Here is a 41,793-nt window from a genome sequence, read left to right on the forward strand (position 1 = left end):
ATTAGTTATTAGTTAAAATATTTATTAAAAAATTATAAAACACAAATTATGGAGTACACAAATTTAGATGTATGGGTTGCATCAAGAGAGCTTACTAAAAGTATATACGATTCAACTAAAAATTATCCGAAGGAAGAAATATTCGGTTTAACCAATCAGATCAGAAGAGCAGCGGTATCTATTCCTTCCAATATAGCTGAAGGATGCGGGAGAAATACAGCGAAAGCAACAATACAATTTCTGTTTATCGCAAGAGGTTCATTGTATGAGTTGGAGACCCAGCTATATTTATCTTATGATCAAAGCTATATAAATGAAAAGCAATTTACAGAATTGTTAAATCAGACGATTCTCTGCAAAAAATTATTGAACGGATTTATTAATTATTACAGAAAAAAATAAAATGAAACACATAGAACCATCAACACTAAGCCACAACCCATCAGCCACCACCCATCAACCATCGCTCAAAGTCCTGGTATTCGATAATTACGACAGCTTTACCTATAACCTCGTTCAGATGATCGAAAGGATTCTGGATACCAAAGTGGATGTGGTAAAAAATGACCGGATTCCCCTGGCTGAAATCGATCGATACGATAAAATCGTGCTTTCTCCCGGTCCCGGAATTCCTGAGGAAGCGGGAATTTTGCTGGACGTGATCAGAGCCTATGCCCCTACCAAAAGTATCCTGGGGGTATGTCTCGGCCAGCAGGCGATTGCAGAAGCGTTCGGCGGAAGTTTGATCAACCTCACTGAAATCTATCACGGGGTTGCTACGCCGGCAGATGTTATAAAAGATGATACGAAAATTTTCAGGAACCTTTCCAGTGGGATTGAGGTCGGAAGATACCACAGCTGGGTCGTAAATCGTGAGGACCTACCGGAAGAACTGGAAATCACCGCCGTGGACAAAGACGGCATGATCATGGCTCTGCAGCATAAAACTTATGATGTACACGGGGTCCAGTTTCACCCTGAAAGTATTTTGACTCCGAAAGGGGAAGTCATTATCCGAAATTTTTTAAGTAATTAAATGACAAAACAAGAATTTGATAAAGTATTCAGTTTAAATATAAGTAACAAAACCGAAAGTGAAGATCCTGAACTGTTGGAAATTTATGGTTATATACTTGAATATGAAAATTTTGACAGCGACTGGTGGAATGAAGATCATGGTACTAATGATTTAATGTATATCATAAAAAACTGCAGTGCTAATATTTTTGAAAAAATAAAGACTGATATTTCTAACTGGACTGCACATCAAATTGAATTGTTTACCCAAACCTTAAATTCAAATGATTTAAAGGATTTTAAAGTAAATGAAAGAATAGAACTTTATCTTCATTTATTTGAAATACAAAGAACAGATGTTGATTTATATGGTGCTTTTTATTACGGCAGAAATATAAATTTAAGCTTAGGAAATAATGATCTTTTAATCCGATTAGCAAATCGATTGCATTATGAATCAGTAGAGTGTCTATTAAATTCGAAGTAAAAAATGATACATAAAACGATAAAAAGAAACCTCAGATGAAAGAAATCCTTCAATACCTTTTTAATCACCATACACTGTCCAAATCGCAGGCGAAGGCGATCATGATTGAAATTGCACAGAATAAATTCAACGCTACGGAAGTAACGGCCTTTGTAACCGTTTTCCTGATGCGGAATATTACCCTGCCGGAACTGGAAGGTTTCCGTGATGCCCTTTTACAGATGGCCGTTCCGGTGAATATTGAGGCTGGAGATGCCATTGATATCGTAGGGACCGGCGGTGACGGGAAAAACACCATCAACATTTCCACCCTGGCAAGCTTTGTGGTGGCCGGCGCCGGACAGAAGGTAACCAAACACGGCAATTACGGGGCTTCCACCATCACGGGATCGTCCAATGTGCTGGAAGCGCTGGGTTATGAATTTAAAAACAGCTCTGAAGAACTTCAGGAAGAGCTGGACAAGGCCAATATCTGCTTTTTGCACGCTCCGTATTTTCATCCGGCCCTGCAATCGGTCGGCGCCCTGAGGAAATCATTGGGACTGAGAACTTTTTTCAATCTCCTCGGTCCGCTGGTGAATCCTGTAAAACCGCAGTTTTCGGTAATCGGCGTTTATAACCTGGAGATCGCAAGGATTTACCAGTACCTCCTGCAGAAAGACAATCGTGAGTTTACCCTTGTTCACGGGATGGACGGCTATGATGAGATCAGCCTGACGGATGACAGCAAGATCGTCAGTAAAAAAGGCGAATCTGTTTACACAACAGAGGATCTGGGTTTTACCGCCGTGACACCCGAAAGCATTCAGGCAGCCGGTACGCCGGAAGAAACGGCAAAGATATTCAGGAATATCCTTGAAGGAAAAGGAACGGACGAACAGAATTCCGTGGTACTGGCCAACGCAGCAGTGGCCTTATTCTCTACCGGTAAATCCGGAAGCTATGAAGACTGCCTTTCCAGGGCGAAAGACAGTTTATACAGCGGAAAGGCCTTACAAAGCCTGAAATGTTTGTTGAATGAATAAATGACCGGTTATGAATATTTTAGATACAATCATCCATAGGAAGAAAGAAGAACTGGCCTTTTCAAAATCAAAGGTTTCCGTTCAGCAGCTCAAAGATTCGGAATTTTTCGGGAGAAAAAGTTTTTCATTAAAAGAAACTTTAAAAACCAAAAGCGGAATTATTGCTGAATTTAAGAGGCAATCCCCGTCCAAAGGAGTCATCAATAACAAAGTCCCGCCGCTGGATGTGGTTTCAGCTTATGAACAGTCTGGAGCCAGCGCAGTTTCGGTGCTGACGGACCGGGATTTTTTCGGCGGCAGTTTCAGTGATATTTTAAGCATCAGGAACCACATCCAAATTCCTGTTTTGAGAAAGGATTTTATGGTAGACGAATACCAGTTCTATGAAGCCAAATCCATCGGTGCCGATGTCATTTTATTGATTGCGGCCTGTCTTTCCCCTCAGCAGGTTCAGGAATTTACGGCACTTTCCCATGAACTCGGGCTGGAAGTATTGCTTGAGATCCATTCGGAAGAAGAATTGAAGCATATTAACCCGGATGTTGATCTCGCGGGCATCAACAACAGGAACCTGAAAGATTTCAAAGTGGATTTACGGCATTCCGTTGATCTTAAAAACAGGCTGCCCGAAGGCATTTTATCCGTTGCTGAAAGCGGTATCTATAGTGAGGAAGATTTTATATACCTGAAGAAAAAAGGCTTCGACGGATTTTTGATGGGTGAATATTTTATGAAAGACGAAAACCCTGGAAATAAATTCAAAGAATTTATTTCCAATGTAACTATATAACAATTTACCAATATAACAATGATAGAAAGCCAAAAGCCATCAGCCATCAGCCATCAGCCGAAGCTCAAAGTTTGCGGATTGACCCGCATCGGGCAGATTCAGGAACTGATTTTGATAAACACTGATTTTCTGGGCTTTATTTTTTATGAAAAATCACCACGGTATGTGCTGAATCATCTGACGTTGGAAGAAATTTCAATGATCGGCCATCAGGCAAAGGTCGGGGTTTTTGTTAACGCAACTCTGGAAAAACTTGCAGAAACGGCAGATCAGGCAAAACTGGATTTTATTCAGCTGCACGGCGATGAAGATAAAGATTTCATTGCTGAACTGAGAAAAATGATCAACCCTGAAACCGGAATTATTAAAGTCATTAGAATAGGAAAACAGACACCGGATGAACTACAGAGAATAATCAACGATAATGGGTTAATGGTCGACTACCTGCTCTTTGATACCGATTCCCAAGCATTCGGCGGAACAGGGAAAACATTTGACTGGAATCTGCTGAACAAAATAAAGATCCCCCTTCCCTATTTTTTAAGCGGCGGGATTTCGGAAGACAATATTAACAATACTGCAATGCTGCATCAAAAACCTTTTGCAATTGATATCAATTCGAAATTTGAAATCGAACCGGGGATTAAAGACGTCGGAAAGATAATAAATTTCGAAAAGAAGATCAGATAAAAAGTCCCGAAGGGACGGCTTACAACAGAATCGGATAAAATCCGGTTTATACCAGATTGGAAAACAGATGATGTATTGATGAACAACGGAAAAATATGAAATGGATAATGACGGTAATGGATGGGCGATAAAAACCGGACTGCATCCGATCCTGAATTAAACCGTCCCTTTGGGACTTTACTGTCAAACTTCTTAGTTTTAATAAAAATGAAGCAAGTATATTTAAAAATAGCATCAGAAAAAGAAAGTTCTGGAGGGACGGCTTACAATAGAATCGGATAAAATCCGGTTTACGTTACCAACATTAAACCAAAAAACACAAAAAATGTCACAATCATTAGTCAAAAATTATGTCCATATTGTTTTCAGTACGAAAAACCGGGAAGATTTTATTGATGAAAACGTTGAACAAGAGCTATTTTCTTATATCGCTGCATTATGTAAAGATTTCGGAAGCATTGCTTTACATATCGGAGGGACCGATAACCACATTCATATTCTCTGTTCGCTGTAGAAGAAAATCGCATTGATGAAACTGGTGCAGGAAATTAAAGCTCATTCCTCAAAATGGATAAAAACAAAAGGTAAAAAATATAAAACCTTTTTCTGGCAGGACGGCTATGGTGCGTTTTCTGTAAGTAAAGAAAATGTATATCCGGTTATTCATTACATTAAAAACCAAAGGCAACATCACAAACACGCTCATTACAAGGATGAACTGATTGCGATTCTGCAGAAACATAAATTGGATTATGACGAAAAATATATATGGGAGTGATACAGATAAAATGAAATCGACACAAAAATACAACTTCATATCCAAATCTGGAAAATCACGTAAAGTCCCGAAGGGACGGCTTAGAACAGAATCGGATGCAGTCCGATTTATACCAAATTAGAAAAAAAAGATGTATTGACGGACAATGGAAAAAATATGAAACGGATGATGACGGTAATGTGTGGGCGATAAAAAACCGGACTGCATCCGATCCTGAATTAAATCGTCCCTTTGGGACTCACAAACAATTAAATTAAAATATACAAAATGAATTATAAAAACCCGGATGAAAACGGATATTACGGAGAATTCGGAGGGGCATTTATCCCTGAGATGCTATACCCGAATGTTGAAGAACTGCAGAAAAGTTACATCGACATTATTGAATCGGAGGAGTTCCGGCAGGAATACCAGGAGCTTCTGAAAAATTATGTTGGCCGTGCGACCCCTTTGTATTTTTCGGGGAATTTAAGCCGGAAATACCACACTAAAATATACCTGAAACGGGAGGACCTCAACCATACCGGAGCCCATAAGATCAATAATGCTTTGGGACAGGTTTTACTGGCCAAACGGCTTGGAAAAAGCAGGATCATTGCGGAGACCGGTGCCGGCCAGCACGGGGTGGCTACTGCAACGGCCTGCGCACTGCTGGGACTGGAATGCATCGTTTATATGGGAGAAGTGGATATCCAGCGGCAGGCGCCGAATGTAGGACGGATGAAAATGCTGGGGGCAGAAGTTATTCCCGCCACTTCAGGTTCAAAAACCCTGAAGGATGCGGTAAATGAAGCCCTACGCGACTGGATCAACAATCCGGTGACTACCCATTATGTGATCGGAAGTGTGGTTGGCCCGCACCCTTTCCCGGATCTCGTGGCAAGGTTCCAGAGCATCATTTCACAGGAAATCAAAGAACAGCTTCTGGAGCAGGCCGGCCGGGAAAATCCGGACTATGTGATTGCCTGTGTCGGTGGCGGAAGCAATGCGGCAGGAACCTTTTACCATTTTGTGAATGAGGAAGACGTGAAAATCATTGCAGCTGAAGCCGGAGGTTTCGGTGTGGATTCCGGGAAGTCGGCCGCGACGACTTTCCTCGGAACGTTAGGCGTTTTACACGGCAGCAAAAGCCTGGTGATGCAGACTCCTGACGGACAGGTCATTGAACCCCACTCCATTTCCGCAGGGCTGGATTATCCCGGGATCGGACCCTTCCACGCCAACCTGTTCCGGGAGAAACGCGCTGAATTTTTCAGCATTACGGATGAGGAGGCATTGCAGTCGGCCTTTGAACTCACCAGACTGGAAGGCATCATCCCGGCCCTGGAAAGCGCCCATGCCCTGGCCGTTCTGGATAAAAAAGAATTTAAAGAAGATGATATTGTGGTCATTTGCTTAAGCGGCCGCGGCGATAAGGATATGGAAACGTATTTGAAAAAGCTGGATGAAGGAAGCGGGAAGACGGAAGATTAACCCACAATAAAAATAAATCAATTTAAATTTAAACTAATTTAATTTTATGAATGATAATAACATCCAGCACCCAGCCTACGGCTTCCAGCCTCAAAAAAAACTAAACATCTACTTCACCGCAGGAATCCCGCAACCGGAAGATACTGCCGATATTATAAGACTGATCCAGGATTCGGGAGCCGACATGATGGAAATCGGGATGCCGTACTCCGATCCGGTGGCAGACGGACCGGTCATCCAACAGGCCCACGAACGGGCCCTGCAGAACGGAATGACCATTGAAAAACTGTTTACTCAACTGAAATCCGTAAAAAATCAGATTACCGTTCCGGTGATTTTAATGGGGTACATCAATCCCGTCCTTAGTTTCGGCTTTGAGAATTTCTGCCGGGAATGCTCGGAAAGCGGAGTCTCAGGATTAATCATTCCTGACTTGCCGCCGATCGAATTTGAGAAGAAATACCGTGACGTTTTAAATAAGTATCAACTGAACTTCACTTTTCTGGTTACTCCGGAAACTTCGGATGAAAGAATTATGTACCTGGATTCCTTAAGCTCAGGATTTCTGTATGCCGTCAGTTCTTCATCCACCACAGGAAATGAACATGCGGTTCTGAAAAACGAAAGTTACCTCTCAAGACTGGCTGCCCTTCCGCTGAAAAATCCGGTGATGATCGGTTTCGGCATCAAATCCAGGGAAGATTTTGAAAATGTGACCGAAAAAGCAGATGGCGGAATTATCGGGACTGCGTTTGTAAACGTCCTTTTGCAGCATGAAGACTGGAAGAACAAAGCTGCTGATTTCATCCGTTCCATTAACGGTTAAAAATCACTAAATTTGTACAGTCAAAAAAGGATATGAATACCATTCAGAATAAAACCGTCGCATTTGAAGATTTAGGAACCCGGGATTACCAGTCGGCCTGGGATTACCAGGAATCGCTGATGAAGAACATCATTGATCTCAAAATCAAAAACCGTGATCTTCCTGCCGGGCAGCATCTGGCAACGCCCAACCATTTTTTACTGGTGGAGCATCCGCACGTTTATACGCTTGGGAAAAGCGGTCACGAAGAAAACATGCTGGCCGGAATCGATAAGCTGAAAGAAATCGATGCCACCTTTGTGAAAGTCAACCGTGGCGGTGATATTACCTACCATGGTTACGGGCAGGTTGTCGGTTATCCGATCCTTGACCTGGAAAATTTCTTTACCGACATCCACAAATACATGCGGAACCTTGAGGAAGTCATCATCCGCACCATCGCCGAATACGGCCTGAACGGCGAACGTTCCCCGGGTGAAACCGGTGTCTGGCTGGATGTGGGGAAACCGTATGCCCGGAAAATCTGTGCGATGGGGGTAAAAGCATCCCGCTGGGTAACCCTGCATGGTTTTGCCTTAAATGTAAACACCGACATGCGGTATTTTGAATACATCATTCCATGCGGGATCAAAGACAAACAGGTAACTTCGCTGAAAAGGGAACTTGAAAGGGAGCTGACGGCTGAGGAAATGGAAGAGCTCAAAGCGAAGATCCGTAAACATTTTGAAGAAGTTTTTGAAGCGGAACTGCAATTCAATAATTTGTAACGATAACAGCAAAACATCAGGTGATTTTTTAAACCGCTTTTGTTTCATCAATAACTTATCCCGTCATCTGTATGGCGGGATAATTTTTTTATTCGTTCCCTGATTTTTAGGGCAGGATTGAATTATTAATTTTATTTTTGCCGCTTAAATAAAAACTTAATGACACGGACTTTCAGATGCCTCTGGCTTCTCCTATTTTTATCCTTCGTCAATTCCTTTGCACAGGAACAATATATTTTTGAGATCGACAGCCTGATCAGTCTTAAAAGCCCAAGAAATTTCAACGGCGTTATCCTGATTGCCAAAAAAGGGAAAGTGCAATATTCAAGGGCTTATGGAATTAAGGACATCTACAATCCGGTTCCGCTGCAGATCAATGACCCGTTTGAAATCATGTCGAACACAAAGCAGATAACCGCTGTTCTGGTGCTGAAAGAAGCTGAAAAAGGAAAGATTGATTTGCAGGCCCCGATTGGAACATACCTGCACAACCTCAACCAGCCGTGGGCGAATTCGGTCACGGTCCATCAGCTCCTGAACCACACCCATGGAATTACGGATCTCAATAAGCCGCTGGAATTCAAACCGGGATCGGATTTCAAATACGGCAATCTTTCCAATATTCTTTTAGGGAAGATCATCGAAAAAGTATCGGGACAGTCCTATAAATCAGCGGCAGAAAATCTATTCCTGAAATTAGGGATGAATGACACTTTTTTCTATTTGAAAGACGGAAACAGAAAACCGGTAACCGGACATATGACTGACCATAATGTATTCAGTGCGGTTGAGGAATCTTTGATTACTGACGAAAATCTGCCTGCGGACGGGATCGTTACCACAGCAAAGGACCTTTCCACATGGAACAGTGCGCTTCACAAAGGAAACCTCCTGCCTCCTGAGATGTACCGGTTGATGGTGACTCCGTCAGCTATGTCCCGGCATGATGTTTTCGGGAAAGAGAAAACGGGCTATGGTTACAATATCAGAATCGCCAAGGATCACGGGATTTCCTATTTCGGGCATACGGGTCTCGGTGACGGCTTTGCCTCGCTCAACATCTATTTTCCTGAAAGCGACGTAAGCCTGATTGTCCTGGAAAACCAGATGAATGAAAACAGTGATTTGTATTATTATTTTGAAAAGGAAATTAAAAACATCATTTTAAGCAGCAATCTGGTAGAGGAATAATCCTTTTGCATCCGGTAAAAAAGCGGTGTTCCAGAAACTTTTCCATATTCCGGTTCTCCTGCTATCCCTCTAAGTAAAAGGAATGGACAGGGAATCCGGTTACACATCAGATGCCTCATTTATTTTTTAAATAAAAATATTTTTCCCATTCATTTTTTTATTACATTTAATATCACAAAACAGTGAACTAATTATACGGTTCATTACCTATTAACCAAACAAAATAAAACGATGAAACAACTTCTGTTATCCATGATGGCATTGGTGACCTTTGTGTCCTTCAATGCCTGTGCAGATTCAAACGCCGGCCAGGATCCTGCGCTGGCCAGGGAATTCAACGAAAATGTACAGAACTTCGGAAGCACCGTTCCGGTAACAATGGAAAAAGAAAACGGTAAATACCGGGTGAACTTTATCCTTACCGCCCAGAATTTTGAAATCCGGGACAGCGAAGAAAATGCAAGGTACATTTCCATGATCCGCGAGGCTGTGAAAAATGAGACGCCGGTCCATGTTTTCCTGAGAGCCCAGACAAATGAAATTGTAAAAGTTGATGCGCCGACGGAAGAGGATATCCGTTATTTTAAATCGCTGCTGACTAAGGAAACCCGTACGGAGACCCAGAAAGCCGTAAGTGTGATTCCAAACCAGGCTACGCTGACCAGTCTTTTCAACCAGATCAGGAACCAGTCCTGCGGAACATCCACCGCCTCTTCTCCGTGCATTACTTTCAGGTATGCGGTTGACGGCTGCTATGCCAGAGCCCACAAGATGAGACAGATTCTCCTCAACGCCGGATACGACTGCGAAAAACAGTTTGTTTACGGCAACCTGAAAGCTTCCACCGGCACCTGCTGTGTATCGTGGGGATATCATGTGGCCATATTGGTTAGTTATAAAAATGCTTCGGGAACAGTTGAAAAAAGAATCATCGATCCTTCCCTGTTTACCAGCGGCCCCGTAACGGATACGGCCTGGAGAACTGCCTGTGTGAATACGAGCTGCGGAACGGCATCTGCTTCATCATACACCAACACGGCAGGAAACGTCTATTACAGAAGCCCGTCGGGATCGTTATTGTATGATAACAATTATATGAATACCAACTGTGTACTGACCACCTTTGCTTCTCTTTCCGGATGCTCCCCAAGCCCGGCACCAAGTGTTTCAAGCTGTGGATTTTAATTAAAAATAATATGAAGCTCCTGTATTTTGCAGGAACTTTTGATTTAACGTGAATCCTGCCATATCAGCATATTCAGATAATTGTTTAATTCAGAAGTAAAATTAAGGCTGATTCGGTCAGGACTTTAAATAGAATTCCTTTTGGCAGAACGAAAGGAAGATTTACGCATCTGACAGGATGTTATCCTATCCTGTAACCAAGCGGTCCCTGCGGAACTTTAAATACTATAAATCAGATCTTGGTTTAAAGATAAAATGATAGCTGTTTTATTTGGGATTAAATAAAAATTTCTTCTGATGGAATGACAAAATGTTTAGTTTGATGATTAACACCATTGATCCTCTTTTTGGCAGGAGAGACTTCCGGCACCCAACTTCCAACTTCCAACTTCGAGTCTGTTAACTCCGGTTCTTCTTCGAGTTCACGTTAATTTAATAATACTTCCGGTATCCGGCTTTCCCCTCTCCGTTCTTCCCTCCTTCAGCCGTTTATATTATATTTATTTGAAAGAATATTAAACTTTATAGATACAGGAAATAATTCATTTAGATAAACTTAACCCAATTATATTGTACACAATTTAATTTGGCAATATCTTTGCAGTATAGAATTCAACAAAAAAAATTTAACAACATGTCATTAATAGAAGATTTAAACTGGAGACACGCGGTGAAAGCTTATGATCCGGCTAAAAAAGTATCGGAAGAAGATTTAAATAAAATCCTGGAGTCGGCAAGGCTTGCCCCAACTTCATCCGGACTGCAGCCTTTCCGTGTGATCGTAGTGGAAAATCAGGAATTAAAGGAAAAAATGGTTCAGGGCGCCTTGAACCCTGAAGTGATGCGGGATTCTTCCCACGTATTGGTTTTTGCCGCCTGGGACAGCTATTCCGATGAGAAAATCGATAAGGTGTATGATCACCATACGGATGTGAGAGATCTGCCGAGAGGACGTTTTTCCAGCTACACCGATAAAATCAAGGAGATGTACGGAGCCCAGACGCCGGAAGAACATTTTGCCCACACGGCCAGACAGACCTATATTGCACTTGGACTGGCGATGGCACAGGCAGCCGAACTCAGAGTAGACACGACCCCGGCAGAAGGTTTCAGCAATGAAGTAGTGGATGAGATCTTAGGATTAGGAAAGCTGGGATTAAAAAGTGTAAGTCTTCTTTATATCGGATACCGTGACGAAAACAACGACTGGCTTTCCCACATGAAGAAAGTAAGAATTCCTATGGAGGAATTTATCATTAAAATGTAAAAAAAATTCAACTTTCAGTTTCAGAAATTATGGAAAATCCCGAATGCCTAAAACTCGATAATCAGCTCTGCTTTCCGTTGTACGTGATTGCCAAAGAGATGACAGGGCTTTACCGTCCGTTTCTGGATGAGCTGGATATTACCTACCCGCAATACCTGGTCATGATGATCCTTTGGGAGCATGACGGCCTTCCGGTAAGCAGTATCGGCGAAAAGCTCTATCTGGACAGCGGTACCCTGACGCCCCTGCTGAAAAGACTTGAGGCAAAAGGATTTATCTCGCGGAAACGGAAAAAAGAGGACGAACGGGTGGTTGAAGTATTCATCACGGAATCCGGGAAAGCTTTGCAGCTGAAAGCCTGCGAAATCCCCGGAAAGCTGCTGAAGAAAATCGATGCTGCTCCCGAAGACTGGATCGCCCTTAAAGAAAGTGTTCAGAAAATATTAAACAAAATAGAAAAATAAATGAAAACCTTGTACACTACAAAAGTTACGGCAACCGGAGGAAGAAACGGCCATGTAAAAAGCGAAAACGGAATTCTTGATCTAGAAGTAAAAATGCCTAAAGCACTAGGAGGAGCCAATGATGATTTCACTAATCCTGAAATGCTCTTCGCTGCAGGATACTCCGCCTGTTTTGACAGTGCGCTAAACAGAGTTATTTCCCTTTCAAAAACAGAAACCGGAGAGACTACCGTAACCGCAGAGGTAAGCATCGGCCAACTGGATAACGGCGGCTTCGGACTGGCAGTTCAACTGGACGTCAACATTCCCGGCGTTTCCCGGGAAGAGGCCCAGTCTCTGACGGAAAAAGCCCATGAAATCTGTCCGTACTCCAATGCCACGCGAAACAATATCGAAGTGAAACTTTCGGTAACGAATAATTAAGATCATATCTTTTGAATTATAGGAAATCTGCTTTTCAGGAAGCAGATTTTTTGTATTTAATATCTATTCCTTATTATACTTTCAGATATTATCCGATAGCTAGTATAAGAAGCGCTTTAATCAATTAATCATTTTCTTCATTTTCGTGAATAAATAAATCATGTAATTTTTCCTGCAACAATTTTTTATCAGGAAGCTGTGTCTTATATTCTGAAACCATTGTAGGAGAAAGACTTCTACTTAAGGCATATTCTACAACCTCGTTATCTTTGTCTTTACATAGTAAGATTCCAATGCTTGGGTTTTCATTTGTTTTCTTTACATCTCTATCCAATGCTTCAAGATAAAAATTGAGCTTGCCTAAATGTTCAGGTTTGAATTTATCAGCTTTGAGTTCAAAAGCGACCAAACATTATAACCCACGATGATAAAAAAGTAAATCAATGTAAAAATCTGACGAACCCACTTGAACATTGTATTCTTCTCCTACAAACAAAAAATCTTTTCCTAACTCCAGAATAAAATCTTTCATTTGTTTGATTAAGCCTTTCTGCAGATCATTTTCAGAATGCAAATCCGGCAAGTTTAAAAAATCAAAAATATAGGTATCTTTAAAGGTATTTATAATTTTTGAATCCATTTCTTTTAATACAGGAGAGGTTTTAACTGAATTCTTGACCATCGACCTTTCAAATAAGCTTGCGGAAATCTGACGTTCCAATTCTCTTTTAGTACAATGCTCCTGTTTAGTTATTTGTAAATAAAACTCACGTTCTTCTTGTGTTTTACATCGGGAAAAAATAACCATATTATGACTCCAGCTAATTTCTCTCACCAGTGGTGAGAGTTTTGGAAAATCTTTATATGTTTCATAAAATTGCTTCATTCTCCATAAATTCTTATCTGATAAACCCTTTATTTCAGGCTCTGTTGTGATGATAAATTCCGATAATTCTTTCACTATAGACTGTCCCATTCACTTATTTCTATTTTTTGGCTAATGTAACCTCCAACATTCCAATAAAGACTGATCAGTTCTGAATTTACAGCTTAATGGCATTATTGCGGGAATTTTTAATAATTTGAATAATATCGGAAAACTGGATTTTCATAGAATATAGAATAAAGTAACGATAACAAATTTACTGGAATATTTTATATGAAGATAAAATCTGTAGAAATCTCTTAATTGAATTTATACACATTCAAAGATCAAAACATGTTGTATGTTTGTTTTTTTATTACAAACTCAATTAAAAATTTAATAACATACTTGCCATTAAAATTATTAGTATGTTTACCACTCGAAATTTCAATATTATAAAACACTATTTGTGAAACCAATCCTTTTTCTTATCATTTCTATAATAAGCTTATCCAAGATTCACGCCCAGCACACCTATACTTTTTTCGGTTCTTTCAATCGGGATAAAGATACGGAAGGACTCTATGTTTATGAACTGGATACCCTTAGCGGGAAATTATCGAAAGTTACTTCATTTACAGGAATGCTCAATCCTTCTTTTCTTACGGTTTCGCCCAATGGAAAATATGTTTTCGCCTGCACGGAAAGCAAAACGAAAAACGGCGGAAGTGTCAGCAGCTTTGCATTTGATCCCGAAAAAAAGTCGCTCACGCTGATAAGCAAGCAGAAAAGCGGCGGCGAAAACCCTGTTTATCTTACCGTCCACCCAAACGGAAAATGGCTGGTGAACGGAAATTATACGGAAGGAAGCGTTTCGGTGTATCCCGTTTCTGAGAACGGGCAAATCCAGCCGTATGTCCAGAATTTTCAGTTTGCCGAAGGGAGTGAAGACCCAAACAGGCAGGAACGGGCACATATCCATTCCACCGTTTTTTCTCCGGATTTCAACTATATTTTCTTACCGGATCTGGGAGCGGATAAGATCAGAACGTACAGGTTTGAAACCGAGAAAGACCAGCCGCTACAACCTGCAGCGATTCCTTTCACGGCAACGGTTCCGGGAAGCGGGCCGAGACATCTCACCTTTCATCCCAACGGGAAATTTGCCTACTGCATCGAAGAAATGGGCGGAGCCGTAAGTGTTTATTCGTACGATAACGGAAAGCTGAACAGCCTGCAGCGCATCCATACCCATTCTGAAAAATACAAAGAAAATTTTGAAGGTTCGGACGTACACGTTTCACCCGACGGCAGATTCCTGTATGCCTCCAACCGGGGGAACGAAAATAATATTGCTATTTTCTCAATCCGGGATGACGGAACTTTAAAAACCGTCGGCTACCGGTCTACCAAAGGACAACACCCGCGGGTGTTCAATCTGGATCCGGATGGCAAATTTTTAATTGCCACCAATGCCGGAACCGGTACTGTTGTTGTGTTCAGGAGAAATCCGGAAACAGGATTGCTGAAGAAAGCAGGCAGGAAGATTAAAATCAAAAGTGTTTCGTGTGTGGAGATTAGGAGATATTAATCATATCTTTATCAGCTATAAACTTTTAGTATGGAAATGTACTATATTGAATAGTGTTCCGGATAAAACAGGTTCCGTTATAGCTGCTCACGCGTCACTGCCCGTTGTAAAAAATATGAAACTTTAATGCAAATAATCCATCAAAATAAATAATTATCCTCATGACCAAAACCTGTCTTCTGGATCTCTTACGAAAATCAACGAAGGAGTGTTACGAATTTGCAAAAAATTATGTTGCTGATGATCTTCCCGAACGTTTCATTTATTGCGTTTCACTCAACGTTTCCTGTGACGATCCTAATCTTAAAGGATTTGATATTTACCCTGAGGATAATGACCGCAGACTAGAAATGGTAAAGGATACCGATGTTGCAGAGCTTTTGTACAGGAAAGGCAAAATACCGGTTTGGATCAACATTTCCGTGGAATGTGTTCACAGGAACAAAACCGTTATCCAGCTTTTGTGTGCAAGACGTTATTCCGATAAAAGTGAAGACTATTATTACAACCATTATGATATCGTATCTCCATTTGGTATCAAAAGCCCTGCCCTTCCTATCGACCATAAAGAGGGAGAAAAAATCAGATTAAAAAACAGGTATAAAAAGTCTTTCTTAAATAGGCTTAAAGCAGCATTCAATTATTGACCAATTAGATAATAAGAAATTAGAAGAATATTAAAACAACGTAAATTTGATCGTATTTAATTCGTTTTAAGAAGACCAAATAAATAAAAATGATGAGAATTTAATAAAGTTTTCAGCCTTATAAAAAAAAACATTTTAACATTCAGGATTCTTAAAATACCATGACTGAAGATACTTCCGGCATCCGGCACCCTTCTTCCGGCCTTTTAATCCGGTTTCAACTTCAAATTCATATTAATTTATCACAACATCACTTTTTTAAAAGCCTCTACCTGCTGATACCGGTCCTTGGATTCCCTTTCCTTTTTATTAATAATCAGGATACCGGAAAGATGGTCGATCTCATGCTGAAAAATCACGGCGGTGAATCCTTCGACGATCTCCGAATATTTCTGCCCTTTCAGATCAACATATTCCAGCTGAATGACCGTACTGCGGTAAAACCGGTCCCGGAAATCGGGAATTGAAAGGTCACCTTCAGGTCCGAGGTTCTGAATTTCGGATTTCCAGGTAATCAGGGGATTGATGAAATATTCCAGCGGTTCTCCCGGCTTGTCGAAACGCTGCACCCAGATCACTTTTCTATTGATCCCGACCTGCGGTGCCGCAATGCCCACGCCGCCATCCGTAGATAGTAAAGACTCCTTCATCCTTCTCACCAGAACCGCCGTATTTTTATCCAGCGGATTGATTTCCGAAGAAAGACTCAGCAAGGTTTTGTGTTGATGCTCATCGGTGGTCTGGTAAATCGGCAAAGCCGTCCGGATATCGCCCTGATTGATCAGGGAAACCTCATCAGCCGTAAGCTTCTGGGCATTGATGAAACCGATAAACAAGATGAATAGAAAATAAAGTTTTTTCATGCTGAGCAATTGTTGAACAAAGATAAATGATGTTTTTAATATTTTAACCAACTAACTCCATCGGGTTTTACGGATGATAGCGTGTCTTCGGCTCCGCTCAGCCACCGGATGGCCGTTTATTTACATGACAGGATGTAAACTAATAAGATGTACGAAACAAATCTGAGAAATTCGGCACCCCGTTTGTCATTCCGCAGGAATCTCAACAGCTTATAAAGTCTGCATCTGAGTCAAAGCATAGGTTACGGTTCAAAACAGCCTCTTTTACTCAAAATTCACTTGTTCCTTTTACCTCTTCCGTGTCTCTTTGTACTTTTTCCCTGGCTCTTTTTACTTTTTCCCTGGCTCTTCTCGTCTAATACGTTTTCGTCATATCTGCAGGAATCACCAGGTTAAAATCCGTCGGGATGTATTCTTTTTCCGGTACTTTCAGTTCGGGATCGTCAGATTCAAAGACAGAGATCACGGCCATTTTCAGGTTCGGGTTTTTCTGTCTGAGATACCAGTAGATCCCGCCGAATTCCTTGCTGTGGTAATTTCCGTTGTAATGGATAAACGTCTTTCCGGGCTGAAGGTTTTTCAGGATCGATTCTGCCATGGTGGCATCCTTGATCGCCTGGGCCGAAATAAAATTCATTACTTTCATTTCTTCCGTATGGTCGCCCATCATTTTTTTCATTTCGGGGTAACCGGGCGTTTCAAGAGTGACTTTAATCGGCAGTCGGGCCATATAGGTTTTGTCCTTTGCCGGCAGTTTATTCAGGGATTCCAGTCCTTCTTTTGAAACCTGGGAAGCATATCTTCTCGGGACATTGGTTGCGATAAACGGTAATTTTTTATCCTTTGCGAAATCAACCAGCGGCTGGTAATCGGTGGCAAAATTGTTCCACAACCTCGCCGAATCTTTCAGGGTTTTGGCATCGAATATTCCGTTCAGGTATTTGTTTAACTGAGGCTGATTGTCCCGTTCAAACATTTCCGCGCCCAAGATCAACTGCCCGTTTTTCTCCTGATCCAAAGCTTCGGTCACTTTCAGCTGCAGCCAATGGTTGATGGAACTATTGTGGTTTTCGCCGAAGAATACGATGTCATAACCGGCCAGTTCATGAACCACTTTTTCCGTTGGCATTTCATTTCCTTTTTTATCATAAAACTGATAGGATTTAAAATCCTGTGCATGAAGCGAACAGAAAGCAACCAACAATATAGAAATAAGAATATTTTTCATACTGAATAATTTTTTAATGCAAATGACACCAATAGGAACCACAAAGATCACGATATAATTTTAAAGATAAGCCTTCTGAATTTTTAAAACCTGTTTAAATTTAACTTAATAATATATTTACATTTATCAGGCAAATAAATCTGCGTAATCTGCCAAATCTGCGGGAGTATAAAAACAATGCCCATGTACAACGGGCTTAAACTTAATTTCAGATCAGCATCATCCGTGTCATTTGTGAAACTTTTCGCGACATCCGTGTTTTAACCGAAGAAAAAGCCGCCCTGCAAAAACAGAACGGCCTTAAAAAAATAATCTAACTATTTATTTTTCCAGCCCTGCCACTAGGTCTTTCCATTCCTGCAGCTCAGGGATGCCCGGTTTTCTTTTTCCGAAGAACTGAACGATAAAGTCCCCTTCTTTATTGAATACTTCAATCGCCGTTACTTCGCCGTCTTCCGTCGGTTTTTTCACAATCCAGGCTTCTGCTATTTTTGTTACGTCAAGGTGTAAGTTGAAGTCCGGGTCCATCACGTTGAACCACTGCTGGTGCCATAAGGTTTTCTTCACGTTTCCGGTGTGGATCTGGATAATCCCTCTGTTTCCTACGAAGATCATGATCGGAAGTTCTTTTTCCGAAGCGTCTTCCAGCACGTTGACCACTTTGGAACTTTCGATTTTTTGGGTAAAGCCTTCCGGAGCCAGTCTCAGGGCCTGGGTTCTGCTCACGCCGAATTTCCGGGTCATCATAAAGAAATCGTGGGTATCTTTCAACGCTTTCCATGCATTTCGGAAACCTTCCACATCGATTTCAGTGTCCGGTTTTTCTTCCGCTTTCGGAGCCACCGCTTCAGATTCAAAAGAGGTATCCTGCTCATCAGACCTGAATTTTTCAACCAATGCATCAAAGGCTGCTTCATTGCTGTCTTTGGTCAGGTAAATTTTATGAAGGGCCAGTCCGTCCTTTCCGAAGAACTGCAGACTCTTCCGGTCTCCTTCCGCTACGGCAAAAGCAAATTTCCAGTGGTTCAGGAAAATCCTCAGGTCGATATCTTCCCCTACGAAAAGCTGGGCGTGCGGACTGCTGAAATCACCGTTCCGGTAAATTCCTTTTCTTTCGTGGACGCACTCGTCGTTACGGGTAAGCGCCATTACTTTTCCCAACTGTTCAACTTCCGTAAGAATATCCTTAAATTCCGGTTTCAGTACCGTTACCCCTTCCCCGACGCCGGTTGCCAGCAATTCAGCTTCGCTTACGCCCAGTTCTTCTGCTGCATTCCTTATTCTCACGTGCGGATTTTCAGCTTTAAGAGCTTCCCATTTTTCTTTCAGATCATGTACTAATGTGCTCATTATTTTATTTTTTTATGGTTAAAATCGTGTAATTTCTTGTTATGGTTTCGTCTCCTGTTTTGCTTTTTATTTCTTCTTCCCTTTCGGAAACCGTCATTCTTTTGAAACAGCTTTTTGAAACCGTTTCCTCCATTTCATCGGTACTGTAAAGGGTAAAACCGAATTGGGTAAACGGCAGCTTCTCCATGAAATCCCTCTGTCCGAACGTCAGAACGAAAGTTCCCGTTTTTTTCAGGACCCTGTAGATTTCATTTAAATAGTCGACCGGCTGCTTCCAGAAATAGACGGTGTTGACAGTAAGTATTTTATCAAACGTTTTATCTTCAAAAGGAAGTTTTTCGCCTTCGTACAATAGGAAATCCGCCTGATCTTTAAAATCATCATTCAGTTTCAGGGCTTCCTGATGCATGGTTCCGGAGATATCGATTCCCGTGTACCGGATATTTTGGGCCCTGTTCAGAATGCTTTTCACATGGGCTGCGTTTCCGTGGCCGATTTCGAGGATGTGCTCGCTGTCTTCGATCAGAAGCGCCTGAATACTTTCCAGCGTCATTCCGATGTTGGTGGCATTCATCATCTCACCGGTCCCGATGCCTTTTTCGCCTTCGGGATTCGCCAGGTTTCTTGCTAATATTTTTAGTTTTTCCTGGTCCATTATCCAAAAATGATCATAGGGTTGCGGGTTACCGGATGTTCGCAGATCGTGCACGGAAAGTTGTAGGCACTGCTGATGTTTTCAGCGGTAAAAACTTCTTCCGGGGTTCCGTAGGCGACGGTCTTTCCCGATTTCATTAATAATATTTTATCGGCATACTGCGCCGCGAGATTCAGATCATGAAGCACGACTACCGCAGAATTGGCCTTCCGGGTAAATTTCCTGATGCTTTCCAGCGTCTTATACTGATGCTTGACATCCAGGTTATTCAGGGGTTCGTCCAGGAAAAGCAGCTTATGCGCAATGCCGTTCTGCAGCTGGGCCATCACCCTCGAAAGGTGCACCCGTTGCTTTTCCCCGCCCGACAAGGTATTGTATTCGCGGTCCTTCAGATGATAAACATCGGTTTCGTACATCATGTTGTTCATGGCTTCAAGGTCTTCCTGCCGGGGCTGCGCATCAAAATACGGATACCGCCCCATCATCACCACATCTTTCACTTCCAGCGGGATGTCGCTGCTGTTGTGCTGGGAAAATTTGGCCTTGTGCCTGGACAGTTCCTGCACCGGCCAGTTGTTGATGTTTTTATCTTTAAATACAACCGGCTGACTGCATTTCACTTCATTGGCCAGCATACTCAGCAGGCTGGATTTCCCGGCGCCATTCGGACCGACAATCGCCAGGAATTCACCGTATTCCAGATGAACATCCACCGCATCCAGGATGTGGAATTCTTTATATTTATAACTGATCTGATGCGCTCTGATCATGACAGTGATTTTTTAAATTTAACCAAAATAGCAATAAAGATCGGCCCTCCCATCAAAGCGGTGAGAATCCCGATCGGCAGCTCCGAAGGTTCTACAATACTTCTGCTGAACGTATCGGCAGTGAGTAACAGAATACTTCCGAAAATTGCCGACAACGGCAGGATAAAGGCATAATCGGATTTGAACAGCAGCCGTAAAACATAAGGCACGATAAGTCCTACAAACCCGATCGTTCCGGAAAATGCCACACAGCTTCCGATCATCAGTGCCGTAATCAGGATAATCTGTTTCTTCAGCCGTTCTACATTGATCCCCAGATGCTGGGCATCTCTTTCACCCAGCATCATGGCATTGAGTGCTTTGCCTTTCGGCAGCAGGATGAGATAGGATAAGATTAAAACAACAGCTAAAATAATATTCTTTGTCCAGGTGGCCGCCGCGAGACTTCCTAGGTTCCAGAACGTTAAATCCCTCAGCTGGTCGTCCTTTGAAAGATAAATCAGGAAACCGGTAACGGAGAAGCCGATGGCCGTAACCGCAACTCCGCTCAGCAGCATCATGACCACATTGGTCTTTCCTCCGCTGGTTGAAATCCGGTAGACCAGCAGCATCGATAAAAAGGAACCGATGAAAGCAGCAATGCCTACCAGTGAAAACTGTACCGCTTCAGGAAGATACGGCTTGAAATGCCCTCCTAAAACGATAGTAATGGCGGCAAGCAGCGTTGCTCCTGAAGTCAGCCCTATTAAATCTCCTGTGGCCAGAGGATTTTTAAACAATCCCTGCAGGCTTGTCCCTGAAACGGCCAGCATGCTTCCGATCAGGATCGCCATTACAATCCTGGCCGCTCTAACGTCCCATACGACATACCGGTCGCTTAAAGGCAAACCCGGATCACCTTTGATCATTTTACCTAATACTTCAAAAGCAGATTTCCCTCCGAAATCATAAACCCCGGTATTAAGAGACCATACGGCTATAAGAGCAAGCAGTAGGGCACTTATGGTGACGTAAACGTATAATTTACTTGGTGTTCTCAACTAAAAGTTTGTTTAATCCTGCAGCAGCTTCTCCCAATCTAGGCCCGAAACCTGAAACCAGGCCTCCGTCCATCGCGATGATCTTCTTGTTTTTTCCGGCATTGGTCTGGGAAACGCCCGGCATCTTTAAAGCGCCTTCGTTTCCACCGGCTCCCTGCAATCCGCTGGTGAAGAAGAACAGGACGTCAGGATTAGCTTTTACCACTGCTTCCGGAGTCAAAGGCCTGAAATCTTCAAAATCGTTAACGGCATTTTCTCCGCCGGCTATTTCAATCAATGAAGCCATCGGCGTATTTTTTCCGGAAACCATCAGCATGTTTCCTCTGGCGTAGATAAACAGGACTTTTGGTTTTTTGGCCAACGGCTGAATCTGCTTCAGATCGGCATCTATTTTATCGTTCAGCCGCTGGTAATCATTGCTTCCGACGGTTTTGGCTACATCGGCGATTAATTTTTTGGTTCCGTCTACGGTAAATTCCTGTTTGAAAACCTCGGTCTTAATTCCGGACGATTTGATTTTCCCCATCAATGCCGGATTGATGTCTTTGTCTGAAGCTAAAATCAACGTCGGGGAAACGGCCATAATCGGCTCAATGGTCATCGACCGTACATGGCCCAGATCTTTGGCTGTCGCTTTCAGGGATTCCGGATAGGTACTGGTGACATCAGTTCCTACGATTTCTTTTTCGTGGCCCAAAGCGGCTACGATTTCCGTGATCCCGCCATTCAGGGTAACGATCTTATTATTTGATTTCGGGCTTTCAGCGCCTACTTCCGTTCGGTTTTCCGCTTTCCCGCTTTCCTGCTTTTTACAGGAGTATACGGCAACGAGCACGGAAGCGGCAAGAATGAATTTTTTCATAATCTATTTATTATTTGATTGTATTATAAGGGTTTATATTCGAACTGGGGAAAACCTCTTTCTCCGGAAGTATTGGTAATTCTGGTGAATCTTAATTTAAAATAATAGCCTTCCGCATCTTTGATAATATAGAAACGGTCGCCGTATACTTCCAGTCCGTTTGCCCCCACCGGATTTCTCCAGTTGGATCCGATGATCCGCTGATCGTTATAAATGAATTTAGAAGGATCGATATCGGATGTCTTAAAATTGTTATAGGCTTCCACTCCTGATGCCGGTGCCGGAACGGTGACTTCATAAGCCCCGGCCCCACCTACATTGTTGGTCGTCACAAAATCCGCATAAACGTAGCTTCCCGCCCCGGTAATGGTATTGGTGAATACCGTGAAGCAAAGGTCCCATTTCTTCTTTTCAGGCTGAATGAGGACTTCTTTTTTATTTTTTAAACTGACAAAACTGTAATTGTAAGCCGTGTTTTTATTGATAACCAATTCTTCATGGGAAGAAGAGGCCAGCGGTGCATATTTTATTTTGTAGCCCCCGGCTGAGGTTCTGCTGATCTGCACTTTCATCCAGCCCCTGCTGTCTCCTCCTGTGGCCACAGAACCTACAGGAACAGAGCCGGAGAAAATTTCTTTACCCATATTGACAAGATAAACAGCGTTTTCGGAATCATTTGATTTGATTTCATCGATGGCCGTATATCCTGAAGGGAAGTTCCCTTTTACATCATCAATATAAATTACATTGGAAGGATTGAAATTGGCCACCTGAACCTGTGTTTGTAAGGAGGCAGCACTTGCTTCGGTAACGGCATCAATATCCGTAACATTGGGAATTTTGCCCGCAGCCATCATGATGGATGAATTTAAGACTACTTTAAAATCGTTTCCCGAATAAAAAGCAAGGTCCCAATCCGTTCTCTTGGTAAGGCTTTGAACAGGTGCTTTTGTAGCAGGATCAATTTCACTAAGATCAATCCAGACCTGGTTGGGTTGTGTAGCTCCACCTACGAGGGGGTCTGCAATGGATCCTTCACCTCGGGAAACCGTTACCGGATCTTCATTATCATTAATACACGATTGGGAAACAAAGGATGCACCTACGAGTAAGCAAAACAGTATTTTTTTCATTTTCAGGGATTTAAAAATTATAATTTAAACGGGCAAAATAGCTTCTGCCATAGAACAGGTTCTGTTGATCTGCCGCTGCATTATGGCTGCTTCCGGACTGGACGGTGTTTCTCACGCTGGTCACGTCGAAAATATTTTTTATTCCCGCGCTGATTTCAAAATGATTTTTAAAGAAGGGCTGGCTTACCGTAAAATTCAGCATACTGAAATCCCCGATCTCACCCAGAATGTACTGTCCCGGATCTTTGGGATTATCTTTGTCTGCTAGATGCGTGTATCTCCGCTGGTTCCCGGTGTATTTATAATAAAGGGCAAACAGCGTCCCGGAAGAAGGTAGGGTGTAGTTGGCCGCCAGGTTGGCTTCCGCGTAATAATTATAATTGTCCGGTGAAATAAGGTTTCCCGTGTTCAATATCTGGGAAATTCCCATCACCGAAACACCGGCATTTAATGACAGAGCCCCTTTTCTGAGATTCACTCCGCCTCCGAACAGGATCGATTTGTAATTGTCCACGTTCAGGTAAGTCATCTGTAAAGGAATGTTGTTGACGATTACATCTTCGATCCTGTTCTGGACATTTAGGTACATTCCCGAAAGACTGAAACTGAATTTCCACCTGTTGGCATTCGTCAAGGCATAATCCCAGAATGCAGCGGCGGAATATCCGGTTTCCGGCTTCAGGTTTTCATTTCCCCTGATGTCGTGGTTGTTGTCTACAACATAAGTATACAGTTCGTCATACGTGGGGAACCGGTTCGCAGATCCGAAGACCGTACGGATATCCGAATTCTCAGAAGTTTTAAACCTTAAAGTTCCGGAATAATTGTATTGGGAATTAAATTTATCGCTTAAAGCCAATCTTACCCCGGGGCGGAATGAAAGCCAGCTGTTGATGTTCCATTCTGCCGACAGGAAGTTGGCGTAATTGAAGACCGAGCGTTCGATGCTTCTGCCGTTGTTGTTGCTTTCAAAAGTGGTGGCATCGGCAAAACCTTTGGTCCTGTCCAGTTCATACCCGATCTGGAAATTAATTTTGTCGCTGTCCAGGAAATTGCTGAACATCCCTCTTGAGTACAATACATCGGATTTATAGAATGTAATTTCAGCATCTCTCAAAATTTCTTTCCGGTTGGGAACATCATAGGTGTACTGCTGTGATTTCCTTTCCTGGCTCTGGTAGGAGAAGTCTCCCAGATAGTTGATCCTTCCCAGCTTGCTCTGGATATTGAACTGGTGGATCCACCGGTGGGTATGGTAATCTTTGTCATTGGCTGTATATGTCCTGTTACCTCCGCCAATATATTCATCGGTTATGACCGGATTATAGTAGTTTATTTTTTCCGTAAGAAAATTCAGCTTGTAGAAAAAGCTCGTGTTGTTTTTGCTGTAACGGATGGTGCCGTTTGCTGTCAGCTGGTCTTTAGGCTGCCAGTCATAGCCCCGCAGGCCATCTTTGCTTTCGCTGAAATATTTATATCCGTTGAGCGATCCTCTGTATCCCTGGAAATCATTATGATTGATGTCGGCAGAAACCGACCAGCGGTCATTGATCCGGTAGCCGAGATTCAATGACTGGATGTGCCGGCCGTTTCCTTTTTTAAACCAGTCATAGTCTTTACCTACAGTCTCTTCCTGTAAAGATGCCAGGGCTGTAAATTTTGTGCCGTAATTTTTTTTGGTAATGATGTTGATGACCCCGGCAACGGCATTGTTTCCGTATTCAACCCCCATGGAGCCTTTAACGACTTCTATTCTCTCAACGTTGTTCACATTAATTTTGGTAAGGTCTACGATGTTTCCCATTCCTTCGTCACTTACTACCGGAATATTATCGATAAGGATTTTGGTGTATTTGCCGCTTAATCCCATAATGCTGGCATTGGAATTCCCCGAGCTTTTGCCGGGTTCAATTAAAATATTGAGATTCTGATTAAGTACTTCCGCAACATTGGTCACCGCCATATTCTTAATCTGCCGTGCATCAATCACCTCTACTTTATAAATCGACCTGTTGATCGACTGCTGCATATATTGTCCGGTGATCACCACCTCATCAATCTTTGTCTGGTTGAGAGAATCTTTTTCTTGTGCATGTGCATAAAGGAGAGCGGATAAAGACAGGACGGAAAGCAGTTTCTTCTTCATGGGGATTAAAAAATTTCGACAAATATAAAACTTTATTTAGAATAGTTAAAAATAATTATATATTTTTGTGGAATAATTCTAAATAAAAATAACAGTATGAAATCAGGATTACTTTTTGGAGGTTTAATGTTTGCAGCAGTTTCGATTAATGCTCAGGTAGCAACCATTAATGAGAATTTCAATGCCTTTACGGCAGGAAATACCACCTTTCCACAAGGCGGATGGGCAGCCGTTGTGGCTTCTGCCTCTGCCACTCCTCCGCCGGTTTCCCCGAGAATGATCGTAGCGGTGGATGCCGGTGATGCGAATAACAAAATGGTGCAGTCGTATGCCGGAAATAACGGCGGTGCCTCTTCTTATCTGATTACTCCGCAGATCGTAGCCCCTGCAGGAGACAAATCCCTGTCTTTTCAGACGGTATTGGTAGCCCCTTCTCCCGGTTCCGGGACCATCCAGATCGGTATGGCTTCGAGCCAGACGGATATGAGTACCTTTGTTGCTGTAGGAAACCCGGTTACCCTGTCGACGATAGGCTCCGTACAGACTATCAGCGTGAATATTCCGGCTTCTGCCCAACAGTATATCGTATTCAGGTTTACGCCTTCCACAAGCCATGTGGCGGTACAGATTGATAATGTGGTGTATAATACAGCAACCAGCCTTGCCGTTTCAGACCTGGCAAAATCGCAGGAAGAGGTTCGGTTTGCCGTAAATGCCGATCATACCGCACTGGAATTTATCACCAAAAAAGATCCTAAGAATATCCAGATCTATTCAGCAGGAGGCCGAAAGGTGGCCGATGGAAAGTTATCGGGAAGATCTTTCGGCATCAATACCCTTCAGACCGGAGTATATTATCTTCTCATCGAAACCGCGGAAGGAACAATAGTAAAATCAAAATTCATTAAGAAATAGGCTGATCAGATGTTTTTTGATCATTAGCTGACTTATAATTTCATAGATCAGTTTTTTTGAGCTTATACAAACTTCAATTTCATCGTTAAAATTTAATAATCTATAAAACAGATATTTAAGAGGCAGCTTGCATATAATTGCCGTTTTATTTGATATTAAAGAAAAAGCTGATCATGAAACAGGTTAACCGTGAACGGTAAATGGTCAATGGTGAATTTAAAACTGACTATTCATAATGTATGTATTGACTATTCACCATTCACTTTAAAATAATACTTTCTATTTTTTCTAATAAAAGGCTGCCCACTCCGGTGAACAGCCTTTTAGTTTTTTATCAAATGTCCGGAAACCGGTTTTTTCCGTCGCACCAGATTCCTTTACCAGAATTACAGTGTTTTAAATCCTTTGTGCACCATCGTTGAACTTTCCAGCATTTTGGAAACGTTTCTTCTGAAATCCAGCAGGTGATCCTGCCCGTTGTGGCGGTTCAGGTGTTCCTCACTTTCCCATAATTCGACCATGAAAAAAGTCCCTTTGTTGTCTTTATCCTCGATGAGGTCGTACTGGAGACATCCTTCCTCTTTTCTGGTTTCGCGTACCAGCGTCTGAAAAAGTTCCACCGCTTCCATCAGGTAATTTTCATTAAATTTAAAAAGCGCAACTACATGTATATTCATTGTTAATTTTTTAGCGGTGTAAATGTAGAATATTTTAAAGCCCCAAAATATATTTCAGGGATTTATTTTTCAACATTCAACAGCATCAGCCGCTAAAAAACTGATTTATAAATGGTAATGCAGCTCATCACGACTACCAGAGTCCCAATGACCGCAAACATGCTCTTCACCGGAAGTTTTGCCGTAAGCATGGCTGAGAAAGGAGCCGTGACTATCCCTCCGATCAGCAGTCCCAGAATAATATTCCAGTGCTGGATGCCTAGTGTAAAAACAAAAGTAATGGCAGCTGTTAACGTCAGGATAAATTTGGCCACCGTAGAGCTTCCCACGGCAAATCTCGGGGTAAAGGAATTCTTGATCAGTGTGCCCGTAACCAGAGGACCCCAGCCGCCGCCGGCAAAGGAATCGATAAACCCTCCGATGAGCCCGAGCTTGGTAAGGTTGGTTTTCCTTTTAAGTTTTTTATCCTGCTTTTCCTTAAACGCATTCGATAAAATCCGGATTCCGAGATACAGCGTGTAAAAGGAAATGACGCTTTTCGTAATTTTCGAATAGTATTCTCCGAGATAAGTCAGGGAAACCGCGCCGATTACCGCGCCGACCACTGCCGGAACCGCTAGTCTTTTCACCAGGTTTTTGCTTACGTTTTTCAGTTTGATGTGGCTGATGCTTCCTGCTGCCGTGGTAAAACTTTCTGCCGAATGGATGCTGGCACTTACCGCATGCGGCGGAATTCCCAGGAATAAAAGGGTCGTGGTACAGATGACCCCGTAGCCCATTCCCATAGAGCCGGCCACGATTTCCGCCAGAAACCCGACTAAGAGCATCCAGTAAAAAATATAGCCGTCTTTAGCCAGAACTTTCAGCAGTTCGTCAAGATAACCCGTTTCGTATAGGGAGAAAACAATGACGGCTACCGCTGCAACCGTAATGAAGAAAACATTAAGCCTGATCTGTACTTTTCTTGAGATGACCATCCGATTCAGTTTATAAAATCATGAGCGCTCCCACAGTAGAGTTGCTGGTCTCATCAATCAGGATGGCATTTCCTGTTGCGTTGCTGTCCTCAAAACGGTCATAGACCAGAGGTGAAGCTGTTTTCAGCCGGATTTTTACGACTTCGTTCAGTTTTACGTTTTCTGAAACCGGGATTTTCTCCAGGGTATTCACATCAATTTTATAATCAATTTCTTTTACGACCGCTTTCAGTACCCTGCTTTTATGTTGAATGAAATATTTGTTGCCCTCCTGCAGTTCTTTTTTATCCAGCCAGCAGACTACAGCTTCGATTTCATTTTCAACCTCAGGCATGCTCGCTGTTTTTACGAGAAAATCGCCGCGGCTGATATCGATATCGTCTTCGGTATGCAACACGGCAGGCTGCCGGGCAAACACGGCTTCCACTTCTCTTCCGCCGGTTTCAATTTTTGAAATTTTAGTCTGAATCTGTTGAGGGAGAACCGTAATTTCATCCCCTTTTTTATACATTCCGGAAATCACCTCTCCGGCATAACCCCGGTAATCATGATGCTCATCTGTCTGCGGACGGATCACGTACTGTACCTGGAATCTCGGACTGTCAAAATTTTCGGCTGAACCGGTTTCAATGGTCTCAAGGAAATCCAGCAATGCAGGACCATTATACCAGGGCATCTGTTCGGATTTCCCGACGATATTGTCTCCGTGAAAAGCGGAAATCGGGAAATAATTCACATTTTCCAGTCCCAGTTTCTCAGCCACCAATTCATATTGGGCTTTAATATCATTAAAAACTTCTTCGGAATAATCCACCAGATCCATTTTATTGATCGCCACCACCACATTTTTCATTTTCAGCAAAGAGGCAATTATCGAATGTCTTCTTGTCTGTTCGATCACGCCCTGCCTTGCATCAATGAGAATGATGATCAGCTGGGAGTTGGAAGCACCCGTGATCATATTCCTGGTATACTGGATGTGTCCCGGTGCATCAGCGATTATGAATTTCCTTTTCGGGGTCGAAAAATAACGGTAGGCCACATCAATGGTAATCCCCTGCTCTCTTTCGGCTCTCAGCCCGTCCGTTAAAATGGCAAGGTCGATTCCGTCTTCATTTTTGTTTTTCGATTGTTTTTCCAATGCTTCAAGCTGGTCGATCAGTATATTTTTGCTGTCGTACAGAAGCCTTCCGATCAGGGTACTTTTCCCGTCGTCCACGCTTCCGGCAGTGATGAATCTTAATATATCCATGTTTTTATAAGGGTAATGAGTAATTGGTAATGAGTAATTTAATATTATCCCTACCAATGCCTCATTGTTTTTTTAAAGTTTAAAATTGATGATCTGTAAATAAACTGCAGTGATCCGGTATCCCGATTATGCTCATTAGTCATCAGAAGTAGCCTCCTTTTTTCCGGTCTTCCATCGCCGCTTCCGTCACTTTATCGTCGATCCGGGTTTCCCCGCGTTCTGAGATTCTTGAGGCCGTAATTTCGGCAACAACTTCATCCAGTGTTCCGGCGTGGCTCTCTACGGCAGCGGTACAGGTCATATCGCCTACGGTCCGGTAACGGACTTTTTTGCTGACAACCGTATCATTTTCATCGATCCTGATAAAATCCGAAACGGCGATCCACTGGCCTTCATGTTCGATGACCTCGCGGTCGTGGGCAAAATAAATCGGCGGCAAACCGATGTTTTCCCTTTTAATGTAGTTCCATACATCCAGTTCCGTCCAGTTCGAAATCGGGAAAACCCTTACATTTTCCCCTTTGTTGATCCTGCCGTTGTAGATGTTCCACAATTCGGGACGCTGCAGTTTCGGATCCCACTGCCCGAATTCATCGCGTACCGAGAAAAACCGTTCTTTGGCTCTGGCCTTTTCTTCATCCCTTCTGGCTCCGCCGATGCAGGCGTCAAACCGGAATTCCTCAATCGTATCCAGCAGGGTGTGGGTCTGGAGCCAGTTCCGGGAAGCGAATTTCCCTTTAGGCTCGGTTAAATTTTTAGCTTTAATGGTGTCTTCCACTTTTCTTATAATCAGTTCGGCACCGATATTTTCGGCAAGTTCGTCCCTGAACCGGAGGGCTTCCGGGAAATTGTGCCCGGTATCGATATGGACCAGAGGAAAGGGAATTTTCATCGGGGCGAATGCTTTTATGGCTAAATGGACCAAAGTGATGGAATCTTTTCCACCGCTGAAAAGCAGGGCCGGCTTTTCAAACTGGGCCGCCACTTCACGCATAATGTAAATGCTCTCGGCTTCCAGCTGTTCCAGATAGTCCGGTTGGTAAGTATTCATTTTTTCGTTTAATTTTTTTGAATTAGTGTGTATGCAGGCCGCATTCTTTTTGTGAGCTTTCCCACCACCAGCGTCCGGCACGGGGATTTTCTCCTTCTGCAACCGCCCGGGTACAGGGCTGGCAGCCTACGCTAACAAATCCTCTTTTATGAAGGGATAATTCCTGGACTTTGTATTCGGCCAGGTAATCCAGTACCTGCTGATAGCTCCAGTGGATCAGCGGATTGTATTTATAGAGCTGTCTTTCTGCGTCCCATTCGATCACCGGCATGTGTTCACGGTTTTCCGACTGTCCGGCACGCAAGCCCGTGATCCAGACTTCAGCCTCTTGCAAAGCACGGTTTAAAGGTTTAACCTTTCGGATGAAACAGCATTCCTTCCGGTTTTCGACGGAATGATAAAAGGCATTGATCCCTTTTTCATTTACATATTGTTCAACATCGGAACTTTCCGGAAAATAGACTTCCGTTCTCTTTTTGTAGCGGGCGTGATTCTGGGCCAGTAATTCGTAATGTTCAGGGAAGAGCCTTCCGGTATCCAGGGTGAATACTTTGACGGGAAGTGCGTTTCTGAAAATGATATCGGTGATCACCTGGTCTTCCTGACCAAGCGATGTAGAGAAAACGCTTCCCTGCGGGAATTTGGAGGAGATCAGTTTCAATCCCTCCTCTGCCGAAAGCTGTTTCAGAATATCTGCCTCTTCTTTTGAAATCATAATTTATCCATTTGAAGTATAACAAATATCCGACAAAATAATTATCCTACCAAATGAGTAGACTAATTATTCCAAAAAAGGATCTTTTTAATTCACCAGATCCATTAAGGTTCTCTGTTCAAGAATATTCAGGGAGGCATCCCGCACTTCGATCAGTACGTCGTGCAGGCCACAGTGATCTTCGCTGCAGTCATCGCATTTTTCATAAAAATTCAGGCTGACGCATGGCAGAAGCGCAATGGGTCCGTTTACCAGCCGGATAATCCGGGCAAGCTTTACGTTTTCGGGATTTTCCCTGAAGAAATATCCGCCACCCTTCCCTTTTTTACTGTCGAGGATATCCGCTTTTTTGAGTTCAAGCAGGATATTTTCTAAAAACTTCAAAGGAATCTTCTTACGGTCTGCAATTTCGGAAATGAGAACCGGGCCGTCATTCCTTTTTTCTACCAGGTATGACAGTGCCTTAAAAGCGTATTGGGATTTTTTAGAAAGCATTACAACAAAAATAAGAAAAAAGTAATTAAACAACCAAGTTAAAAGAGCCAGGGAAAAAGGTATTTAAGAAGAACCGGAGTTAAAAGGCTGGAAGAGGGAAGCTGGATGCCGGAAGTCTCTCCTGTCAAAAAATACAATAAAAAGTCTTGATTATCAAATTAAACATTTTGTCATTCTGTTAGGAGAAAGTCTTGTGTGGTCTTGAATAAACAGCCTTAAAAATCTTCATCTCTCTTAACGTTTCAAACTGCATTCTACCTGGCTCCTCTTACTTTTTACCTGGCTCTTGATTTTTTCCTACCTTTGTCTTATGTTCAGCAAACAGGAAGCACAGCAGTTAAAAAAGGAGTTTTGGACGGCTTTCGGAAAGTCTTTCCCGAGGAAGTGGATTTTGTACGATACCAAAATCAAGGACATGTCGTTCAAATTTTATGCAGACAATAAAAAGGCGGAAGTTTCTCTGGATATCGAAATGAAGGACGAAATTTTCAGGAATGCCTACTATGAAAAGATCTGGTCGCTGGAGGACATCCTGAAGGATTTTATCGGGGATTTCCATAAAGACGAATATTATACCCTGGAAAACGGTAAGGTCATGGCCAGGATCTGGGTTGAAAAGCATCAGGTTTCCATCTTCAATAAAAATACCTGGCAGGAAATCTTTGAATTTTTTGTAGAAAAAATGGACGGCTTCGAAAGGTTTTATTATGAATACGAGGATTTTATCAAGGATGTATGATCAGGGTCCGGTGAGTACAGGATTCAATGTTCAATTCTTCCGGATGAATTCATGGAGATAAAGCCGTTCTGTAATGGCTTTTTCTTCTTATTAGCGTGAATCCAACCGTATTTAACTTAATTTCAGTCATTATTTAATGATACAGTAAAATTAATTCTATTAATCAGCATATTAAATAGAATTGCTTCCGACAGAAAGACAAACGGTTTCGCCTGATCGTCACTACCTTCAACCGTATTTTGATAAAAGGAACTTCCGGCTTATTACCTGATTTTCAATTCGGGTTCAAATTAAATATTTGTCATGATCATAGTGAAATAAATATTTGTCAAATGGCAAATGGCAAATACCAAACTTTCCCTAAATTGCCCGCATGAAAGCATTATTTGATTTTATCCTGACCTTCGGGAACCTAAACCCACAGCAGATGGATTTCATTACGGCAAAAGCCAGGGAAGTTTCCATCCCCAAAGAAGAATATTTTTCCGAAGCCGGTAAAATAGCCAGGCAGGTAGGATTCATTACCGAAGGCATTCTCCGGGTTTGCTATTACAACAATAAAAGCGAAGAGATCACCAAATATTTTATCGATGAAAACAACCTGGTCGTGGATCTTGAAAGTTTCGATAACCAGATCTGCTCGAGTGCCTACGTGCAGGCCGTCACCGACTGTAAGCTGATCGTTTTTGAAAGAAAAGACTGGCTGGAACTGTTGCAGACCATTGTAGGTTTTGATGCCATTGTCCATAAAATTATTTCCAGGGCCCTGATGCAGAAAGTAGAACGGCGAAGCCCGCTTGTTTCGGAAGATGCCACCACACGCTACCTCAAATTCATGGAGATCTACCCTTCTGCCGTCAACCGGATCCCGCTTTCCTATGTCGCATCCTATCTTGGCGTGACCCAGTCGTCACTGAGCAGGATCCGGAAGAATGTGAAGCTGTAGGGGGCTGGAAGATGGATGCTGGAAGTTTGGCACTGGTTCCGGCAAGAAATATTTAGGCAAGAAATAAACCGGGAAAAGAATGGATGATAAAGTCAGAAGCCCAAACCTGCACTACCCTAACCTCCCGCATCCATCTTCCATCTTCCATCTTCCATCTTCCATCTTCCATCATCCCGCATCCCACATCCCGCATCCACCACTCTTTTTGTCAAATGGCAAATGCCGGTCCGGGAAATTGGCGGAATTTTGCTTCAGTAATCAATTAAAATAAAAAAATATGCAAACCGTACTTATTACCGGAGCCAACAGAAGCATCGGACTGGAAACCGCCAAAAAGCTTTCGGAAAAAGGGTTATTCATTTATTTAGGCAGCCGTGACCTTGCAAAAGGTGAAGCAGTGGTAAAAGACCTTGCTGAAAAAGGATTTAAAAACATGAAGGCGGTCGAAATTGATGTCACCAGTCCTGACTCTGTCTCCAAAGCCAGGGATCTTATTGAAAAAGAACAGGGAAAACTGGATATCCTGATCAACAATGCAGGGATTTTAGGGGTACAGCCACAGACCGCAGAAGCAACAGCTGTTGAAAACATCCGGGAAGTTTTTGAAACCAATTTCTTCGGGGCCATTACTGTAACGCAGGCTTTTCTGGAACTGCTTAAAAAATCGGACCGCCCGAGAATCAGCAATATCACTTCGGGATTAGGCTCGCTCACTTTACACACCGATCCGCAATGGAAATATTACCATGTGAAAAATGCAGCGTACGGGCCTTCGAAATCTGCTTTAAATGCCTATACCATTGTTCTTGCTTATGAGCTGAGGGAACTTCCTTTTAAAGTGAATGTTATTGATCCCGGTTATACCGCAACGGATTTCAACCACCACAGCGGACCTGGCTCAATAGAAAGTGCCGCAACGTTTATCGTTAAACATACCCTGACCGATGAAGATGGCCCGACCGGACAATTCTTCAGCAACGACATTGAGGACGAAACAGGAATCAGTCCGTGGTAAACCGGGCCGGACAATTATAATTCAGGAGAAACTTTCGGGTTTCTCTTTTTTATTTGAAGACAATTCAGCATATTTGATCCAACTTAAAATCTGATGAGATGAAAAGAATAATTTCTTTACCCATGTCTCTTGGTATGTTGCTCCTGATCTTTTCCTGCAATAAGGAAAACAAGGCCTATGGAACGAACGATGTAAACAAGGATCAACGGATCCGGGAATCTGTAAAAACGTTGAAAGGAAATTACTGTTTTATGAAAACTGAAGATAGAGATACCACTTATGTGCATCTTATGATCTCCGGTAGTAACGTAAACGGCGAAATGACCTGGCAGCCATGGGAAAAAGACGGTGCGCAGGGAACACTTTCCGGAAAACTGGTTTCCGCCCATGAAATGGAGCTGTTGTATGATTATACGATTGAAGGCAGTAAACAAACGGAAGCCAAATTCATGAAAATTGAAGGCAATAAACTTTACATACTGACCGGGGAACTGACAGATCCTGAAAATAACGGACATCTGAAATATAAAAATATCTTAAAAGCCGTCTACAGTGAAGTCCTTACCCCAACAACCTGCAGATAACACCTGAAACAGGCATAGATATTGTGCAGGCTACAAAAATTCATGCTATGAAAACAAAATATCATTTTACCGCATTGCTGACCTACGATTCTACTGAAGCAGGCGGGCTTACCTCTCCCGTTTCCTCTGACCACAGGCCCATCATCAAATTTCCGTTCGATGAAAACCTTTTTATTGCCATTCAGAAATTCACCGGTGAAGAAGACCTGGTGTTTCCCGGAGACACTGTTACTTCCGAAGTTACCTTGCTTCAGCCCGAAAAATTCACCGGAGCCCTGTATGAAGGCATGGATTTCGATTTTTTCGAAGGAGATCGGCCGATAGGACACGGTACGATTACCAGACTTTCTAATATTTAATTTTATGTTTTAACCAATCTGATGCTTTTGTCGAATTACAGCTTATCCGGAAACCATCGGCTTACCTTTTACAATCAAAAAAAATACACTCCTCACAGATCGGGAAGCGTATTCTTAACCTATATTTAATGGAAAATCAGACTGATATGACCTGTTTTTCGGACAAGCTCTGATTTAATTTGAAACTTTGTAAATGCTGAAATTAGCCGTACTGTTACCTAGAACACCGGGATCCAGAAGAGATGAATTCGTCAGTCCAAAGGAAATTTTATCTCCTGCCTGCAGGGGGTGCAGCCCGTCCAGGGTTTCCTGTGCGATCGCCACCGTCATATTATTGCCTATATTTTCACTCATAAAAGCACGTGAATTAATTAGCGTTGAAACAGCATTTCTTGTACGGACGATTCCTACTCCCGCAGTAACAGCCTGCCCAAATACTCCTTGTCCGTATCTGAAGGTATAAGTGATTTGATACACCCCCGTACTGGGAACAGTATAGGTGTTATCCGTATCAGAAAATACAGCCGTAGAACCTACTGTCCTTTCGGAGTTAACAAAATTTACGGCACGGAAACCGGTTGGGAAAACGGTTGCGGAAAACAGAGTAACCCCTGCGGTCTTCCTGGCCGAATATACCGATGCCGCTACACCGGTAGTCCCTCCTTGGGTTGCCAGGTCTGCAATGAGCTGGGGGTTAAGCCGGGTCACCTCGAAATCGCCGCCCGTATTCTGGTTAACAGCCAGGATCTGGAACCCTACAGTAGACGCGGCCGTTGGCATCTGCCTGATTTTCATATTTCCGTTTACATCCAAAGTGGATTGCGGCGTGGTGGTATTAATGCCTACCTGGGCCAGCAATAAAGAGGATGAAGAAAAAAGGCATAGCGCCGCTGTAATCATGTTAGTTTTCATATGTACAATTTGGCGCAAATATATTGATATAAAGTCAGATATTTTTATATTATGTTAAATAATTATCATCCTGCTGTCAGCCTTCATCTAAAGCTGATCATTCACGATCCGGATACACTCTCCGCGGATCCGGTTACTTTTTTCATGACTGATCTTCTGATCTTTGTCCTATCAATTAAACAAATACTTAAATAATGGAAACAAACAAAGTATGGTTCGTCACGGGAGCCTCCAAAGGATTGGGATTTGAACTGGTAAAAAAACTATTGTCTGAAGGTTACCGGGTGGCGGCTACCAGCCGTACCGTTGAGTTGCTGGTTGCTTCTTTCGGGAAAGCTTCCGGAAATTTTTTACCGCTGGATATGAATATTACGGACAATGACAACGTAAAAGCATCTGTTGCGAAAACTGTGGAACATTTTGGAAATATTGACGTGATCGTCAACAATGCGGGTTATGGCCAGATCGGAACGCTGGAAGAACTGACCGACGAAGAAGCAAGAGCAAATTTTGACGTGAATGTTTTCGGAAGCCTGAACGTTATCCGAAATGCGATGCCTTACCTGCGGGAACAGCAATCGGGAAACATCTTCAACATCTCATCCATCGGCGGTTACGCCGGTAATTTTCCGGGCTGGGGCATTTATTGCTCTACAAAATTTGCCGTGGCCGGATTTACGGAAGCCCTGGCGGAAGAAGCCAGACCTTTCGGGATTCATGCAACGGTTGTTTACCCCGGCTATTTCCGCACGGATTTTTTAACCCAGGAATCGGCGAAAACTCCGGCTCATACCATTGAAGCTTATGAATCGGCAAGGAATTCGGAACAGGCCCACCTGAATGAAATCAACGGGAACCAGCCGAATGATCCGGTAAAAGCAGCTGAAGCCCTGATTGCCCTGAGCAAAGAACAGAATCCGCCGGTTCATTTCCTGCTCGGTATTGAAACCAATGAGTTTCTGAATAATAAGTTCAAAACAATGACGAAGGATGCAGAAAACTGGAAGAGCCTGACGGAATCGACTGCCCTTTAATAGGGTTGTCTTAAAATAAAATTCAGGACCTGTAGCCGGGATGTCAAAAGCTGTTTGAATAATTACTGAATAAGGACAGAAATGAATGCCTTGTTTAATTTAATTCAGACAGCTTTTTAGTTATTTGAAGCTCCCGATGGTATCGGCACAAATTATGAAGTCTATCCGAAGTAATTTCCGGCAGGAAGAGTGGACCGATAAGCCATCAGCCAACTGACCCGGGAAAAAGTTAAATAAAAACTTCATACAAACAATGAAAGCAATCGTAATTACAAAACCCGGAGGACCGGAAGTTTTAGCATTAAAAGAATATCCGACGCCCGAAATCTCAGGAGATCAGGTATTGATAGAAGTAAAAGCGGCAGGACTTAACCGTCTGGATGTTTTCCAGCGTGAGGGCAATTATCCCGCTCCGGCCGGTGTCCCGGATGATATTTTAGGTTTGGAAGTCGCCGGAACGGTGGTTGAATGCGGACCTGAGGTAACTGATCTTAAAGTCGGCGATAAAGTCTGCGCTCTTTTGGAAGGCGGCGGGTACGCGGAATTTGTCAGTGTCCGTGAAGGTCAGTGCCTTCCGGTTCCCGATGGACTGAGTTTTGCGGAAGCGGCCAGTTTACCCGAAACGGTTTTTACCGTCTGGTCCAATATTTTTCAGAGGGGAAATCTTCAGCCCGGAGAAACCCTTCTGATTCACGGCGGAAACAGCGGCATCGGCATCACCGGAATCCAGATTGCCCATACCTTAGGTTCCAAAGTGGTAGTTACCGTCGGCTCTGAAGAAAAAGGGAAAACCTGCCTTGATCTGGGAGCAGATTCGTACATTAATTATAAAACCCAGAATTTTGAAGACGAACTGCAAAGCGAAGGCGTGGATGTGATTCTGGACATGATCGGCGGCGACTATTTAGCCAAAAACATCAATATCTTAAAACCTGACGGAAGACTGGTCCACATCAATGCTGTAGATCAAAGCCCGGCCCGTCTCGACATCAAGAAAGTGATGACCAAACGTCTGACGGTCACAGGAAGCACGCTCCGGAGCAGGGGATACGAATTTAAAAAACAACTGGCAAAAGAAGTTCAGAGATCCGTTTGGCCGTTGATCGAAGCAAAGCAATTCAAGCCTGTGATCTTCCGGACTTTTCCTTTTTCGGAAGCTTCCGAGGCACACCGACTGCTGGAAAACGGGACACACACCGGTAAAATCATTCTGGTGAGATGATTAGAAACCGTTTAAGGGCCGGAAGAGGGGGGCTGGATGCCGGAAGACCTTTGGTTAAAGTACTTTCAAGAACTTTATGGGTTTGATAGTCTCAACAGACCTGATCCAACTGAAAATTTTCGATTTTCTTCTCATTACATCTTTTCGGGAAAATTACAAATTCCTCTAACCTGTTTATTTTAATACCTTAGCTTTTATGAAAGAGCCTATCCGTTTTAATTCCATTTCCGATTTTCACACATTCTGCGGTCTGCCGAAACCGGAACATCCGCTGATCAGCCTGATCGATTACAGCAAAGTGCAGTATCCGGTGAACGATGACGAAATGAAATGGATCCAGAACTACTACTCCATCGGGTTAAAAAGAAATGTAAACGCCCGGTTCAATTATGGTCAGCAGGAATATGATTTCGATTCCGGTGTGCTCTGTTTTGTTTCGCCGCTCCAGTTTCTCCGGATCGAGATGAAACCCGACGTGGAAGTGGAACCGACCGGCTACCTGCTTCTGATCCATCCCGATTTTCTCTGGGGAACTTCTCTGGCAAAAAAGATGAAATCCTATGAATTTTTCAGCTACCGGATCAACGAGGCCCTTTTCCTGTCGGAAAAAGAAGAAAACATTATCGTCTGCCTGTTTAAAAATATCGAAAAGGAATACCAGAACAACATCGACAAGTTTACCCAGGAACTGATTGTCGCCCAGCTGGAGCTGTTCCTGATCTACTCCGAACGTTTTTATGAACGACAGTTCCTCACCCGGAAAAAGTCCAGCCATGAACTGCTCGACAAATTCGAGGAAGTACTCTCCGGATATTTTGAAAGCGGCAGCCTTCCGGAAAACGGAATTCCTTCTGTAACCGCCATTGCCGGACAGCTGAACATTTCGCCCAATTACCTCAGCAGCCTGCTGCGCATCAATACCCAACAGAATACCCAACAGCACATCCAGAACAAATTAATCGACTACGCCAAGGAACGCCTGAGCACCACTACCTTATCCGTCAGTGAAATTGCCTACGAACTGGGGTTTGAACATCCGCAGTCTTTCAGTAAATTGTTCAAGCAGAAGGTGAAGCAGTCGCCGGGGGAGTTCAGGAAGCTGTTTAATTGAAAATTTTGTATTTTGGTGATAACAATATTCTTAAATACTATAAACATAAAAAATTTTTACTTCTGATGATTTTGTTTTACGGAACAGATTTATTCTCTCAGGATTGAAAACAGATCGCAATAGGGAATGAATTAGGTTATTCCAGATTCAATTGGTGAAGAAATGCTGAATTCCTTTTGCTATAAAGAGTAAAATTTAAGATTGCTTATCTTTAATATTTTGAATTAGTGGTAATTTATATTAGTTTATCAATAGAATAAATAGCCGGAAGAAAAATTCTTCCGGCCTTAATCATAAACCTTTCGGCTTTCACTCTACTTAATCATAAACTTTTCTATTAGTAGTTCGACTGGATAATGTTGTTGATCAGGCCGTTTTCATTCGGATTGTCACCACCGTTATTATAGAAATCAAGCGGGATAATACCCAGCCTTTTCTTCCCGGAATACAGGGTATAGTTTCTCAGCCAAGGATTCATCGCCGGATTTACACCCAAACCACCCCATGCATACTGGTAGGGCGTATGAGCTCCGACGGCAATGCTGTTGAATGTGATATACAGGACCTGCTGATTGGCCGCATCGGTTTTTACCGCTTTTTCCAGATTGGCTTTTACTTCTTCCGCCTTTTTATGCGTGTCGTTGCTCTTATAGTTGTCTTCGATATAAAATTTCTGGCCCTGGGCATTGGCAGATTCGAAAGTCGCATCATCTTTCCATTCGCCAAAACTTACGCCCAACGCATTTTTATCAATTCCTGAGTTTCCGACGTTAAGATCAAACCGGTAAAAGAAGATGATCTTTCCTTTTGCATGCTGAAGATCGGGAACAGTATTTCCTTTATAGTACAGGGAATTGTATTTTTTGAGATAGGTAATAAAGTTAGCGGAAATATCCGACCCGTCTTCTTTTTTTACCGACATCAGAATCACTTCGGACGGATTGCCTTTCAGGAAAGCATCACAGGCATTGAGTACTTCCCCAAAACTTACATCGCAGGGAACAAACCCGTGGTAAAGCACTAAAGGATCGGAAGAGCTGGAGCCGTTGGCCAGCCGGATATCATAAAAACGGATACCATCTTCCAGCTGTCTCCGGATATCATAATTCTGACATCTCGCCCCTACTACTACAGAAGGAATATTATAAGTTCCGGAATCATGAGTACCGGGAATGCTTAATGACAGAAGGGAGGAATCCGGATCAAGTTTGCCCATCCATTGCATCATATTCAGGGAGAAGAAAAATTCGTTTACGCCCGATACGGCCAGATTGCAGTTGAAGTCGGTTCCGGGATTGGTAGACAATATATAGAGATTCCCTGCTTTTTTCAGCTGTTTACTGCCAATCCACCAGTTGTTCTCAGACTTCCAGTTATGTCCTTGCCCGATGACGAGATTGGGGAGCTGGCAGCGTTTGTTCCTGTAATCGAAGGAAATAGTACAGGTGAAGGCAAAATTCAGTTCACCCGGCATGCTTTCGGAGGTGCTGCATCCGATGGCGCTCCCGCCGGTGATCTGATTTCTGAACCAGTCGGCTACTCCACTGCTGCCTTTTCTTCCGGCCCGTACGGTAATTTTCCAGGTACTGTTTCCGTTAGCGGCCACAGAAGGGGTATTTTCCCACGGCTGACCGGACGTGATGGAATGACCGGTAATGGAAATCTGCAGATTGGTGACTCCCTCCAGCATATGAAGGATAAAATCGTTGTCGCGAATTGTTGGCATATTATTCAGGATTTAAGTTTACATCGTTACCATCATGTGGTCTTCATCATCATTTCAAAAGTAGGAGGAAATATTTTCCTGCAGCTGAGGGTAAATACTGATTTTTTAAAACGGGGGTTTTTACTAGAAGATGTAGAGGACCGACTATTGGTACCGACTGCAGAAGAGAAAATCAATGGCAGGAAATTTTTAAATTAACGCGCGCTCGAAGTACAAACCGTACCAAAAATGGCTGGAAGAGGGACGCCGGATGCCGGAAGAACTTTCGGTTAAGATATTGCAAGGAATTTTGAAGATGAACCGATTTTTTCAACAGGCTTTTTTTATCGCATTAAATCACATAAAAACAAATAACTATCGAATTCACATTGAATTAAAATCAATTGATTCAGAAGGCAAGATCCTCTCCATAAGAATAATTCAGTCCTTATTTTATCCATTAAAAACCAGATTCCCGGCCGTTAATTTGTGTTTCATTTTAAAATACAGGTTAAAAATTAATTTGTAATTTTGATTTAAATATATTAGAA

General features: G+C 42.8%; 42 protein-coding genes and 2 pseudogenes. 26 read left to right on the top strand and 18 right to left on the bottom strand.

Going from position 1 to position 41,793, the window contains the following annotated elements; genetic code table 11:
- Positions 1-48: 48 nt before the first annotated feature.
- The 15 genes and pseudogenes from CHA01nite_RS17575 to CHA01nite_RS17650 all read left to right on the top strand — a co-directional run bounded on the left by CHA01nite_RS17575 (position 49) and on the right by CHA01nite_RS17650 (position 12,383).
- Positions 49-402, top strand: coding sequence for a four helix bundle protein (locus tag CHA01nite_RS17575; protein ID WP_146943783.1), 354 nt, complete (start codon positions 49-51; stop codon positions 400-402).
- Between the two features lies 1 nt (position 403).
- On the top strand, positions 404-1,036 hold the full coding sequence (locus tag CHA01nite_RS17580; protein ID WP_146943785.1) for an anthranilate synthase component II: 633 nt from the start codon (positions 404-406) through the stop codon (positions 1,034-1,036).
- Positions 1,037-1,504, top strand: coding sequence for a hypothetical protein (locus CHA01nite_RS17585; protein ID WP_146943787.1), 468 nt, complete (start codon positions 1,037-1,039; stop codon positions 1,502-1,504).
- Between the two features lie 35 nt (positions 1,505-1,539).
- Positions 1,540-2,529, top strand: coding sequence for an anthranilate phosphoribosyltransferase (trpD, locus tag CHA01nite_RS17590; RefSeq protein WP_146943789.1), 990 nt, complete (start codon positions 1,540-1,542; stop codon positions 2,527-2,529).
- 10 nt (positions 2,530-2,539) lie between these two features.
- Positions 2,540-3,319 carry an indole-3-glycerol phosphate synthase TrpC gene (gene trpC / locus CHA01nite_RS17595; protein ID WP_146943791.1) on the top strand — a complete coding sequence of 260 codons (780 nt, stop codon included), beginning with the start codon at positions 2,540-2,542 and terminating at the stop codon, positions 3,317-3,319.
- 18 nt (positions 3,320-3,337) lie between these two features.
- Positions 3,338-4,009 (top strand): phosphoribosylanthranilate isomerase, encoded by a 672-nt coding sequence (locus CHA01nite_RS17600; protein ID WP_228458447.1) that lies wholly within the window; start codon positions 3,338-3,340, stop codon positions 4,007-4,009.
- A gap of 325 nt (positions 4,010-4,334) precedes the next feature.
- Positions 4,335-4,787, top strand: a pseudogene (tnpA, locus tag CHA01nite_RS20880) (IS200/IS605 family transposase).
- A 267-nt stretch (positions 4,788-5,054) separates the two neighbouring features.
- Positions 5,055-6,260, top strand: a complete 1,206-nt coding sequence (trpB, locus tag CHA01nite_RS17615) for a tryptophan synthase subunit beta (RefSeq protein ID WP_146943797.1) — start codon at positions 5,055-5,057, stop codon at positions 6,258-6,260.
- Between the two features lie 46 nt (positions 6,261-6,306).
- Complete coding sequence (gene trpA, locus CHA01nite_RS17620) at positions 6,307-7,086, top strand: tryptophan synthase subunit alpha (protein ID WP_146943799.1); 780 nt, start codon at positions 6,307-6,309, stop codon at positions 7,084-7,086.
- 32 nt (positions 7,087-7,118) lie between these two features.
- Positions 7,119-7,853 carry a lipoyl(octanoyl) transferase LipB gene (gene lipB, locus CHA01nite_RS17625; protein WP_146943801.1) on the top strand — a complete coding sequence of 245 codons (735 nt, stop codon included), beginning with the start codon at positions 7,119-7,121 and terminating at the stop codon, positions 7,851-7,853.
- A gap of 159 nt (positions 7,854-8,012) precedes the next feature.
- Positions 8,013-9,044 carry a serine hydrolase domain-containing protein gene (locus CHA01nite_RS17630; RefSeq protein ID WP_146943803.1) on the top strand — a complete coding sequence of 344 codons (1,032 nt, stop codon included), beginning with the start codon at positions 8,013-8,015 and terminating at the stop codon, positions 9,042-9,044.
- Positions 9,045-9,275: 231 nt separating this feature from the next.
- Complete coding sequence (locus tag CHA01nite_RS17635) at positions 9,276-10,229, top strand: protein-glutamine glutaminase (RefSeq protein WP_146943805.1); 954 nt, start codon at positions 9,276-9,278, stop codon at positions 10,227-10,229.
- Between the two features lie 634 nt (positions 10,230-10,863).
- Entirely contained in the window at positions 10,864-11,496 is a 633-nt protein-coding gene (locus CHA01nite_RS17640) for an NAD(P)H-dependent oxidoreductase (RefSeq protein WP_146943807.1), read from the top strand.
- Between the two features lie 29 nt (positions 11,497-11,525).
- Complete coding sequence (locus tag CHA01nite_RS17645; RefSeq protein WP_146943809.1) at positions 11,526-11,960, top strand: MarR family winged helix-turn-helix transcriptional regulator; 435 nt, start codon at positions 11,526-11,528, stop codon at positions 11,958-11,960.
- Positions 11,961-12,383, top strand: a complete 423-nt coding sequence (locus tag CHA01nite_RS17650; RefSeq protein ID WP_146943811.1) for an organic hydroperoxide resistance protein — start codon at positions 11,961-11,963, stop codon at positions 12,381-12,383.
- Between the two features lie 124 nt (positions 12,384-12,507).
- Here the strand turns inward: CHA01nite_RS17650 and CHA01nite_RS17655 are convergent.
- Positions 12,508-13,359: pseudogene (locus CHA01nite_RS17655) on the bottom strand (PDDEXK nuclease domain-containing protein).
- Positions 13,360-13,717: 358 nt separating this feature from the next.
- Between CHA01nite_RS17655 and CHA01nite_RS17660 the strand changes: the two are divergent.
- Both CHA01nite_RS17660 and CHA01nite_RS17665 read left to right on the top strand, forming a co-directional pair.
- A complete protein-coding gene (locus CHA01nite_RS17660) occupies positions 13,718-14,839 on the top strand; it encodes a lactonase family protein (protein WP_146943813.1) in 1,122 nt (373 codons plus the stop codon).
- A gap of 161 nt (positions 14,840-15,000) precedes the next feature.
- On the top strand, positions 15,001-15,486 hold the full coding sequence (locus CHA01nite_RS17665; protein WP_146943815.1) for a hypothetical protein: 486 nt from the start codon (positions 15,001-15,003) through the stop codon (positions 15,484-15,486).
- 242 nt (positions 15,487-15,728) lie between these two features.
- On the opposite strand, the gene CHA01nite_RS17670 is transcribed toward CHA01nite_RS17665, so the two are convergent.
- The 9 genes from CHA01nite_RS17670 to CHA01nite_RS17710 form a co-directional block, all read right to left on the bottom strand.
- On the bottom strand, positions 15,729-16,349 hold the full coding sequence (locus tag CHA01nite_RS17670; RefSeq protein WP_146943817.1) for a peptide deformylase: 621 nt from the start codon (positions 16,347-16,349) through the stop codon (positions 15,729-15,731).
- A 355-nt stretch (positions 16,350-16,704) separates the two neighbouring features.
- Positions 16,705-17,577, bottom strand: coding sequence for a ChaN family lipoprotein (locus tag CHA01nite_RS17675; RefSeq protein ID WP_146943819.1), 873 nt, complete (start codon positions 17,575-17,577; stop codon positions 16,705-16,707).
- 321 nt (positions 17,578-17,898) lie between these two features.
- Positions 17,899-18,927 carry a hemin-degrading factor gene (locus tag CHA01nite_RS17680; protein WP_146943821.1) on the bottom strand — a complete coding sequence of 343 codons (1,029 nt, stop codon included), beginning with the start codon at positions 18,925-18,927 and terminating at the stop codon, positions 17,899-17,901.
- 4 nt (positions 18,928-18,931) lie between these two features.
- The gene (locus CHA01nite_RS17685) at positions 18,932-19,582 is read right to left on the bottom strand and encodes a class I SAM-dependent methyltransferase (protein WP_146943823.1); all 651 of its coding nucleotides are present in this window, start codon (positions 19,580-19,582) and stop codon (positions 18,932-18,934) included.
- Positions 19,582-20,352, bottom strand: a complete 771-nt coding sequence (locus CHA01nite_RS17690; RefSeq protein WP_146943825.1) for a heme ABC transporter ATP-binding protein — start codon at positions 20,350-20,352, stop codon at positions 19,582-19,584. Before CHA01nite_RS17690 ends, CHA01nite_RS17685 begins: the two co-directional genes overlap by 1 nt.
- A complete protein-coding gene (locus tag CHA01nite_RS17695; protein ID WP_146943827.1) occupies positions 20,349-21,392 on the bottom strand; it encodes a FecCD family ABC transporter permease in 1,044 nt (347 codons plus the stop codon). The genes CHA01nite_RS17690 and CHA01nite_RS17695 overlap by 4 nt, the downstream gene beginning before the upstream one ends.
- A complete protein-coding gene (locus tag CHA01nite_RS17700; RefSeq protein ID WP_146943829.1) occupies positions 21,376-22,254 on the bottom strand; it encodes a heme/hemin ABC transporter substrate-binding protein in 879 nt (292 codons plus the stop codon). The genes CHA01nite_RS17695 and CHA01nite_RS17700 overlap by 17 nt, the downstream gene beginning before the upstream one ends.
- A gap of 23 nt (positions 22,255-22,277) precedes the next feature.
- Positions 22,278-23,387 carry an HmuY family protein gene (locus tag CHA01nite_RS17705; protein WP_228458448.1) on the bottom strand — a complete coding sequence of 370 codons (1,110 nt, stop codon included), beginning with the start codon at positions 23,385-23,387 and terminating at the stop codon, positions 22,278-22,280.
- A 10-nt stretch (positions 23,388-23,397) separates the two neighbouring features.
- Positions 23,398-25,533, bottom strand: coding sequence for a TonB-dependent receptor plug domain-containing protein (locus CHA01nite_RS17710; protein WP_146943833.1), 2,136 nt, complete (start codon positions 25,531-25,533; stop codon positions 23,398-23,400).
- Positions 25,534-25,629: 96 nt separating this feature from the next.
- Here CHA01nite_RS17710 and CHA01nite_RS17715 point away from each other — a divergent pair, with 96 nt between their 5' ends.
- A complete protein-coding gene (locus tag CHA01nite_RS17715) occupies positions 25,630-26,448 on the top strand; it encodes a T9SS-dependent choice-of-anchor J family protein (protein ID WP_146943835.1) in 819 nt (272 codons plus the stop codon).
- Between the two features lie 386 nt (positions 26,449-26,834).
- Here CHA01nite_RS17715 and CHA01nite_RS17720 read toward each other — a convergent pair whose 3' ends face one another.
- From CHA01nite_RS17720 to CHA01nite_RS17745, 6 genes are all read right to left on the bottom strand, one after another.
- Positions 26,835-27,125 (bottom strand): putative quinol monooxygenase, encoded by a 291-nt coding sequence (locus CHA01nite_RS17720; RefSeq protein WP_146943837.1) that lies wholly within the window; start codon positions 27,123-27,125, stop codon positions 26,835-26,837.
- Between the two features lie 92 nt (positions 27,126-27,217).
- On the bottom strand, positions 27,218-28,102 hold the full coding sequence (locus tag CHA01nite_RS17725) for a sulfite exporter TauE/SafE family protein (RefSeq protein ID WP_146943839.1): 885 nt from the start codon (positions 28,100-28,102) through the stop codon (positions 27,218-27,220).
- A gap of 10 nt (positions 28,103-28,112) precedes the next feature.
- On the bottom strand, positions 28,113-29,354 hold the full coding sequence (locus CHA01nite_RS17730; protein WP_146943841.1) for a sulfate adenylyltransferase subunit 1: 1,242 nt from the start codon (positions 29,352-29,354) through the stop codon (positions 28,113-28,115).
- Positions 29,355-29,496: 142 nt separating this feature from the next.
- Positions 29,497-30,405 (bottom strand): sulfate adenylyltransferase subunit CysD, encoded by a 909-nt coding sequence (gene cysD, locus CHA01nite_RS17735; RefSeq protein WP_146943843.1) that lies wholly within the window; start codon positions 30,403-30,405, stop codon positions 29,497-29,499.
- Positions 30,406-30,427: 22 nt separating this feature from the next.
- Positions 30,428-31,120, bottom strand: coding sequence for a phosphoadenylyl-sulfate reductase (locus CHA01nite_RS17740; RefSeq protein ID WP_146943845.1), 693 nt, complete (start codon positions 31,118-31,120; stop codon positions 30,428-30,430).
- An 87-nt stretch (positions 31,121-31,207) separates the two neighbouring features.
- A complete protein-coding gene (locus CHA01nite_RS17745; protein WP_146943847.1) occupies positions 31,208-31,615 on the bottom strand; it encodes an RrF2 family transcriptional regulator in 408 nt (135 codons plus the stop codon).
- Between the two features lie 310 nt (positions 31,616-31,925).
- Between CHA01nite_RS17745 and CHA01nite_RS17750 the strand changes: the two genes are divergently transcribed.
- The 5 genes from CHA01nite_RS17750 to CHA01nite_RS17770 all read left to right on the top strand — a co-directional run bounded on the left by CHA01nite_RS17750 (position 31,926) and on the right by CHA01nite_RS17770 (position 35,258).
- On the top strand, positions 31,926-32,354 hold the full coding sequence (locus CHA01nite_RS17750) for a DUF4268 domain-containing protein (protein ID WP_146943849.1): 429 nt from the start codon (positions 31,926-31,928) through the stop codon (positions 32,352-32,354).
- Positions 32,355-32,727: 373 nt separating this feature from the next.
- On the top strand, positions 32,728-33,300 hold the full coding sequence (locus CHA01nite_RS17755) for a Crp/Fnr family transcriptional regulator (RefSeq protein ID WP_146943851.1): 573 nt from the start codon (positions 32,728-32,730) through the stop codon (positions 33,298-33,300).
- A gap of 277 nt (positions 33,301-33,577) precedes the next feature.
- Positions 33,578-34,315, top strand: a complete 738-nt coding sequence (locus tag CHA01nite_RS17760) for an SDR family oxidoreductase (RefSeq protein WP_146943853.1) — start codon at positions 33,578-33,580, stop codon at positions 34,313-34,315.
- A 98-nt stretch (positions 34,316-34,413) separates the two neighbouring features.
- Positions 34,414-34,899, top strand: a complete 486-nt coding sequence (locus tag CHA01nite_RS17765; protein ID WP_146943855.1) for a hypothetical protein — start codon at positions 34,414-34,416, stop codon at positions 34,897-34,899.
- A 47-nt stretch (positions 34,900-34,946) separates the two neighbouring features.
- The gene (locus CHA01nite_RS17770) at positions 34,947-35,258 is read left to right on the top strand and encodes a hypothetical protein (protein WP_146943857.1); all 312 of its coding nucleotides are present in this window, start codon (positions 34,947-34,949) and stop codon (positions 35,256-35,258) included.
- A 174-nt stretch (positions 35,259-35,432) separates the two neighbouring features.
- Here the strand turns inward: CHA01nite_RS17770 and CHA01nite_RS17775 are convergent, their stop codons facing one another.
- Positions 35,433-36,170, bottom strand: a complete 738-nt coding sequence (locus CHA01nite_RS17775) for a hypothetical protein (protein ID WP_146943859.1) — start codon at positions 36,168-36,170, stop codon at positions 35,433-35,435.
- A 194-nt stretch (positions 36,171-36,364) separates the two neighbouring features.
- Between CHA01nite_RS17775 and CHA01nite_RS17780 the strand changes: the two genes are divergently transcribed.
- The 3 genes from CHA01nite_RS17780 (at position 36,365) to CHA01nite_RS17790 (ending at position 39,537) form a co-directional block, all read left to right on the top strand.
- Positions 36,365-37,204 (top strand): SDR family NAD(P)-dependent oxidoreductase, encoded by an 840-nt coding sequence (locus tag CHA01nite_RS17780; protein ID WP_146943861.1) that lies wholly within the window; start codon positions 36,365-36,367, stop codon positions 37,202-37,204.
- A gap of 253 nt (positions 37,205-37,457) precedes the next feature.
- Positions 37,458-38,426 (top strand): NAD(P)H-quinone oxidoreductase, encoded by a 969-nt coding sequence (locus CHA01nite_RS17785; RefSeq protein WP_146943863.1) that lies wholly within the window; start codon positions 37,458-37,460, stop codon positions 38,424-38,426.
- Positions 38,427-38,622: 196 nt separating this feature from the next.
- A complete protein-coding gene (locus CHA01nite_RS17790; protein WP_146943865.1) occupies positions 38,623-39,537 on the top strand; it encodes a helix-turn-helix domain-containing protein in 915 nt (304 codons plus the stop codon).
- Positions 39,538-39,874: 337 nt separating this feature from the next.
- Here the strand turns inward: CHA01nite_RS17790 and CHA01nite_RS17795 are convergent, their stop codons facing one another.
- On the bottom strand, positions 39,875-41,263 hold the full coding sequence (locus CHA01nite_RS17795; protein WP_146943867.1) for a phosphatidylinositol-specific phospholipase C: 1,389 nt from the start codon (positions 41,261-41,263) through the stop codon (positions 39,875-39,877).
- Between the last annotated feature and the right edge of the window lie 530 nt (positions 41,264-41,793).

It is taken from the genome of Chryseobacterium hagamense, from assembly GCF_007991455.1.
GTDB lineage: Bacteria > Bacteroidota > Bacteroidia > Flavobacteriales > Weeksellaceae > Chryseobacterium > Chryseobacterium hagamense.

Excerpts from the sequence above, each read along its gene's own strand:
- CHA01nite_RS17575 (WP_146943783.1), top strand. The coding sequence starts at position 49 with ATGGAGTACACAAATTTAGATGTATGGGTTGCATCAAGAGAGCTTACT.
- CHA01nite_RS17580 (WP_146943785.1), top strand. The coding sequence starts at position 404 with ATGAAACACATAGAACCATCAACACTAAGCCACAACCCATCAGCCACC.
- CHA01nite_RS17585 (WP_146943787.1), top strand. The coding sequence starts at position 1,037 with ATGACAAAACAAGAATTTGATAAAGTATTCAGTTTAAATATAAGTAAC.
- trpD (WP_146943789.1), top strand. The coding sequence starts at position 1,540 with ATGAAAGAAATCCTTCAATACCTTTTTAATCACCATACACTGTCCAAA.
- trpC (WP_146943791.1), top strand. The coding sequence starts at position 2,540 with ATGAATATTTTAGATACAATCATCCATAGGAAGAAAGAAGAACTGGCC.
- CHA01nite_RS17600 (WP_228458447.1), top strand. The coding sequence starts at position 3,338 with ATGATAGAAAGCCAAAAGCCATCAGCCATCAGCCATCAGCCGAAGCTC.
- trpB (WP_146943797.1), top strand. The coding sequence starts at position 5,055 with ATGAATTATAAAAACCCGGATGAAAACGGATATTACGGAGAATTCGGA.
- trpA (WP_146943799.1), top strand. The coding sequence starts at position 6,307 with ATGAATGATAATAACATCCAGCACCCAGCCTACGGCTTCCAGCCTCAA.
- lipB (WP_146943801.1), top strand. The coding sequence starts at position 7,119 with ATGAATACCATTCAGAATAAAACCGTCGCATTTGAAGATTTAGGAACC.
- CHA01nite_RS17630 (WP_146943803.1), top strand. The coding sequence starts at position 8,013 with ATGACACGGACTTTCAGATGCCTCTGGCTTCTCCTATTTTTATCCTTC.
- CHA01nite_RS17635 (WP_146943805.1), top strand. The coding sequence starts at position 9,276 with ATGAAACAACTTCTGTTATCCATGATGGCATTGGTGACCTTTGTGTCC.
- CHA01nite_RS17640 (WP_146943807.1), top strand. The coding sequence starts at position 10,864 with ATGTCATTAATAGAAGATTTAAACTGGAGACACGCGGTGAAAGCTTAT.
- CHA01nite_RS17645 (WP_146943809.1), top strand. The coding sequence starts at position 11,526 with ATGGAAAATCCCGAATGCCTAAAACTCGATAATCAGCTCTGCTTTCCG.
- CHA01nite_RS17650 (WP_146943811.1), top strand. The coding sequence starts at position 11,961 with ATGAAAACCTTGTACACTACAAAAGTTACGGCAACCGGAGGAAGAAAC.
- CHA01nite_RS17665 (WP_146943815.1), top strand. The coding sequence starts at position 15,001 with ATGACCAAAACCTGTCTTCTGGATCTCTTACGAAAATCAACGAAGGAG.
- CHA01nite_RS17670 (WP_146943817.1), bottom strand. The coding sequence starts at position 16,349 with ATGAAAAAACTTTATTTTCTATTCATCTTGTTTATCGGTTTCATCAAT.
- CHA01nite_RS17675 (WP_146943819.1), bottom strand. The coding sequence starts at position 17,577 with ATGAAAAATATTCTTATTTCTATATTGTTGGTTGCTTTCTGTTCGCTT.
- CHA01nite_RS17680 (WP_146943821.1), bottom strand. The coding sequence starts at position 18,927 with ATGAGCACATTAGTACATGATCTGAAAGAAAAATGGGAAGCTCTTAAA.
- CHA01nite_RS17685 (WP_146943823.1), bottom strand. The coding sequence starts at position 19,582 with ATGGACCAGGAAAAACTAAAAATATTAGCAAGAAACCTGGCGAATCCC.
- CHA01nite_RS17690 (WP_146943825.1), bottom strand. The coding sequence starts at position 20,352 with ATGATCAGAGCGCATCAGATCAGTTATAAATATAAAGAATTCCACATC.
- CHA01nite_RS17700 (WP_146943829.1), bottom strand. The coding sequence starts at position 22,254 with ATGAAAAAATTCATTCTTGCCGCTTCCGTGCTCGTTGCCGTATACTCC.
- CHA01nite_RS17705 (WP_228458448.1), bottom strand. The coding sequence starts at position 23,387 with ATGAAAAAAATACTGTTTTGCTTACTCGTAGGTGCATCCTTTGTTTCC.
- CHA01nite_RS17710 (WP_146943833.1), bottom strand. The coding sequence starts at position 25,533 with ATGAAGAAGAAACTGCTTTCCGTCCTGTCTTTATCCGCTCTCCTTTAT.
- CHA01nite_RS17715 (WP_146943835.1), top strand. The coding sequence starts at position 25,630 with ATGAAATCAGGATTACTTTTTGGAGGTTTAATGTTTGCAGCAGTTTCG.
- CHA01nite_RS17720 (WP_146943837.1), bottom strand. The coding sequence starts at position 27,125 with ATGAATATACATGTAGTTGCGCTTTTTAAATTTAATGAAAATTACCTG.
- CHA01nite_RS17725 (WP_146943839.1), bottom strand. The coding sequence starts at position 28,102 with ATGGTCATCTCAAGAAAAGTACAGATCAGGCTTAATGTTTTCTTCATT.
- CHA01nite_RS17730 (WP_146943841.1), bottom strand. The coding sequence starts at position 29,354 with ATGGATATATTAAGATTCATCACTGCCGGAAGCGTGGACGACGGGAAA.
- cysD (WP_146943843.1), bottom strand. The coding sequence starts at position 30,405 with ATGAATACTTACCAACCGGACTATCTGGAACAGCTGGAAGCCGAGAGC.
- CHA01nite_RS17740 (WP_146943845.1), bottom strand. The coding sequence starts at position 31,120 with ATGATTTCAAAAGAAGAGGCAGATATTCTGAAACAGCTTTCGGCAGAG.
- CHA01nite_RS17745 (WP_146943847.1), bottom strand. The coding sequence starts at position 31,615 with ATGCTTTCTAAAAAATCCCAATACGCTTTTAAGGCACTGTCATACCTG.
- CHA01nite_RS17750 (WP_146943849.1), top strand. The coding sequence starts at position 31,926 with ATGTTCAGCAAACAGGAAGCACAGCAGTTAAAAAAGGAGTTTTGGACG.
- CHA01nite_RS17755 (WP_146943851.1), top strand. The coding sequence starts at position 32,728 with ATGAAAGCATTATTTGATTTTATCCTGACCTTCGGGAACCTAAACCCA.
- CHA01nite_RS17760 (WP_146943853.1), top strand. The coding sequence starts at position 33,578 with ATGCAAACCGTACTTATTACCGGAGCCAACAGAAGCATCGGACTGGAA.
- CHA01nite_RS17765 (WP_146943855.1), top strand. The coding sequence starts at position 34,414 with ATGAAAAGAATAATTTCTTTACCCATGTCTCTTGGTATGTTGCTCCTG.
- CHA01nite_RS17770 (WP_146943857.1), top strand. The coding sequence starts at position 34,947 with ATGAAAACAAAATATCATTTTACCGCATTGCTGACCTACGATTCTACT.
- CHA01nite_RS17775 (WP_146943859.1), bottom strand. The coding sequence starts at position 36,170 with ATGAAAACTAACATGATTACAGCGGCGCTATGCCTTTTTTCTTCATCC.
- CHA01nite_RS17780 (WP_146943861.1), top strand. The coding sequence starts at position 36,365 with ATGGAAACAAACAAAGTATGGTTCGTCACGGGAGCCTCCAAAGGATTG.
- CHA01nite_RS17785 (WP_146943863.1), top strand. The coding sequence starts at position 37,458 with ATGAAAGCAATCGTAATTACAAAACCCGGAGGACCGGAAGTTTTAGCA.
- CHA01nite_RS17790 (WP_146943865.1), top strand. The coding sequence starts at position 38,623 with ATGAAAGAGCCTATCCGTTTTAATTCCATTTCCGATTTTCACACATTC.
- CHA01nite_RS17795 (WP_146943867.1), bottom strand. The coding sequence starts at position 41,263 with ATGCCAACAATTCGCGACAACGATTTTATCCTTCATATGCTGGAGGGA.